55 protein-coding genes and 1 pseudogene are annotated in these 57671 nt (G+C 36.1%); 38 read left to right on the top strand and 18 right to left on the bottom strand.

Annotated features, from left to right (window positions below; all coding sequences use genetic code 11):
• Positions 1–190: 190 nt before the first annotated feature.
• Positions 191–1300 (bottom strand): AI-2E family transporter, encoded by a 1110-nt coding sequence (locus AC1DVP_RS19265; RefSeq protein ID WP_477185101.1) that lies wholly within the window; start codon positions 1298–1300, stop codon positions 191–193.
• A 266-nt stretch (positions 1301–1566) separates the two neighbouring features.
• Here AC1DVP_RS19265 and glgA point away from each other — a divergent pair, with 266 nt between their 5' ends.
• Positions 1567–2793: a glycogen synthase gene (glgA, locus tag AC1DVP_RS19260; protein WP_477185100.1), complete on the top strand. Its 1227-nt coding sequence runs from the start codon at positions 1567–1569 to the stop codon at positions 2791–2793.
• 131 nt (positions 2794–2924) lie between these two features.
• On the opposite strand, the gene AC1DVP_RS19255 is transcribed toward glgA, so the two are convergent.
• Positions 2925–3743, bottom strand: coding sequence for a DUF5995 family protein (locus tag AC1DVP_RS19255; protein WP_477185099.1), 819 nt, complete (start codon positions 3741–3743; stop codon positions 2925–2927).
• 320 nt (positions 3744–4063) lie between these two features.
• Here AC1DVP_RS19255 and AC1DVP_RS19250 point away from each other — a divergent pair, with 320 nt between their 5' ends.
• From AC1DVP_RS19250 to AC1DVP_RS19160, 19 genes are all read left to right on the top strand, one after another.
• Positions 4064–4207 (top strand): hypothetical protein, encoded by a 144-nt coding sequence (locus tag AC1DVP_RS19250; RefSeq protein WP_477185098.1) that lies wholly within the window; start codon positions 4064–4066, stop codon positions 4205–4207.
• 133 nt (positions 4208–4340) lie between these two features.
• Complete coding sequence (locus AC1DVP_RS19245) at positions 4341–4670, top strand: winged helix-turn-helix domain-containing protein (RefSeq protein ID WP_477185097.1); 330 nt, start codon at positions 4341–4343, stop codon at positions 4668–4670.
• 8 nt (positions 4671–4678) lie between these two features.
• Positions 4679–5248, top strand: coding sequence for a molybdenum cofactor guanylyltransferase (gene mobA, locus AC1DVP_RS19240; protein WP_477185096.1), 570 nt, complete (start codon positions 4679–4681; stop codon positions 5246–5248).
• The gene (locus AC1DVP_RS19235) at positions 5245–5487 is read left to right on the top strand and encodes a MoaD/ThiS family protein (protein ID WP_477185095.1); all 243 of its coding nucleotides are present in this window, start codon (positions 5245–5247) and stop codon (positions 5485–5487) included. Before mobA ends, AC1DVP_RS19235 begins: the two co-directional genes overlap by 4 nt.
• Positions 5488–5607: 120 nt before the next feature.
• Positions 5608–6675: a ThiF family adenylyltransferase gene (locus AC1DVP_RS19230; protein ID WP_477185094.1), complete on the top strand. Its 1068-nt coding sequence runs from the start codon at positions 5608–5610 to the stop codon at positions 6673–6675.
• 79 nt (positions 6676–6754) lie between these two features.
• A complete protein-coding gene (locus AC1DVP_RS19225; RefSeq protein ID WP_477185093.1) occupies positions 6755–7201 on the top strand; it encodes a molybdenum cofactor biosynthesis protein MoaE in 447 nt (148 codons plus the stop codon).
• A gap of 124 nt (positions 7202–7325) precedes the next feature.
• Positions 7326–8240: a bifunctional molybdenum cofactor biosynthesis protein MoaC/MoaB gene (gene moaCB, locus AC1DVP_RS19220; protein WP_477185092.1), complete on the top strand. Its 915-nt coding sequence runs from the start codon at positions 7326–7328 to the stop codon at positions 8238–8240.
• Positions 8230–9237, top strand: a complete 1008-nt coding sequence (gene moaA, locus AC1DVP_RS19215; protein ID WP_477185091.1) for a GTP 3',8-cyclase MoaA — start codon at positions 8230–8232, stop codon at positions 9235–9237. Before moaCB ends, moaA begins: the two co-directional genes overlap by 11 nt.
• A 230-nt stretch (positions 9238–9467) precedes the next feature.
• Positions 9468–10418, top strand: coding sequence for a tRNA modification radical SAM protein MnmL/YtqA (gene mnmL / locus AC1DVP_RS19210; protein WP_477185090.1), 951 nt, complete (start codon positions 9468–9470; stop codon positions 10416–10418).
• A 339-nt stretch (positions 10419–10757) separates the two neighbouring features.
• Positions 10758–12350, top strand: a complete 1593-nt coding sequence (locus AC1DVP_RS19205; protein ID WP_477185089.1) for a magnesium transporter MgtE N-terminal domain-containing protein — start codon at positions 10758–10760, stop codon at positions 12348–12350.
• 254 nt (positions 12351–12604) lie between these two features.
• Positions 12605–13654: an MFS transporter gene (locus AC1DVP_RS19200; protein WP_477185088.1), complete on the top strand. Its 1050-nt coding sequence runs from the start codon at positions 12605–12607 to the stop codon at positions 13652–13654.
• A gap of 306 nt (positions 13655–13960) precedes the next feature.
• A complete protein-coding gene (locus AC1DVP_RS19195) occupies positions 13961–16177 on the top strand; it encodes a molybdopterin oxidoreductase family protein (protein WP_477185087.1) in 2217 nt (738 codons plus the stop codon).
• A 17-nt stretch (positions 16178–16194) separates the two neighbouring features.
• Positions 16195–16764 carry a 4Fe-4S dicluster domain-containing protein gene (locus AC1DVP_RS19190; protein ID WP_477185086.1) on the top strand — a complete coding sequence of 190 codons (570 nt, stop codon included), beginning with the start codon at positions 16195–16197 and terminating at the stop codon, positions 16762–16764.
• Between the two features lie 88 nt (positions 16765–16852).
• Positions 16853–17368, top strand: a complete 516-nt coding sequence (locus AC1DVP_RS19185; RefSeq protein WP_477185085.1) for a QcrA and Rieske domain-containing protein — start codon at positions 16853–16855, stop codon at positions 17366–17368.
• 114 nt (positions 17369–17482) lie between these two features.
• Positions 17483–17734, top strand: a complete 252-nt coding sequence (locus AC1DVP_RS19180) for a DUF6755 family protein (RefSeq protein WP_477185084.1) — start codon at positions 17483–17485, stop codon at positions 17732–17734.
• 511 nt (positions 17735–18245) lie between these two features.
• Positions 18246–18668 (top strand): SRPBCC domain-containing protein, encoded by a 423-nt coding sequence (locus tag AC1DVP_RS19175; RefSeq protein ID WP_477185083.1) that lies wholly within the window; start codon positions 18246–18248, stop codon positions 18666–18668.
• A gap of 11 nt (positions 18669–18679) precedes the next feature.
• Positions 18680–20209 carry a glycosyltransferase family 39 protein gene (locus AC1DVP_RS19170; protein WP_477185082.1) on the top strand — a complete coding sequence of 510 codons (1530 nt, stop codon included), beginning with the start codon at positions 18680–18682 and terminating at the stop codon, positions 20207–20209.
• 69 nt (positions 20210–20278) lie between these two features.
• A complete protein-coding gene (locus AC1DVP_RS19165) occupies positions 20279–20767 on the top strand; it encodes an SRPBCC family protein (RefSeq protein ID WP_477185081.1) in 489 nt (162 codons plus the stop codon).
• 111 nt (positions 20768–20878) lie between these two features.
• Positions 20879–21973 (top strand): alpha/beta hydrolase family protein, encoded by a 1095-nt coding sequence (locus tag AC1DVP_RS19160; RefSeq protein ID WP_477185080.1) that lies wholly within the window; start codon positions 20879–20881, stop codon positions 21971–21973.
• A 119-nt stretch (positions 21974–22092) separates the two neighbouring features.
• Here AC1DVP_RS19160 and nadB read toward each other — a convergent pair whose 3' ends face one another.
• Together nadB and nadA are read right to left on the bottom strand one after the other, a co-directional pair.
• Positions 22093–23634: an L-aspartate oxidase gene (gene nadB / locus AC1DVP_RS19155; RefSeq protein ID WP_477185079.1), complete on the bottom strand. Its 1542-nt coding sequence runs from the start codon at positions 23632–23634 to the stop codon at positions 22093–22095.
• Between the two features lie 2 nt (positions 23635–23636).
• Positions 23637–24563 carry a quinolinate synthase NadA gene (gene nadA, locus AC1DVP_RS19150; protein WP_477185078.1) on the bottom strand — a complete coding sequence of 309 codons (927 nt, stop codon included), beginning with the start codon at positions 24561–24563 and terminating at the stop codon, positions 23637–23639.
• A 259-nt stretch (positions 24564–24822) separates the two neighbouring features.
• Between nadA and AC1DVP_RS19145 the strand changes: the two genes are divergently transcribed.
• Positions 24823–26637 carry a hypothetical protein gene (locus AC1DVP_RS19145; protein ID WP_477185077.1) on the top strand — a complete coding sequence of 605 codons (1815 nt, stop codon included), beginning with the start codon at positions 24823–24825 and terminating at the stop codon, positions 26635–26637.
• Between the two features lie 140 nt (positions 26638–26777).
• On the opposite strand, the gene AC1DVP_RS19140 is transcribed toward AC1DVP_RS19145, so the two are convergent.
• The 9 genes from AC1DVP_RS19140 to ric form a co-directional block, all read right to left on the bottom strand.
• Positions 26778–27101, bottom strand: coding sequence for a DUF3667 domain-containing protein (locus AC1DVP_RS19140; RefSeq protein WP_477185076.1), 324 nt, complete (start codon positions 27099–27101; stop codon positions 26778–26780).
• A 51-nt stretch (positions 27102–27152) separates the two neighbouring features.
• On the bottom strand, positions 27153–27881 hold the full coding sequence (locus AC1DVP_RS19135; RefSeq protein ID WP_477185075.1) for a hypothetical protein: 729 nt from the start codon (positions 27879–27881) through the stop codon (positions 27153–27155).
• A 59-nt stretch (positions 27882–27940) separates the two neighbouring features.
• Positions 27941–28375 (bottom strand): RrF2 family transcriptional regulator, encoded by a 435-nt coding sequence (locus AC1DVP_RS19130; RefSeq protein ID WP_100431833.1) that lies wholly within the window; start codon positions 28373–28375, stop codon positions 27941–27943.
• 249 nt (positions 28376–28624) lie between these two features.
• Positions 28625–29074 carry a CopD family protein gene (locus AC1DVP_RS19125; RefSeq protein WP_477185074.1) on the bottom strand — a complete coding sequence of 150 codons (450 nt, stop codon included), beginning with the start codon at positions 29072–29074 and terminating at the stop codon, positions 28625–28627.
• A gap of 180 nt (positions 29075–29254) precedes the next feature.
• Complete coding sequence (locus AC1DVP_RS19120; protein WP_477185073.1) at positions 29255–30493, bottom strand: hypothetical protein; 1239 nt, start codon at positions 30491–30493, stop codon at positions 29255–29257.
• A gap of 134 nt (positions 30494–30627) precedes the next feature.
• Positions 30628–31344, bottom strand: a complete 717-nt coding sequence (locus tag AC1DVP_RS19115) for an anaerobic ribonucleoside-triphosphate reductase activating protein (RefSeq protein WP_477185072.1) — start codon at positions 31342–31344, stop codon at positions 30628–30630.
• A complete protein-coding gene (nrdD, locus tag AC1DVP_RS19110) occupies positions 31298–31465 on the bottom strand; it encodes an anaerobic ribonucleoside-triphosphate reductase (protein WP_116798361.1) in 168 nt (55 codons plus the stop codon). Before nrdD ends, AC1DVP_RS19115 begins: the two co-directional genes overlap by 47 nt.
• 144 nt (positions 31466–31609) lie before the next feature.
• A complete protein-coding gene (locus AC1DVP_RS19105; RefSeq protein ID WP_477185071.1) occupies positions 31610–33724 on the bottom strand; it encodes a ribonucleoside triphosphate reductase in 2115 nt (704 codons plus the stop codon).
• A gap of 29 nt (positions 33725–33753) precedes the next feature.
• Positions 33754–34485 (bottom strand): iron-sulfur cluster repair di-iron protein, encoded by a 732-nt coding sequence (gene ric, locus AC1DVP_RS19100; protein ID WP_477185070.1) that lies wholly within the window; start codon positions 34483–34485, stop codon positions 33754–33756.
• A 432-nt stretch (positions 34486–34917) separates the two neighbouring features.
• Between ric and AC1DVP_RS19095 the strand changes: the two genes are divergently transcribed.
• The 12 genes and pseudogenes from AC1DVP_RS19095 (at position 34918) to AC1DVP_RS19040 (ending at position 46635) form a co-directional block, all read left to right on the top strand.
• Positions 34918–35352: a c-type cytochrome gene (locus tag AC1DVP_RS19095; RefSeq protein WP_477185069.1), complete on the top strand. Its 435-nt coding sequence runs from the start codon at positions 34918–34920 to the stop codon at positions 35350–35352.
• Positions 35353–35363: 11 nt separating this feature from the next.
• Positions 35364–36695 (top strand): cbb3-type cytochrome c oxidase subunit I, encoded by a 1332-nt coding sequence (locus AC1DVP_RS19090; protein WP_477185068.1) that lies wholly within the window; start codon positions 35364–35366, stop codon positions 36693–36695.
• A gap of 229 nt (positions 36696–36924) precedes the next feature.
• A complete protein-coding gene (locus AC1DVP_RS19085; RefSeq protein WP_477185067.1) occupies positions 36925–37716 on the top strand; it encodes an AAA family ATPase in 792 nt (263 codons plus the stop codon).
• 72 nt (positions 37717–37788) lie between these two features.
• Positions 37789–39564 (top strand): nitric oxide reductase activation protein NorD, encoded by a 1776-nt coding sequence (locus AC1DVP_RS19080; RefSeq protein ID WP_477185066.1) that lies wholly within the window; start codon positions 37789–37791, stop codon positions 39562–39564.
• 157 nt (positions 39565–39721) lie between these two features.
• Positions 39722–40687 (top strand): DUF438 domain-containing protein, encoded by a 966-nt coding sequence (locus AC1DVP_RS19075; RefSeq protein WP_477185065.1) that lies wholly within the window; start codon positions 39722–39724, stop codon positions 40685–40687.
• Positions 40688–40967: 280 nt separating this feature from the next.
• A complete protein-coding gene (locus tag AC1DVP_RS19070; protein ID WP_477185064.1) occupies positions 40968–41549 on the top strand; it encodes a cytochrome c oxidase subunit 3 in 582 nt (193 codons plus the stop codon).
• A 19-nt stretch (positions 41550–41568) separates the two neighbouring features.
• A complete protein-coding gene (locus tag AC1DVP_RS19065) occupies positions 41569–41811 on the top strand; it encodes a cytochrome C oxidase subunit IV family protein (RefSeq protein WP_477185063.1) in 243 nt (80 codons plus the stop codon).
• A 191-nt stretch (positions 41812–42002) separates the two neighbouring features.
• On the top strand, positions 42003–43463 hold the full coding sequence (gene nirK / locus AC1DVP_RS19060) for a copper-containing nitrite reductase (protein ID WP_477185062.1): 1461 nt from the start codon (positions 42003–42005) through the stop codon (positions 43461–43463).
• A 73-nt stretch (positions 43464–43536) separates the two neighbouring features.
• Positions 43537–43869: pseudogene (locus AC1DVP_RS19055) on the top strand (c-type cytochrome); the annotation flags it as partial.
• A 26-nt stretch (positions 43870–43895) separates the two neighbouring features.
• Positions 43896–44663, top strand: coding sequence for a formylglycine-generating enzyme family protein (locus AC1DVP_RS19050; RefSeq protein ID WP_477185061.1), 768 nt, complete (start codon positions 43896–43898; stop codon positions 44661–44663).
• 36 nt (positions 44664–44699) lie between these two features.
• Positions 44700–45341, top strand: coding sequence for an SCO family protein (locus AC1DVP_RS19045; RefSeq protein WP_477185060.1), 642 nt, complete (start codon positions 44700–44702; stop codon positions 45339–45341).
• Positions 45342–45357: 16 nt separating this feature from the next.
• Positions 45358–46635: an alginate export family protein gene (locus tag AC1DVP_RS19040; RefSeq protein WP_477185059.1), complete on the top strand. Its 1278-nt coding sequence runs from the start codon at positions 45358–45360 to the stop codon at positions 46633–46635.
• A gap of 70 nt (positions 46636–46705) precedes the next feature.
• Here the strand turns inward: AC1DVP_RS19040 and AC1DVP_RS19035 are convergent, their stop codons facing one another.
• The 4 genes from AC1DVP_RS19035 to lysS form a co-directional block, all read right to left on the bottom strand.
• Entirely contained in the window at positions 46706–46942 is a 237-nt protein-coding gene (locus AC1DVP_RS19035; protein WP_477185058.1) for a hypothetical protein, read from the bottom strand.
• A 111-nt stretch (positions 46943–47053) separates the two neighbouring features.
• Entirely contained in the window at positions 47054–47551 is a 498-nt protein-coding gene (locus tag AC1DVP_RS19030; RefSeq protein ID WP_477185057.1) for a hypothetical protein, read from the bottom strand.
• Positions 47548–48870: an AAA family ATPase gene (locus AC1DVP_RS19025; RefSeq protein ID WP_477185056.1), complete on the bottom strand. Its 1323-nt coding sequence runs from the start codon at positions 48868–48870 to the stop codon at positions 47548–47550. The genes AC1DVP_RS19030 and AC1DVP_RS19025 overlap by 4 nt, the downstream gene beginning before the upstream one ends.
• Before the next feature lie 85 nt (positions 48871–48955).
• Complete coding sequence (gene lysS / locus AC1DVP_RS19020; protein ID WP_477185055.1) at positions 48956–50653, bottom strand: lysine--tRNA ligase; 1698 nt, start codon at positions 50651–50653, stop codon at positions 48956–48958.
• A 304-nt stretch (positions 50654–50957) separates the two neighbouring features.
• Here lysS and AC1DVP_RS19015 point away from each other — a divergent pair, with 304 nt between their 5' ends.
• Positions 50958–51698: a hypothetical protein gene (locus tag AC1DVP_RS19015; RefSeq protein WP_477185054.1), complete on the top strand. Its 741-nt coding sequence runs from the start codon at positions 50958–50960 to the stop codon at positions 51696–51698.
• Between the two features lie 117 nt (positions 51699–51815).
• Positions 51816–52520 carry a lipoyl(octanoyl) transferase LipB gene (lipB, locus tag AC1DVP_RS19010; RefSeq protein ID WP_477185053.1) on the top strand — a complete coding sequence of 235 codons (705 nt, stop codon included), beginning with the start codon at positions 51816–51818 and terminating at the stop codon, positions 52518–52520.
• A gap of 88 nt (positions 52521–52608) precedes the next feature.
• Here the strand turns inward: lipB and AC1DVP_RS19005 are convergent, their stop codons facing one another.
• Entirely contained in the window at positions 52609–53268 is a 660-nt protein-coding gene (locus AC1DVP_RS19005; protein ID WP_477185052.1) for a ribonuclease HII, read from the bottom strand.
• Positions 53269–53690: 422 nt separating this feature from the next.
• Between AC1DVP_RS19005 and AC1DVP_RS19000 the strand changes: the two genes are divergently transcribed.
• From AC1DVP_RS19000 to AC1DVP_RS18990, 3 genes are all read left to right on the top strand, one after another.
• On the top strand, positions 53691–55661 hold the full coding sequence (locus AC1DVP_RS19000; protein ID WP_477185051.1) for a putative porin: 1971 nt from the start codon (positions 53691–53693) through the stop codon (positions 55659–55661).
• A gap of 121 nt (positions 55662–55782) precedes the next feature.
• On the top strand, positions 55783–57144 hold the full coding sequence (locus AC1DVP_RS18995) for a pyridoxal-phosphate dependent enzyme (RefSeq protein ID WP_477185050.1): 1362 nt from the start codon (positions 55783–55785) through the stop codon (positions 57142–57144).
• 324 nt (positions 57145–57468) lie between these two features.
• Positions 57469–57669, top strand: a complete 201-nt coding sequence (locus AC1DVP_RS18990) for a hypothetical protein (RefSeq protein ID WP_477185049.1) — start codon at positions 57469–57471, stop codon at positions 57667–57669.
• The last annotated feature ends 2 nt before the right edge of the window (positions 57670–57671 follow it).

The raw sequence follows: 57671 nt of genomic DNA, 5'->3' as shown, positions 1-57671 counted from the left end.
TTATAAAGTTCTTATAATGTGGTGAATCTCGCGTGAAGGATAGAAGCAAGCTGCCGAAGCAGCGCGGATAGCCTGACAGCATAAAGGAAAGGGAGCGACTCATCGTTGTGATGAGCTGCTCCCTTTCCTTTATGGTGGTACGCTCAAATGATCTTTTGCCAACTGACGAGGTAAATTGAAATGATAAAGTTTATTCCTCTGCGTCTATTGGTATTTCTTCTATTTGCGGTTCTTCATTGATTTCGATCCACGAAAGGAAAAATTTATACCCTAGGGTTAGGATGACAGCTCCCAAGAATAATCCGATGAAGCCGTTGTAAATGAAACCGCCGATGGCTCCTAGAAATATGACAAGCATTGGCGCTGGAGGATTGCCTCTTCCTAAGAATATTGGTTTTAGGATATTGTCGGAAATCAAAGTGATTCCTACCCAAATTGCCAGTATGGTTGAGGTTGTGGCATCGGTTACGGAATACATATAAATTACTACCGGGATGGCAACGGGACCAATTCCCACTTGTATTATGGCTAGAAAAAGGCAGATAATTGTGAAAATTCCAGCAAATGGAACACCTGCAATGAAGAATCCTGCTCCTATCATCAGTGCTTGAATTAGAGCTACGCCCAAGAATCCTTTCACCACATTTCGGATGGTAATTACGGTGATTTCTGCATAGTGTTCGCCATTTGAACCTATCAGTTTTATAAAAATATTTTTGGAAACTTTGACCAGTGATTCGGAATACAATAATAGTCCCATAGCGATGATAATCGAGATAATAAACTGCAGAATCCCTTTACCAATTCCCGCCAGCGAAAGCAGTAACCACGCACCAGCTACTTTTAATTGTTCCGAGTATTTGAGTGCTACTTTGGAAAGATCTTCGGAGGCCGATGACCATATTTCTACTATTGGTTTTGTTATGGTTGGCCAGTTTTTGGTGGTCTCTCCAGGAGGCGGAATCAGGTGTTCATTGGTTTGGTAGTAATGGGCGAAGTTATTGATTTCTTCGTATAAGGACTGGGTTATGAGTGCGCTGGGAACGACCAAAATTGTGAGCAGTATGAGTGCCACAAATATGGTGGCTAGTATCTTTCGGCCTTTAAATAATCTGACTACCCTTTCATAAACCGGACTGAAAGCTATGGCAATAACTATTGCCCAAATTATTATTAAAACAAACGGTTTTAAAATGTCATAACACCAACCGATTAACAGGAAGAGCACACCAAGACGAATAATGGTATCGGCAATTTTTTCGAAATTTAATTCGTAGAAATTTGAGTTGTTTTGATTCATTTTTGATTTTTTGGTTGAAAAAAAAKAACGGTATTATTATGCTAAACTAGTTAAAATGTTGTAATTATTGTCATTAAATAATAATGTCTTTTGTGAAAAATTTATGTTTTTTGTAGGCTGAGGCCAAAAAAGTTTAAAAAAATAATGAAAGGTTTCCTTATAAAATACATTGCGGTTTTGTATTTTTACTAAATTGACATTTTGATGCAGTTCAATGCTTTAATGATTTGTTTGTTCCAAATATTGTAAACCAAAAAACACACTAAATGAAGATAGCACTTTATACCAACGAATTTCCCCCAAATATTTACGGCGGAGCAGGAGTACATATTGATTTTTTAAGCCAAGAATTGTCTAAATTGGGACAGGTTGAAGTTCGGTGTTTTGGTGACCAAAAGGAAAATCGGGAATCGATGCACGTAGAAGGCATAAATTCGTGTTTGACCAAAATGGTGGATCCCGAAAACGAACACATCAAGATGTTTCATAACCTAAGCCGAAATGTTGAAATGGCTCAGGCTACCCCAAAAGCCGATATTGTCCATTGCCATACTTGGTACACACATTTGGCTGGTGTTTTTACTAGGGAATTGTTGCAGGTGCCGTTGATATTGACAACCCATAGTCTGGAAACCCACCGTCCTTGGAAAGTGGAACAATTGGGGAACGGCTATTTTATGTCGCGATGGATTGAAACTAATGCCTATAAGTCTGCCGACGGAATCGTTGCCGTAAGTGAACAAATGAAAACCGATGTAGTGGAAGCTTATGGCGTTGATCCTAAAAAAGTAACCGTAATTCATAATGGAATTGATCCCGAATTTTACAAGCCTACTTTTGATGAGGCTTTATTGAGAGAATACGGAATCGACCCGGCTATTCCATTTGTACTTTTTGTAGGTCGTATTACCCGCCAAAAAGGAATTTCACAATTGATAGAAGCTTCTCAATATTTTAATGAAGATTGCCAGATTGTGCTTTGCGCCGGTGCTCCCGACACTGAAGAGATTGCTCTTGAAACTTCAACACTTATCGACCAATTGAAAACCAAACGTGAGGGTGTGATTTTGATTTCGGAAATGTTGCCTCGAGAAAAAGTCAAAGTGATGTACAGTCACGCTCGGGTTTTTGCCTGTCCATCATTGTACGAGCCTTTCGGAATTATCAATTTGGAAGCGATGGCTTGCGAAACGTCTGTTGTGGGCAGTCACGTAGGCGGAATCCCAGAAATAATTGTAGAAGGAGAAACAGGTTATTTGATTCCGCTGGAGAGTGTTTCGAGAACCAATTTCAATCCGCTGAATCCATTGGTTTTCCAAAAAGCTTTTGCTGATAAAGTGAATGCATTGCTTAATAATGAAGAATTGGCAACCGCTATGGGTAAGGCAGGCCGTGTGAGAGTTTTACAAAAATTCAGCTGGGAGTCCATTGCCAAAACCACATTTAACTATTATCAGGATGTAATTGCTCGATTTGAAAAAGAGACTGCATAAACGAATTTAATATATTTGTAAATAAATTAACCGCAAGGTTCGCAAAGAAAGCAATATGAACGCAAAGCTTTGCGAACCTTGCGTTTTTTCTTTGTGAACTTTGCGGTTAGATCTCCTGCAGATTAAAGTGACTATTTATCAGCCATTACGTAAACAGTTTCCAATACAGGTTGTGTGCTGGTTTTTTCTCCAACTATCTGTAAATCTATTATTTTTTGAGCGACCGTTCCTTTTTCAAATAATCGAATGAATTTGAAAACGCCACTAACTAAATAGCCTGGATTTGAAACCAATCTAGCTATTTTGGTGACTTTGATGTCTCTTTGTTTTATCGAAGCTTCTCTTTCTTTTTCTGGAATTGCTACAAATTCAGTAGCATATTTCCAAGCGCCGTCTCTTGCGGTTTTCATGCTGAAGTCAATAAAGAAATTGTCAATTTTACCTGATAATTTTAATATGATTGTCAATGTCGGCCAAATTTTAACCAGGCATTTTTCGACACTTTCTACCAAATTACTGAGGATAACATTGATTTGGTCAAAATCGGATTTTAAGTCTTCGATATTCTCTACAGTGCTGACTTGAGCTGAGGCTATTCCCAAATCCAAATTCACGTGCGCATTGATTCCGAGCAGTAAATGCTGAACCACTATTGGCCAAAAACTTTCCGCCTGCTGAAAAGCAAATTCCCAGCATTCCGACGGTTTTTCTTTTGCTTTGTATTGGTAATAAGCCTTCAAATACCGATTGGCGAAAATGACATCCAGTTTTTCCATTCGTTCTGGATTTTGAAATAAACCGGTTCCAATGCCTTTTTTTATTTGCATCGTGACTTCTCTATATAAAGTGGTAAACATGCCTATGGCGCTTTGTTCTGATTTTGAGTTTTCGATAATTTCATCCAATAGTTGAATAACTTCGTCTATTGTTGTGGCTTGTTTGATATTCATTTATAGCTGGTTATAGTTAAACTGGATAGCGAATATAATTATTTTTTGCTTTTCAGTACTCTTTTTTGGAGTAATTATCTTGCTGTTTTTATTGCTGAGGGCTGATTATTCATTTGAAGCAGAAAGATTTGGCATTTTTGTTAATATCGTCCCGTTTTCCGTTGCAATCTTTTGTGCCTCCCGTTTTTTTGGAAGAGACGGCACAAAAGGATTTCCTCTTCAACCGGGGCTAGTTAGGTTATATTGTGATTTGTCAGCAACAAAAAACGTTTTTTATAGCGCGGTTTAACCGTTGGTTGTCGAAAAAATCTAAAAAAGGGATGACAAAACAGGACGGTTTAGATAAACAGTATCGCACAAGTTTGTCATACTTGACGAAAGAAGCATCTCCGCTAGCTTTCACATCGTATGTGGCTTGGTTTGTTGTTAAACTAGTTGGGGAAGTCCCAAATAATTGCAAATAATCAATACTAAATCTGCATATCATTGTTCTCAGCCTCATTTTTATAACAAAAAATATAGCATGAAACTCTTTTTTTATTTTTTGGATACATTCATTTCGTTATATTTGTAAAAGTATAACGAAATGAAACAACTTTGAAAATCAAGAGCAAAATTTGGATAGAAAGCGATGATGGAATTCTTATTAGCGAGGGACGTATTCAATTGTTAAAGCTGATTGAATCCACAGGTTCGCTTAATAAAGCTTCTAAGGAAATGAATATTTCGTATCAAAAAGCATGGAAATTAATTGATGCATCAAACAAAGCTTCCAAAGAACCGTTAATTGCGACTCAAGTTGGTGGAAATAAGGGCGGAGGTACTGTCATAACTCCTTATGGGAAATCGCTTATTGAGTCTTATGAAAAAATCAATGTTGCCTGCTGGGAATTTTTGGATGAACAGCTTAAGCAGTATTCTTTATAAATCAAATTATGGAAAATAAAATAACGGCGATAGTATTAGCCGGCGGGAAAAGCCAGCGTATGGGAACCGATAAAGGGATGTTGGATTTGAACGGAAAGACATTTATTCAGCACATTTGTGATGCCTTACAGCCAATTGTGGGTTCCAATATTTTGATAGTATCTGCCAATAAGGAATACGATGCTTTAGGTTTTTCCAGAGTGGAAGACATGATAGCAAACAAAGGTCCCGTGGGCGGACTTTACACTGGACTGAAAGAATCCAAAACCAAAGTGAATCTTGTTTTGAGTGTTGATGTGCCAATGGTTTCGACCGAATTGCTGAAATGGATGATAGAAAGCCATAGCGAAACCGATATGGTGACTCAAACGAAAATTGCAGACAAAACCAACCCGCTGATTGGGGTATACGACCGCTCGATGCGGATTGTTTTTGGTGAGCAGATTGCCGGAAACAAGTTGAAACTGCAACAGGCAATCGAAGACGTCAAACACCGAAATCTTGAAGTTCCTGAAATATGGAACCATCAAGTACAAAATATAAACACACCAGAAGAATATCAAAATTTAACCAAATGACCATAACGTTAAAATATTTTGGTTTACTCGCTGACATTACGCAAATGAAAGAAGAACATTTCACTTTCAATGAAGATACTATTTTGGTTTCGGCGTTGAAATCAAAAATCGAAAGCAGTTACCAAAAAATGCAAAACACCGCTTATAATATTGCGGTTAACCAAACAATTGTTGATTTGCAAGCCACAATTAAAGATCAGGATGTGGTTGCTCTTCTGCCACCGTTTGCGGGTGGTTAGGAAGTGAAAATTAACCGCAAGAAGCGATAAGAATTATGCAAGGTCTGTAAAGCTTTGCGAACCTTGCGGCAACTTTGCGGTAAATCATACGCAAAAGTTCAGTTTTATAAAAAATAAAAAATGACAAATTCCAAACGCTATACAAGACAAATAATTCTTCCGGAAATTGGAGAAACAGGCCAGCAAAAATTACTGGATGCTCGTGTCTTGGTAATTGGTGCGGGAGGCTTGGGATGTCCGGTTTTGCAAAATTTGGCTTCGGCAGGAGTAGGAAACATTGGGATTGTGGATGGCGATACGGTGGACGAAACCAATCTGCACAGACAATTATTGTTCACCTTAGGGGATTGTGGCAACAGTAAAGCCGAAACAGCTAAGAAAGCGATTTTGGAACTCAATCCTGAAATCAACGTGACGGCTTTTTCAGAATTTTTTACTTCGCAAAATGCCACCAGAATTGTGGATGAGTACCAAATCATAGTCGATTGCACCGACGCGATTGCCGCTCGCTATTTGATTAATGATGTGTCGGTTGCCAAAAGAATTCCGATGGTGTATGCCTCAATCCATAAGTTTGAAGGGCAGGTTTCGGTATTCAATTATAAAAATGGGCCAAGTTACCGCTGTTTGTTTCCGGAGCAAGAAAGTTTGAATGCGGTTCCAAATTGTGCAGAATCAGGAGTCTTGGGCATTTTGCCTAATACCTTGGGGTTGTTTCAAGCTACCGAAGTGCTTAAGATAATATTAGAAATCGGTACGGTATTGTCGGGTAAATTATTGATTTATGATGCCCTGTATTTTCAAACCCAAATTATTGATTTTGTCAAAAATCCAAAAGCAATTGAAAAAGGATTTATAAAGGGAAGTTTACTTTTGAACAGTAAAAAAACAAATGAAGATTTAACTCCAGAAGCTTTTTTAGAGAAATGCAGTCAGTTGGGAATCGTTGTCATTGACGTTCGTGAATTGGATGAAACACCAGAGTTTAAAGGAGAAAATATTATTCAGATTCCTTTGAGCGGATTAGAGGATTACAGTAAGAAATTGAATAAAAATCAGGAAATTGTTTTGTTTTGTCAAACAGGCCAGCGCAGTTTAGCAGCAATGAATTATCTTCAAAAATCAGGATTTGTCGGAGTTTTTCATTTAGGAAAAGGAATTGAATCGCTGAAGAATCAAATTCAATAGCAAATTTCAATGGCAATATCAATATCAATTGCAATGAGAATTTCAATTTCAAAAAATAAAAATATATACAATAATAACCATGCCAACAGATAAACCAAAGAAAAGCTCCTTTATTCAGGGACAAATAACATCAGAATTCATTGGAAATTCGATTGCCAAACACCAAAGCAAAACTACGATTGGCGCGCATAATATTTTTTTAGGCCAAGTTCGTGCCGATGTGATTGACGGTAAAACAGTAACCGCAATAGAATACACTGCCTATGAAGAAATGGCAGAACAGACATTCTATGAAATCCGGGAATCGGCTTTCGCCAAATATGAGCTTTCCTGTCTGCATATTTACCATAGTTTAGGAACGGTAAAAACAGGTGAAATATGTTTGTTTGTCTTTGTTTCAGCTCCAAGACGAAAAGTGGTGTATGAAGCTTTGGAGTTTTTGGTGGAAGAAATAAAAGAAAAAACAGCCATTTTTGGAAAAGAAATTTTTGAAGATGAATCGTATACTTGGAAGCAGAATACTTAGAAAGAGTTAAACTGCAAAAGGAAAGAAGAAAGAGACAAGAACAAAGAGGAAATATTTTTTAATTAATTAGTAAGGTATAACTCTAAAGGTTTACGGCCAAAGCTAATCACTAGTCACTAAATAAATGGTAGATATCACCCATAAAATAATAACACAGCGCACAGCTACAGCTCAAGCAATCGTAAAAGTAGGTTCGCCGGCAACGATGGAGGCCATTTTGAATAAAACAGTTCCAAAAGGCGATGTATTGGAAGTTGCACGAACAGCGGGTTTGTTTGCAGTAAAAAACACATCGAATTCTATTCCAGATTGTCATCCTATGCCGATTGAATTTACCGGAATTGAATATGAAATGTTGGAAGATTCGGTTTTGATAAAAGTAACTGTCAAAGCAATTTACAGAACAGGCGTTGAGGTCGAAGCCATGCACGGCGCTTCGATAGTGGCTTTGACGATGTACGATATGCTAAAACCTATCGACAAACAAGTTGAAATTTCGACCATAAAACTGCTTCACAAAAAAGGAGGAAAATCCGATTATGGAGTCAAAGAAGACCTTGATTTATCGGTCGCGGTAATTGTTTGTTCGGACAGTGTTTCCAGCGGAAAAAAAGAAGACAGAGCCGGAAAAGTAATTTCGGATAAAGTAAAGAAACTGGGACTAAGCGTTTCGAATTATACCATAATACCAGATGAGGTTGCCGATATTCAGGAAACGATAAATAAATTGTGTACTGCGAATAAGGATTTGATTATTCTAACCGGCGGAACGGGTTTGTCCAATCGAGATGTCACCCCCGAAGCCATTATTCCAATGCTTGACCGACGCATTCCGGGGATCGAGGAAGCTATTCGCTCTTACGGGCAGGACAGAACGCCTTATGCGATGCTTTCCCGAAGTGTGGTCGGTTTCAAGGGCGATACCTTGATTATGGCTTTGCCGGGTTCCACAGCGGGAGCCAGTGAATCTATGGATGCCGTATTTCCTTCGGTATTGCATTTATTTAAAATATTAAATGGTTTCAATCATGGAAAATAAAATCAATCTAATGCAGGACAACCACGGCAGAGCGCACAATTACCTCCGCATTTCGATTACAGAGCATTGTAATTTGAGATGCACTTATTGTATGCCGGCCGAGGGGATTGCGCTTACGCCAAGGGCGCATCTGATGACTGCAGATGAGATTGTTACCATTGCCCAGACTTTCGTAAAACTGGGCGTGACCAAAATCCGATTGACCGGTGGTGAGCCTTTGGTACGAAAAGATGCCAAAAAGATTATTGAAGAATTAGGAAAATTAGGCGTTGAACTCACTTTGACCACCAATGGAATTTTGGTTCACGAATTCATTGACACCTTTAAAGAAGCGGGAGTCACCACTTTGAACGTGAGTATCGACAGTTTGAAAAAAGACAAATTCAACCAAATCACTCGCCGTAATTATTTTGAAAAACTAATTGAAAATCTCGATTTGCTTGAGATAAACGGTTTCAAGGTGAAACTAAATGTAGTCGTTATCAAGGGGTTTAATGATAATGAAATTATCGATTTTATTGAGATGACCAAAGACCGAAACATTCAGATTCGGTTTATTGAGTTCATGCCTTTTGACGGCAATCAATGGAATAAGGAAAAATTGGTGAGTTACGCTGAAATCCTTTCACAGGTCAATGATTTTTATACCGAACAAAGGGTAGAGCGCATGCAAGATAAACCGAATGACACCGCTAAAAATCACAAGATAGAATCCTATCTAGGCAGTTTTTCAGTAATCAGTTCCGTGACCAATCCTTTTTGCAGTACCTGCAACCGCATCCGTTTAACCGCTGATGGGAAACTGAAAAATTGTTTGTTCTCTAATACCGAAACGTCATTGCTTGACACCTTAAGAGCAGGAGAATCAATCGAACCGCTTATTTTTCAAAACATAAAATCCAAACACGCCATGCGAGGCGGAATGGATGATGATGCTAAATTCCAAAATCCGCTTCTTTTTTCTCAAAATCGAAGTATGATTAAGATTGGGGGTTAGGGATTTTTTTAATCATCATGAGTCGAAATTATTAAATATTTGATTCTACAATGAAAAAGGTTCACATGAATTTCACAAATTATCACGAATTCATTCGTGTAATAATTTCACGAACCCTATTAAGCGTATAGATTTGTGAAAATTTGTGTAATCTGTGTCTAAAATTACCTTTACAAAATCCCTGATAAAAGTCATTGTTGGCACTATATAATAGTGAATAACTTTGCAAAATGAAGGCAGAAAAAGAATCTAACAAAAAAGGGTACAACAATTACGGTACCCATCTTCGTGAAAAATACAACGGAAAAAAAGTTTTCAAAGTAATTGTAGACGGTAATTTTAGCTGTCCCAATCGAGATGGGCTGAAAGGTTACGGCGGTTGCACCTATTGCAATACAGATTCCTTCACACCAGATATTTCCAGAAAAGCACCCACGATAGAAGACCAATTGCTTCAGGGAATGGAACGCGCCAAAAAATTATACAAAGCAGACCAATTCATTGTCTATTTTCAGCCAAATACTAATACATATGCCCATGTCGATTATCTCAAAACAATATATGACAGGGCTTTGTCTTTCAATCCCGACGAGGTAGTTGGTTTTTCGGTTGGGACGCGTCCTGATTGTATCGATGCCGAAAAAATTGCCTTACTCGAAAGCTATTGTAATCGATTCGATGTCGATCTCGAAATGGGGATGGAATCCATGTATGATGAAACCTTAGAAAAAATAAACCGGGGTTGTACCCACGCCGAGTTCATAACCGCCGTAGAATTGTTAAAGGACAGCCCAATCGATTTGTGTGTGCACACCGTTTTTGGATTCCCTTGGGAAACTTGCGAAATGATGCTCAACTATATCAATGAAATCAACCGTTTTCCTCAAATAAAATTTGTCAAATTCCACCACCTGCACATTGTCGAAGGTTCGATTATGGGCGTTCATTACAAACGAAATCCGTTCCCGCTCTTCACTTTGGAACAATACACCGATTTGCTTTGTGGCCTAATTCCGCTCCTGCGCCCCGATATTGTCATTCAGCGTTTATTCGGAATCTCCGATTGGGATTTGCTCATCACCCCAAACTGGGGACTCAAAAAGTCCGAAATTCAGCATTATATCGACTCCACAATCGAAAAAAGAGGCATCATCCAAGGTTCCAAATACACAGGCATTTAAAAAATCATATTTGTTATTACTTCGTCAGTTTGTAAAATCTCTCGCAATGCCATTAAGTTAAATTTTGGTTTTCTTACTAAGAAGCTAAGTTTATAACCGAGATTTGATTAAAAAAAATGAGAAATTTATTTCGAAAATAAGGATACAATTTAATTAAGTAGCTGCAATAATTTAGCACATTTCTCTTAGCTGATAAAAATCATATTTTATATTCTTTTTGACTCTTAATTTTACACTATAAATAAAAGACTTTTTTATCTTTTTTTTGAAAGATGGATTTCACTGAAATTTGATTTGGAGTCGGACAATTTTAATTAGTGTAAACAAATAATATAGAATATGAAAACTTGGTTAGACAAATGGGAACCAGAAGATGAAAATTTCTGGGAAAACACCGGCAGTAAAATTGCTTGGAAAACTTTAACAATTACAACTTTGTCATTAATACTATCTTTTGCCTCATGGTTTATGATGAGCGTAATTGCGGTGAAATTACCGGGGCTTGGTTTTCCGTTTTCCAAAGACCAGCTTTTTTGGCTGGTGGCAATACCGGGTTTGGCTGCAGGATTTTTAAGAATCATCCACACCTTTATCCTGCCGATATTTGGAACAAGACACGTTGTGGCTTTGGCTACCTTACTTAAATTAATACCAGTAATCGGTATTGGTTTTGCGGTGATGGATACTAATACTCCGTTTTGGGTATTTGCCGTTTTGGCTTTTACTTGTGGATTTGGCGGTGGGGATTTCTCGTCCTTTATGCCAAGTACGAGTTTGTTTTTTCCAAAAAGATTGAAAGGAACAGCACTCGGAATACAAGCAGGAATCGGGAATTTTGGGGTTTCTCTAGCTCAGTTTGTCACTCCGCTTATTTTGAGTGTGAGCATATATGGAGCTTCATCGGTATTTACGAGTGTTGATGCAAAAGAAACACTGAATGTTTTTAAAGATTCGACAGTTGAGAAACAAAAAGAAGTTTTTGCAGCACTGGATGCTGAAGTGCAAACTAAAATTTTGGACAATGTAAAGAAACCAGTATTGGATTCGGTAACTGTGGCAACACACTCAGATGAAAATGTAGAAATTTTTGCAGCATTGCCTTTGAAAGCAAAATCAAAAGCGATTGCGAATGCCAATCCTAAATTGGCTGAAAAAATATTAAACAAACTCAATCCCGAAAATGGGGCCGTTACACACAAGAAAATTTATATTCAATCGGCAGCATTTTGGTACACCTCTTTTCTTTTGGTTTTGGCAGTTATCAGCTGGTTCTTTTTAAGAAGTATTCCAATGCAGACTTCCATAAAAGAGCAAATGGATATTTTTAAAAACAAACATACTTGGTTCTGCACCATTACTTATGTAATGACTTTTGGAACGTTCGCAGGTTTGTCGGCTGCATTTCCTTTGATGATTAAATATTTATACGGTGATTTTCCGGATGCGCCGGATCCACTGGTATATGCTTTTTACGGACCGCTTATTGGCTCTGCCAGCAGAGTTGCTTTTGGTTTTGTAGCCGATAAAATTGGAGGAGCCATATTGACAACCATAACAGGATTTGGAATTTTAACTGGCGCAATTATTTTGGTTACCCAAGGATTGGTTTCACCTACGAGCATGGATCAGTTTCCGCTATTTGTAGGGGTGATTTTATCAATGTTCTTTTTTACGGGAGTTGGAAATGCGGGCACTTTTAGACAGTTTCCTATCATATTTTCAGAGAATCAGCGTCAAGCTGCAGGCGTAATTGGGTGGACTGCCGCGATTGCTGCTTTTGGCCCTTTTATCTTTTCTAAATTCATAGGAAATAATATTACGGCAAATGGTACTGTTAATCAATTTTTTATTGGCTTGATTGTTTTCACTATATTAGCTACAACAATTAATTGGTGGTTTTACAACCGCAAGGGATGTGAGAAACCAAGTTAAATTATTTTTTGAGTAAATGATGCAAATTCATTCGAAACCAAAATAAAAAAGAGAGCCAACTCCCTTGAATACAAAAGATATGGCATTTATAACTGATATTATAACATATTTTAATTTATTTGTGTGTTGAAAACTACTTAAGTATTTTAACTTAGTTTTTACTTTTGCTAATTTTACAACTCCAATAAAAAAACTTATGTATTTGCCCTGAAAGGCGATAATAGATGCGACTTTTGATAAAATAAATTATATATATGAAAAACAAAACATATAACATCAAAGCATTGCTGATTGCTACCACGCTTTCAGTATTTATGATTGTTCTGGTGTTTTTTGGTTCCAGAAAACTGCAAAATTTTGATGCGGCACTCGTGACCTATTTATTTGGGACGGTGTTTGCTTTCTTCGGGATTGTGTACCGCTATACGGTTTGGCTGCAACGACCGCCAACTTGGATTTATTTTAAGCGCGGAATTACGTATTTGATAACAGGAAAAGTGTTTTCACATTTTTGGTTTGCCACGAAAGAGTCGGTGGAGAATATCGCGTTTCAAAAGTTTATTTATCCAAGGGGGAAATACCGTTGGATGGCGCACTTTATGATTGCTGTGGGATGTACTTCGGCATTTTTGATCACGATACCGCTTACATTTGGCTGGATTAATTTTGCAATGGCTCCCAATACGATTTCTACTTATGAAGCGTATTTTTTTGGGTTTAAAGTAATGGATTTTGATTTGGATTCCATTACCGCTTTTTTGACTTTTCACGCTTTGAACTGGTCATCGTATCTGGTTATTTTTGGCTCACTGTACTATTTAAGAAGACGTTTGACGAATCCTGGGCTGATTGCCACTCAATCTTTTGAGGGGGATTTGCTACCGCTTATTTTACTGATAGCCATTTCGGTAACTGGATTGGGATTGACGTATTCGTATCAGTTTATGAAGGGATTTGCGTTTGATTTCTTGGCCGTTTTGCATGCCGTTACGGTGATAATGTTTTTGATTTGGATTCCGTTCGGGAAGTTTTTCCATATTATTCAGCGTCCGGCTCAAATCGGGGCGCACATTTACAAGAAGCAAGGAATGAAAATGGGAATGGCGGTTTGCCCGCATACGGGTGAGGAGTTTGCCACTAAATTGCATATTCAGGATTTGAAAACCGTAACGGAACAATTGGGTTTTGATTTTTCGCATGAAGACGGAACATCACATTTGGATTTAAGCCCCGAAGGGAAAAGATCAAGATTAGCACAAGCGCATTTGAAGGCAAGGCTGGACGGCGGGAATTTATTTGGATAATATTGGAAGCTAGAAATAAGAAGATTGAGGTTAGAAAAAAGAGAACAGAAGGCAGATTGGAACGAAGGTGTATTGTTGAAAGAACTAAATGTTTTTATTGAAAACTGATATTGATTACGACCGCGTGAGGGATAGAAATTAGCTACCGAAGTAGCATGGATAGCCCGACCGCAATAGGGAAAGGGGCGATTCAAGACCCTGTTAAATCAGCTCCTTTTTCTATTGTGGTCACGCCCAAAGGAGGAAGATTTTAGGATTGAGATTTTAGATTTTGAAAAGACGACATACAATTGTAAAAAATATAAAATGGCAAAATTACCAGTTAAAGAAGAGAATATAGTAAAGCATTTTGGCCCCACGTTGAATTATGCGCCCAAGGACGGATATGTGGGCAGGGATGAGCCGGATGAGGCGGTGAAAACGCATTGTTGTTTTTGCGGGATGCAATGCGGCATTCAATTATTGGTGAAAGAAAATAAAGTGGTAGGGTTTGAGCCTTGGATGGAATTTCCTTTTAACGAAGGAAGATTATGTCCAAAAGGTGTACAGCGCTATTTGCAGAATAACCACCCTGACCGGCTGATGTCTCCATTGAAAAGGGTAGAAGGGCAAGGATTTATACCTTTGGATTGGGACGAAGCAATGAACAAAACGGTTTCAGAGATCCAACGTATTCAGGAGAAATACGGTAATGATGCGTTTTCGATGCTGTCGGGCGTTTCATTGACGAATGAGAAAAGTTATTTGGTTGGAAAATTTGCCCGCGTGGCTCTAAAAACCAAAAACCTGGATTACAATGGACGTTTGTGCATGGTGAGTGCAGGTGCGGGAAACAAAAAAGCATTTGGATTGGACAGGGCTTCGAATAATTATTCAGATCTAGAATATGCCGAGGTGATTATTGTGGCTGGTGCCAATATCAGCGAGACTTTCCCAACACTGACACACTGGATTTGGAAAGCCCGTGACCGCGGTGCCAAAATTATAGTTATTGACCCAAGGATGATTCCGCTGGCAAGAACTGCCGATATTCATTTGGATGTGCGTCCTGGAACCGATTCGGCTTTGTACGGCGCAATGCTGAAATACTTGGTGGATCACGATATGCTGGATCACGATTTTATTGATAATTATACTTCGGGTTTTCAGGAAACGATTGATGCCGTAAAAGATTATACGCTGGAATGGGCAGAGGAAGTTACGGGAATCGATAAAAATAAAATACGCGAAGCGGCCGAATTGTGGGGCAAAGCCAAGACGAGTTTCTTGCTTCACGCCCGTGGAATTGAACATCACTCAAAAGGGGTGGATAATGTTTTGGGCTGTATCAACTTGGTATTGGCAACAGGTCGAATCGGAAGGCCGTATTGTGGTTACGGAACTATTACCGGCCAAGGAAATGGCCAAGGAGGTAGAGAGCACGGTCACAAATGCGATCAATTGCCAGGAAACAGGGATATCGAGAATCCGGAACACCGGAAGTATATTTCGGAAGTTTGGGGAATCAACGAAAAAGATTTACCAGGAAAAGGGCTTTCGGCCTATGAAATCATCGAAGCCATTCACCGTGGAGAAATTAAGGGACTGATTTCGATTTGTTTCAATCCATTGGTGTCTTTGCCGAACAGTAATTATGTTCGTGAAGCTTTGGAAAAACTGGAATATTATGTGTGTATTGACTTTTTCCTGAATGAAACCGCACGCCACGCCGATATTGTGCTGGCAGGTTCTTTGCAGGAAGAGGAGGAAGGAACCACCACATCTGCAGAAGGAAGGGTGATTCGCATCCGCCAAGCGGTAACTCCTCCAGGAATGGCGAGAACAGATACTTCTATCATTTTGGAATTGGCCAAACGTTTGGGCGTGAAAGATAAATTCACATATGAAAACAGCGAAGCTATTTTCAACGAATTGCGCGTGGCTTCCAAAGGAGGTACAGCCGATTATTACGGAATTACATATCAAAGAATTGAAGACGAGATGGGGGTCTTTTGGCCTTGTCCAGAAATAGGTCATCCCGGAACACCAAGATTATGGGAGGACAAAAAGTTTAAAACCCCTGACGGGAAAGCGCATTTTAATCCTGCGCCGTATAAGCTTCCGGGAGAAGTGACCGATGCGGATTATCCCGTGATTTTGACAACGGGCCGTGTGGTGTCCCAATATTTGAGTGGTACGCAAACCCGCAGAATAGGTAAATTGGTAGATCAGTATCCAGAACCGTTATTGGAAATTCATCCTAAACTGGCGCAACAATTTGGGATCAAACAAAGAGAATTAATAAAAGTTTCCACCCGACGCGGGGAAGGAATTTTTCCTGCGAATATTGTGGAAACCATTCGGGAAGACACTGTTTTTATACCGTACCATTGGTCGGGTAAAAAATCGGCGAATCAGTTAACGCCGGGAACATTGGATCCTATTTCCAAAATACCGGAGTTCAAGGTATGTGCCTGCCACTTGGAACCGCTCAAGGAAATAGCGCCACCATCCAAAGAATCAACAGCATATGCAAGTATTTAATCTATAAAAAAGGAAAAATGAATTACACCAGTTTCAATAAAAACGAGGAATTTTTTGTAGATATGCAGCGCTGCATTGGCTGTAAAGCCTGTGAATTGGCTTGCGCCGAATGTGAGACCAACGGTCAGGAATCCTTAATCAGCGTCAATTATGTTGATCGGGCTTCGACTGTGCAAACTACCGTCCAAGTGTGTATGCATTGCGACGATCCGGTATGTGCCAATGTATGTCCCGCCGATGCGATATCCAAAGATGAAAACGGAATCGTGCATACCGCAAATACCGAAAGATGCATCGGTTGCTCCAATTGTGTTTTGGCTTGTCCGTTTGGCGTGCCGAAAAAAGAAGAGTCCTACGACTTAATGATGAAGTGCACAATGTGTTATGACAGAACCAGCATTGGCAAAAAACCAATGTGCGCGACAGTTTGCCCAAGCGGTGCTTTGTTTTTTGGTACAAGAACCGAAATCGAGGAAATGCGTCCGAACAGTACACCAATCAATACTTTTATTTTTGGCAAAGAAATAGTTAACACCAAAGTCAATATCATGATGCCGAAGGGAAGTACTGAGCTGATTATATATTAGGATTTTAGAAAATAGAATAGAAGGCAGATTTTAGATTGCAGATAGCTTCTAAAACAAACTGAAACAAAACTTTTCACACCATAAAAAAATGTCAAAGGAAGATAATTTAAATAAAAATTGGAAGAAAGACTTTCCAATTCTCAAACAACAAGCGACTAATGTAAGCCGTCGTGATTTTGCCAAATTCCTGACCCTTGTTTCGGGCGGTCTGATGGTAGGAAGCGGACTTGTGGCGGCCAAAGCCTATTTGCTTCCAAAAGAGGAAGTAGAAGGAGACCATTTTGTGTGCAAGAAAGAGGAAGTTCCATTGGGCGGAACCCGTGCTTTTGTAATCGAGGGCAGTACCATACCCTATATTTTGATTCATCTCGAAAGCGGGGATTTCAAAGCTTATGAGCAAAAATGTACCCATCTGTCGTGTTCTGTATTTTACAAACCCGGCACTGGAATCATTCATTGCCCGTGTCACGAAGGCTCATTTGATGCCAAAACAGGAGATGTTCTGGGAGGGCCGCCGCCAAGAGCATTGCCGAGTCTGGAAGTGTTTTTCAAGGAAAATGATATTTATGTTAAAGCGTCCCAGCACGAAGAACATGCAGTTTAAAAAAATAAACCATTAAGGAATTAAGAATCATTAAGCTAAAATTTAGTTTATTAATGGTCAAAAAAAAGAAATATTTTATTTTGTAATAAGATGTTTTGCCTAAACCCTATAGCTATGAGTACCTTTAGAACCAGTCAAAATCAAGCGAATCCAAATAAGCTGAACAACATTCTTTCGACCTTGATATTCATATTAATTTTGAATGTCACCATTCAGATTTGGTTGTTGTATGCCTCGCTGAACAACGCTTTGGATAACAATAAAGAAATTTTAATACCGGCATTTATTGCCTCATTAGTTCTGTTTTTAATAGGCTTTAGCTGGCTGTATTACCTGCCATCAGGAAATAAACCGCAACAAAAATAGTGGGCAGAAAAGCCTTTATTAATCATAATCCCAGTTTAGTGACTGGGATTTTTTTATTAGAGATAATTTGGGCGTGACCCCGCCGAATAAAGGGGCTTATTTATAGAGACGCTTATACAGCCCCTTTGTTCGGCGGGGTCGGGCTATCCATGCTACTTCGGTAGCTTATTTCTATATTTCTATCCCAATGTCATTAAGTTAAGGATTAAAAGATAAAATGATTGCTGATTTTTGATTAACGATTTTTGATTTAAGATGTAAAAAAACTTCTAAAATCAACAGTCTAATATTTAGCCACGGCAAATCTGAAATTTAAAATCGTTAATCCTCAATCTAAAATCCCTTAACTTAATGGCATTGATTTCTATCCTTCACGCAGCTTACAAGATATTTTGGAAAAATGAGAGAAAAATCCTTTTTACAAAAGCTTATTTATTGTAGTTGAAATCTGTTATATTTACTCCTTGTTGATGAAAATCAATAGTATAAAGAAAAATTAAATCACATAGAAATGATAACAAGTAAATCAACTATTCTTGTCAATGCTTCTAAACAAAAAGTTTGGGATGCTCTAACCAAACCGGAATTGGTCAAAAAATGGCAATACGGAAGCGAAGTTCTAACAGATTGGATGGTGGGAAGCGAGATCAGATTTCGGGTGGAGTGGGATAATAAAGTATTAGAGCAATGGGGCAAAATTTTGGAAATTATACCAAATGAACTCATAAAATACAGTTTGTTTTTTCCAAGACCAGACCTTGAGGACAAAGAAGAAAATTATTTCATTATGAGCTACCTCATTTCAGAATCGGAAAACGCTGTTCAGCTTGAAATTATAAAAGAAGACAATCGTCCCGGAGCAGTAGAGGAAAAAGAAAGTACTGGGGAAAATCCGGTATTAACTGCGTTAAAAGAGATTATTGAAAGTAACTAATAGCATACCCAATGAACAAAAAAAAATTACTGTTACTTGGCTTCATTATACTGAAATTTGTATTGCAGTATTCATTAATAAGTTCCGATTACGACTTACAGCGGGATGAATATCTGCACCTTGATCAAGCGCATCATTTGGCTTGGGGATATTTATCGGTACCGCCTTTTACTTCTTGGATTTCGTATGTAATTTATCTTTTAGGAAATTCTGTTTTTTGGATTAAATTTTTTCCTGCCTTGTTTGGTGCCTTGACTATAGTTGTGGTTTGGAAAGCAATCGAAGAATTGAAAGGCAGTTTGTTTGCCTTGGTTTTGGGAGCGACCTGTATATTTTTTTCAGCGCTTTTAAGACTGAATACTTTATACCAGCCCAACTCTTTTGATGTGTTGTGTTGGACAACTTTTTATTTCATTTTAATCAAATATATCAATTCCAAAAACACCAAATGGCTTTTCATTTTGGCAATTGTTTTTGTTTTTGGTTTCTTGAATAAATACAATATTGGATTTTTGATTATTGGATTGATTCCTGCCATTTTATTGACAGAAGAACGTAAAATTTTTGCCCAGCCCAAATTGTATATTGCATTTGTTATGGGCTTGCTGTTAATTGTGCCAAACCTTTTATGGCAATACACAAACGGCTTTCCAGTGATTCACCATTTAAAAGAATTAGCCGATACGCAGTTGGTAAATGTTGATCGATTGGAATTTTTAAAATCGCAAATGCTTTTTTTTATTGGTTCTTTTTTAGTGATTGTATCTGGTTGGTTAGCGCTGTTATTGTACAAGTCGTTCCAAAAATACAAGCTGTTCTTTTGGAGCATAATTTTTACGCTTGCTGTTTTTATGTATTTTAAAGCTAAAGATTATTATGCTATCGGACTTTATCCTATTTATATTGCCTTTGGATCTGTTTATTTGGGTGATCAATTAAAAGAAGGATGGAAAAGGTATTTACAGCCTGTTTTAATCATATTGCCAATACTGCTTTTTATACCGATGTACAAAGCCTTTTTTCCAAACAAAAGCCCCGAATATATAGCGAATCATGCCAAAGCTTATCAGAAATTTGGGTTGCTTCGTTGGGAAGACGGTAAAGATCATTTGCTTCCACAAGATTTTGCCGATATGCTGGGTTGGAAAGAATTGGCCATAAAAGTGGATTCGGTTGTGGGAACACTGCCGGATTTGGAGCACACCTTAATTCTTTGTGACAATTACGGACAGGCCGGCGCCATTAATTATTATATGAAGAACAAAAAAGTAGTTGCTCATTCCTTTAATGCCGACTATATCAATTGGCTTCCTTTGAGCATGAAAATTAAGGATGTCATCTTAGTAAAAGAAGATAACGACGAAGACAAAGAAAGAAAAACCGAAATTCCATTATTTGACACCGTTTATTTGGCAGGCAAAAGAATTAATAAATATGCCAGAGAGCCTGAAATTTCCATTTATGTTTTGCGGGGCGCAAAAATAGATGTAAACAAAAGAATAAAAGACGAAATGGAAAGAAAGAAAAATTATCAGGAATAGTTTATTTTAATTGTAACTAATTGATAATTAGTGGTATATTTGATATTCTGAATTTTAAATCACTTACTAATGACAACATCCGATTTTACCACTACATTAATAGTAAATCAAACTCCAGAAGAGGCATTCAACGCCATCACCAATGTACGCGGATGGTGGTCTGAAGAAATTGAAGGTGATACCGCAAAACTCAACGATGAGTTTACGTACCATTATGAAGATATTCATTATTGCCAAATCAAATTGACAGAAGTAATTCCCAGTCAAAAAGTAGTTTGGTTCGTGAAGTACAACTATTTTAAGTTTACCAAAGATAAAAGCGAATGGACAGGAACCAAAATGAGTTTTGAAATTTCTGAGAAAGATAATAAAACAGAAATCCGTGTTACACATCATGGACTGGTTCCAGAATTTGAATGTTATGATATCTGTAGTAATGCCTGGACTCAATATATTCAACAAAGCTTGAAGAACTTAATTGCTACAGGTAAGGGCCAGCCAAATGCCACCGGAAAACCAACAACAGAAGACGAAAAGAAATTTAGTCAGGCAAAGTAGTTTTTATTTTGATTAAATATTAGTTGAGATAATTCGTATAAAAGGTGTAACAAATTAAAAGAAGAGAGTCTTATTACTTGTTAACTCTCAATTAATTAAAATAATATCGTTTTGAAAAATCTCATTACCTCTCTGAATTTAGTTTTCATTTTTTTACTGCTATCTGCATCACTTTTCGCTAAATCTTCAGTGCAGATTTCAATTGCAAAAAAATCCAATGACTCCATTATTAAAAAACAAATTTCTGAAGATAACTTTGTTTTGATAAATGGTATTGAACAATGGATAACCATCAAAGGAGAAAATTCTAAACCTGTAATATTGTTCATTCACGGAGGGCCGGGTAGTCCTATTAGCCCTTATTCGGATAATCTGTACAAAGATTTATCAAAAGATTTTATTATTGTTCAATGGGATCAGCGAGGTACTGGAAAAACTTTTGGACGTATCGCTCCAGAAGAATTAACTCCCGAGTTTTTACAAGCGAATCCATTAACATTAGAACAAATGACAGCCGATGGAGTTGCAGTGTCTGAATATCTTTTAAAGCATTTGGGGAAACAAAAAATCATACTTTTTGGCACTTCTTGGGGATCGGCACTTGGGGTTAAAATTGTTACCAAACGCCCAGATCTTTTTTATGCCTATGTAGGTCATTCGCAAATTGTGAAACCAGGTATTGATGAAGCATTTTATGATAAAATTTATAAAATTGCTGAGAATGAAAATGATAAGGAATCTCTAGAAGTATTGAATTCTATAGGTAAACCACCTTACGATAGAGCTAAAAAAGTTGGCCAGTTGTTTAGAGTTTTAAAGAAATATGAAAGAGCCAATTCGATTCCCGCTCTCGAAGATTGGTTTGTTGAAGCTCCTGCCTATAGTAATCCTAAAGACAAGCAAAATCGAGAAGATGGTGATGATTATTCATTCGTCAATTATGTAGGTGACAGCAAACTTGGAGTTCATTCCATGAATGCCACAATTGATTTGATGAAAGACAATTGGGAGTTTAAAATTTCCGTTTATTTAATTCAAGGGAACGAAGACATAATGACACCGAAAGAAGCTTCCAAAGCCTATTTTGATAAAATAAAAGCTCCCGAAAAAAAGTATTATTTGTTGCCAAATACAGCTCACGGTTTTAATGAAGCAGTTTTAGAAGCACAATGTAAAATTTTTAGAAGTATAAAAACGGTACAGTAAAATAGTATAGCTGTAATCAATGATTGCAGAGAATCTCCAAATTCATAATTTAAGACAAACTAAAAAAGCCCCTCAACATTCTCCTGTCTAGGGACTTTTAAAATTTACTTTCAAATGATTTATTGTTTAATATCTTTCGATTCAAATTTTACGAATCCGCCACAATTGCCATTACGGTCAATCGACTGCTGAACGATAAGATTCCCAATGTCAATCATATTATTCAATTCGTACAAATCGGTGCAAACGAGATGATTGTGTGTTTTTTCATCAATTTCATTTTGCAGGTTTTTAAGAACTTCTTTTGCCTGTAATAAATCTGAATCAAATCGTACGATTCCTGCATTTTGACGCATCAGCAATTGTAGTTTTGCTTTGGTTTGAGCGATATATCCGGGAGCAATTTTTGTTTTGTTTTGGATTGGCCAAGAAGTTATAGTGCTAGCTGTTTTTGGAGCGATAAAAGGATTTTCAGCCAAGTAATGGTATATTTTATCCGAGTATACCAAGGCTTCCAATAAGGAGTTTGAAGCGAGTCTGTTGGCGCCATGCAATCCTGTTCTGGAACATTCGCCACAGGCAAATAAATTCTCTATAGACGTTTTTCCGTTAATGTCTACAACTATTCCGCCACATAAATAATGTTGGGCAGGAACAACGGGAATCCATTCTTTTTCAAGATCGATACCCACTTTTTTGCAGTGTTTATATATCATTGGGAAATGGTTTTTGAATCCTGTCATATCCAAGTGCGTACAATCTAAATATACGCATTCGTCTCCTGATTTTTTTAGTTCCAAATCGATACTTTGGGAAACAATGTCTCTAGAAGCAAGATCGGCTCTCGGATCGTAAAGATGCATGAATAAATCCCCTTTTTTGGTTCTCAAGCGGGCACCAAAACCACGAACCGCTTCGGAAATTAAAAACTTGGAACCCCTAGAGTTATCGAATAAAGCTGTTGGGTGAAACTGTATAAATTCCATATCCTGGATAACTGCATTGGCACGATAAGCCATTGCAATTCCGTCACCAGTTGCTATGATTGGATTGGTGGTGTGTCCATAAAGATGGCCAATGCCGCCAGTGGCCAGTAAAGTAAAATCAGATTGATAGGTGATTACCTCGTTTGTCTTTTCGTCAAGAGCATAAGCGCCTATGCAACGATGATCTTGTGTAATCAATTCTAGTGCAAAGTGATGATCCAGAACACTGATGTTTTCTTTTTGCATTACTTGTTCCAAAATGGCACGCTGAATCTCATGACCAGTTTGGTCTTTATGATGTACTACCCTGTTTTCAGAATGGCCTCCTTCTTTGCCTAAATCAAAAGTGCCTTTGGCATTTTTGTCAAACTGGGCACCCCATTCAATAAGTTCTTTCAAGCGTTTTGGGCCTTCGGTAACAACCATTTTAACTACAGTTTCGTCACATAATCCATCCCCGCAAATCAGAGTGTCCTCAATGTGTTTTTGATATGAATCTTCGGTTTTATCTGTAACAATTGCGATACCGCCTTGTGCGTATTTGGTATTAGATTCGTCTGCGTTTGCTTTGGTAATAATGGTAATGGTTCTTTCAGGAAAACGGTTGGCCATTTTTAAGGCAAATGTTAGACCTGCTACTCCAGAACCTATAATTAAATAATTGGTTGTAATCATTATTAAGATAATTCGAGCATGCGTTCGATAGGGATTAATGCTTTTTCTCTAATGTCATCAGGAACATTAACTTCGGGAGTTTCATTCAATAAACAGTCGTATACTTTTTGTAATGTATTCATTTTCATGTAACCGCATTCACTGCAGGCACAAGTGTTATCCTCGTTTGAAGGTGCTGGAATCAGAATTTTATTAGGCACTTCCTGTTTCATTTTATGTAAAATTCCCGCTTCGGTGGCAACAATAAATTTATTGCTTGGATTGTTTTTTACATAATTAATCATACCTGCGGTAGAACCAATGTAGTTGGCTGTTTTTAGGATATGTGTTTCAGATTCTGGGTGCGCAATGATTTGGGCATCCGGATTTTGTTTGTACAAAGCTATCAGCTTATCCAGTGAAAAAGCTTCGTGAACGATACAAGAGCCATCCCAAAGCAACATTTCTCTGCCTGTCTGTTCCATTACATATTTTCCTAAATTTTTATCCGGAGCAAAAATAATAGGCTTGTCTTTCGGTATAGATTGTACAATTTTAACAGCATTCGACGAAGTAACTACAATGTCTGTCAATGCTTTTACTTCGGCAGAACAGTTTACATAAGTGATTACGATATGATCGGGATGTGCTTCAGTAAATTTTTTGAAATCTTCTGGAGGACATGATTCGGCCAGAGAACAGCCTGCTTTCAAATCCGGTAAAATAACTTTCTTAGTAGGGTTTAATATTTTGGCAGTTTCGGCCATAAAGTGAACTCCTGCGAAAAGGATAATATCGGCATCTACTTTCATCGCTTCTTGAGATAATCCCAAACTGTCCCCCACATAATCTGCCACATCTTGTATATCGGATTCTTGATAATAATGCGCTAAGATTACCGCATTTTTCTCTTTTTTTAATTCCAATATACGTTCTTTAAGACTTTTCATTTTTTTAAAAACTTTTATGGTGTTTTTTTAATTGAAGATTAATTCTATGCAAATATAAGGTAAAACTTTGAAGCTGCACGTTTATCAAAGCTTTCTAAAAACTTCAAAAAAAATGTTTTTGTTAAAAAAAATGTTTTTGCTGTTTTTGCAACCCGCGAATTTAATGCAATATGTTTCGTGCGGGTATGATAATTATCAGTTTTTAAGCAAATTAGTATAGTGATATTTGCAGAAAGTTTTAAACCAATTTTTTATACTTATGACAACTAAAAAATCACCACATACTTTTCATATTCCAGTGATGGGATTGGCTTATACCATTGATAGTCCAATTCGTGTGGCGCAGTATGGAATCTCATCTGTAGTTTCTATTATAGATGATGATTTGATTGAAAGAATGAACGCTTTTTACAGTGAAAAATTCAAAATGCCATATAAGGAAATAACAGAAAAAATCCATGATTATCGTGCAGAACGTGTTACTTCCTATCTGAATTTGATGGACACAATCGTAAAAGAAAAATTCGAAAAATTCAAAGTGGAATTAGCCGAAAGCAAACACGCACTGGAGAATTATATTGCAATGCTGCCTAACAAATCGGAGATTAAAAAAGGACTGCAGGATTTAATTGACGACGGAATCGCTTTTAAAGATACCATTAAAAATTACCTAGAGGAAAATCTTTCGGCTGGTGAAATTGATGTGAATATTATGACCAAAGTCGATAAAGACAATTTTATTAAAGACGAACAGTTGCCGGTTGAATTTAATGATGCACACGCATCTCTTCGAGGTTTTGCAAACAGTAATCTGTCATCTTCAGTAGTGCTTTCGGCGGGGATGAATCCTAGATTGTACGCTTATTTTGAAAATTTCCCTGTTTTTTATCCAGATGCAAATGATAAACTTCAAAAGAAAATTATCCTGAAAGTAAGCGACTTTCGCTCTGCGATGATTCAAGGAAATTTTTTGGCCAAAAAAGGACTTTGGGTTTCAGAATATCGAATTGAGTCTGGCTTAAACTGTGGAGGGCATGCCTTTGCCACCGATGGCTATTTGTTAGGGCCTATTTTGGAAGAATTTAAACAGAAGAAAGAACAATTAATCCAATCGGCTCATGAGCTGATGGTAAAAGCATTAGAAATAAAAGGATTGCATATTCCTGAAACACCATTGGAATTAAAAATTACGGTTCAAGGCGGAGTCGGCACTGCTGAAGAACATGATTTTTTATTGGAGCATTATCAAGTTGATTCTGTAGGTTGGGGTTCACCATTTTTATTGGTTCCAGAAGCTACTTCTGTAGATGTCGAAACAAGAAAATTGTTAGAAAAAGCCAAAGAAGATGATTTTTATTTGAGTCATATTTCGCCGCTGGGAATACCGTTTAATGCGGTGAAAGGGACTACAAATGAGTTTTTTAAACAAAAGCGCATTCAAGAAGATAAAGCAGGAAGCTCCTGTCCTAAAAAATTCTTGGCCTTGAGCAAAGAATACGGTCCAAAAGGAATGTGCCCGGCTTCGAAAGCATATCAGGATTTAAAATTGGAAGAGCTGGATACTGTTAAGAATTCATTGTCTAATGAAGCTTTTGACAGAAGAAAAAACAGTATTACTGAGAAATCTTGTCTTTGCGTAGGTTTGGCTAATGCCTCTTATCTTGAAAACAACTTAAAAATAAAAGGACAGCCTCAAGGTGTTGTTATTTGCCCTGGTCCAAATTTGGCTTATTTTGACAAAGAAGTTTCGCTTTTGGATATGGTAAAACACATTTATGGGAATGCCTCTGTGCTAGGAAACAAAGAGCGTCCGAATGTGATTATCAATGAACTGAAAATGTATATGGATTATCTTAAGAAAGAAATCAATGAATTTTCAGAGCAAATCTCGGCTCCTCAGGCTAAGAAACTGAAAGCTTTCAAAAATAATCTGAATGAGGGAATTGAATATTATCAATCATTGATTTCTTCTAATAATTGGTTTGAGAAAGGTAAACAAAACATCGAAAATCAGCTGCAGCAATATAAGAGCGAACTGTTTGCGCTTTGTATCCCCGAACTGGCCACAGTTTAATCAATGAAAAAGGCTTGATTTTCATCAAGCCTTTTTTTGTTTCAGAACTAAGTAATTTATATTTCATCCATAAGAAATCCAAGCAAAATGGGAAGTCATCCATTCTTTTAGAAGTTCAATATTAGTTAGGTAATTTGAATCTAATTTCTGTTCTGTTTTACAAATAAGTCGATGTGAAGCAAATGAATTAAAGCAATATAAGCTGTTGCGAGAATCACAACCAAAGAAATAGGTTTGAAATGTTTAACCCTTTTGCCCTCTATAAATTCCCGAATCGAATGTTCTGGTCTAGTAAACAGCTGTTTTGCTGTGTAGGCTATTCCTTTGTCAAAATGAAATAATCCATGCTGAATTTCATGCCATAAATAATGTAAATTGAGTTTGTATGTCTCAGCGGTTTGGCCGCAATTACTGCAATAATGTCCCTTGAAAGTTTGATGGCAGTTTTTACAATTGATATACATTCTCTGTCGTTTTTTAGTCTTTGTAAAAATTGAAGCAGAATTGACTGCTCTTTAATCTTTAAACAGCGTATTCCCTTTGATTAACCACGCAAAACCAAAACTTTCTATAGCCAAGGTTTCCATACAAAAAGTTAATGGAAAGGTTTTGAAATAACTTGGAGGAATTATTTTGAGAGAACCTGCAAACAGAACTAATAACGCCATAAGCGTTAATACGCCACAAGTTTTATAAATACGGTTTCGGATGATTTTTTGTCTGCCTCTTTCGTCTGGTGATTTGTTTGATTTAGTAAACAAAAAGAAAGACATGTAGGAAAGGCATAAAAAAAATAATGCAGCTACTGTGTAATGAAAATACATTCTGAAATCACTTACTGGCAAAATCGTAACAGCATATTTTTTGGCAGGATCACAGCATATATTCGTGATATTATTAGTTGGGAATAAAACTGTCAGCAAGGCAAAAAATCCTGCGGATAAGGAAATATAGAAATCTATGGGAGCTTTGCCTTTGTAAACAATTAGAAAAAAGGCAAGAAGACTTAAAATAATGACAAAAATGCCGCCGACACGGGTGTAGTAATAATGGCTAATGGATTCTAAAGGATATTGAAGCCCAGTGTCTAGATATAGGAATCCAAATAATAATAAGGGCATGGCCATTCCCATAATGCCAATAATCTTTCGGAGCGTCAGACTATTGGTGAGCCAAATGCTATTATCTTCTTTGTAATCAACTTTTAAAAAAGTACTTAATTTGGATTCCTTAGATTTAGCCATGATTCAGTTTTAAATTTAGCCATTTAAAAAAACATCATGTAAATATAAGATTACTTTTATTAGTACCGCAAAAAAGTATCTCCTGTTTTTATTCCCAGAGCCAATTCCTCCAGATTAGTATTTTCGAGCATAAAGGCCAATTCGTTTCGAATGGATTTGAATTTTTCATGCATTGGGCAGGGATGGTCTTCAGAACAATGGGTAAGCCCCAGACCACAGCCGGTAAAAACGCGGTCGCCTTCCAGGGCATTCACTATTTGAGCCAGTTTGATTTCTTTCATCGTCTCTCGAGGAATTTCGAAACCGCCACCAACTCCTTTTATGGAATTGATAATGTTGTCTTTTGATAAAATTTGAAGAATTTTTGCCGTAAAAGCTTCAGGTGAATCTATTTTTTTAGCAATGTCTTTAAGTCCAACTCTTTTGTTTTGGTAAGACTCTGAAGCGATAAAAATCGTGGCTCGTATGCCGTATTCGCAGGTTTTGGAAAACATAATCGGTTTTTTACAAATTTAAGAAATTAGTTTTATTCTTCATAGAAATAGCAATAAAGGTTTAGGCCTTTTTTGGGTCAAAGTTTTTGAATTACTCCGGCCTTGGCTTGCCTTCGGCTTTAGCTTGAAGAATAAAATTTAGAAAGAACATTTTAATGGCTTTTGCCAAAATTGCATTCTTTTTTGGCTAAAGCTATTTTTGATATTTATTCATTTTCCTCCAGCTAAAGCTGGAGGAAAGTCACAAAATCAAAACCCTCCAAAACGCACGAAAGACCCAAAAATCAGCATCAAAATACCGATTAAGGTGACAGATACAATATGAAAAGTCATTTCGGGCAATTTATCGGGATTGTTTTTAAGTTTTGGCAATACTCTGAATTGTGCGCTTAATGCAAAAAGCACAGTCAGCAAGAGTAAAAGTAATTTGGTTGAAACTACTTTTTCGATCGGAGTTGCAAAATGAAACCAATATTCAATGCTTATGCCATATTTATAAGCCATCATAATTCCGGTGATTAGCAGTAAAACTAATGCTGTCATTCCCACTGGCTCATACTTTCGTTCATAGTCGAGGATTATATTTTGATTTTTCTCCTTGAGGGCTTGTGGTAAATGACCTAAGACGAGCAATAAATGACCGCCAACCCAAATGGACGCACTCAAAAGATGAATGATTAACAATAAATGATGGCTCATATAATTTTAGATTTAAGTTTAAAAATATCGATTAATTTAAAACATGTAAGTCATATAAGTTTTTAATTTGAATAAAATCCGTTAAAAACAATAGATCATTTAAGCAATGTTAGATTGCCTTACATAAACGTTCTCAACTTATATTCACTTTTTTATCACTAATTTGACCAACTGACTTTTTTATCTTATATGACTTATATGTTTAGAATTGAATGTTTTTTTTGCATGACTGAAAACACCAATTGTCAGCAGTAATAGTCCCGTAGGCAAAAAGATACTTGACAAAAATAGATTTTGATAATAATTAGGGAATGCTCCGTTTTTCAGCAATAACCAAGTGCCTTGGAGAAATAAAAGAATTTCGGTTGCCACAAAGCCCAGTAAAAAAATATAGATTCCCCATTTCTGAATTTTATTCTGCGAGTTTAAAAAATCATTTTGCAACGCAAATCCAAACAGAAAACCAGTGATAATGCCCAACATGGTCAAGTGGATGTAGCCAATGACAAAATTCCTGATCTCGTGGGAAACCTGTGCCAGTTCAGGAACTAAAACGGCTAACTGTATGATGATTTTTAAGGCTAATGATAACAGTGCAAATCGGTAAACCATTTTTTCCGATGTAGACAACGGATCAAAGAACGCTTGAAATTGAGATTGAATTAATTGTATAAAAAGCACCGCTGAAAATAATTGGATTACAATTCCAATTGCATTTATCCAATAAAAAATTGGGTTCGACAGTGACCAGCTCACGGGCAAAGCCAATGTCAATACTGTAGAACAGACAAATAAATTATAAAACAAACGAAATTTTTTACCCTCAATTTTTATTTTGGACTGTTTGAAAAACAAAGCCAAAACAGCAAATAAAAACCAACCATTAAATTGAAAATGAAGGAAAAACTGGATCGCGATTTGATAAAAAGCACTTGCTTTTCCCATAATTCCAACAGCAGGTCCCAAACACCAAACGCCCAATGTGGAGAAAACCATAAAAAATAAAGCGGTGTTAAGCATTCTTTTTTCAGGAAAGGAAGTTAGTTTGGCATCTTTCCAAATCAAATAACAGAAAAAGTAACTGCAAAAAATATGCAAAGTCGAAAAGAGAATAGAAGCAAAGGCATATCCTTGGGCAGGAAAATCAATCATCATGCCAATTACGGCAATTTCGGTTATCCAGAATAATCGATTATAAATGGGTTTTTGCTGTGCTTCTTTCGGAACAAAAAAATGAAATATCAGACAGTACAGCATTAAATACACCCAGCCCAGCATTGCAACATGCGAATGCCCGTGCATTAAAAACTGAAAATTTACTCCCGCAATTGGGGCAACATACATCCATCGAAGCAACAGTCCCATTAGCGAAGCAATGAAAAAATTCACAAAACAGACCAAAATCCAGCTCTTTCTCATGTGTAAATAATATTATTTTTGTTGGAACATGTAATTAACTCCAATTTTTAATTTTTAATTGAAGTCGTTGAACCTTGTTTCGCATACCTTCATTTGTGTTTGCGACAGATTTAATTGTCATGCTCATTTCATAATTATCCTCTAAAATGTACTTTAATTTTTTGTGTTGAAAGATTTTCACTTTCCAATTCCTTGAACGAATGTCCTAGTTTTTCTATGGTTGTTGTTCCATTTACAAAATGCTGAATGTAATAATTTCCAGTATAACCTATGTTTTCCAAATAAGAAATCATCTGCTGAATATCATTTTTCTTTAATAATTCGGAATGTACTGTTGTTCGCACTTCAAAAGAAATGCCGTTTTGAAGCAATAAAAGTAATGACTTTTCGAAGGGGATAAAAAGTTTTGACTGCGTTATCTTTTTAAAATGTACAGGCATTGCCTTAAAATCCAGCGCCACATAATTGATAAGTTCTTTTTGTATGAGTTCTTTGAGGACTTCGGGTTGTGAGCCATTGGTGTCAATTTTGATTAAGAATCCCATTTTTTTGACTTCGGTTATAAACGGAATACTTTTTTTATGCAGTAAACATTCACCTCCGCTAAAAACAACAGCATCCAATAAAAGGGTTCTGCTTTTCAGGAATTGAATCGCTTTTTCAAAGGAAATGGTTCCTTTTCCAAAAACAATTTCGGGATTGTAACAATACAAACACCGCATATTACAGCCTGCAAACCAAAGTATGCAAGCTGATTTGTGCGGGTAATCCAATAATGTAAAAGGGGTTAAGCTGTAAATAGGCTTAGCAGCACTTTCCTTCTGTAAAATGAGTTCGTTGTCTGTGTTCACCTTTTTTTCCTATGTTAAAGCTTTCTACTGGTCTGTGGTAGCCCATTACTCGTGTGTACACCAAACATTTGGTGCGTAATTCTTGATTTTGTTCTAAAATCTGATTGGTTGTTAGTTTCATATTATTAGGTTTTAAAAATGGTTTAAAGTTGTTTAAAGGTTTAAAAGTTCACTGCAAAGTTCGCAATGAGTTTCGTTAAGTACGCAAAGCTTTGTGGATTTAGCGCTTCCTTTGCGAATTTTGCGGTTAAATTACACTTACTTTTTACTCCATATAATGTTCAATGAATTTTGTTTTTTCCTCAATGATGACCTCATCACATTTCGGACAATATTCGTGTTCTCCGTTTAAATAGCCGTGTATTGGGCACACACTAAAAACTGGAGTTACGGTAATGTATGGCAGTCTGAAATTTGTAATTACTTTTTTGACAAACTGTTTACAGGCTTCGGGCGAACTTATTTTTTCGCTCATGTATAAGTGCAAAACGGTTCCTCCTGTATATTTGCACTGCAATTGATCCTGCAGCATCAAAGCTTCAAAAGGATCTTGTGTAAAATCCACTGGAATTTGGGAGCTGTTCGTGTAATAAATATTTTCTTCCTGTCCAGCCTGAATAATATCGTCAAAACGTTTTTTGTCTTCTTTGGCAAAACGATAAGTCGTTCCTTCGGCAGGAGTGGCTTCAAGGTTGTAGAGATTTCCAGTTTCTTCTTGGAATTCCCTCATTCTGTTGCGGATATGATCCAAAATTTCAGAAGCAAATTCAATGCCCGTTTCAGAGGTTACATTGTCGTCTTCATTGGTGAAATTTTCAATCATTTCATTCATTCCGTTCACGCCAATAGTCGAAAAGTGATTTCTGAAATGCTCTAAATAACGTTTGGTGTACGGATATAATCCTCGGTCATACATTTCTTGAATAAAGACTCTTTTTTTCTCCAAAGTCGATTTGGCTATGTACAAAAACTCATCTAGCTGTTTGTATAATTTGTCTTTGTTTCCTTTGTTTAAATAACCCAAACGTGCCATGTTGATGGTCACGACCCCAATACTTCCTGTCATTTCGGCACTTCCAAAAAGACCATTTCCACGTTTTAATAATTCCCGTAAATCCAATTGCAGACGACAGCACATACTGCGTACGGCGTTCGGTTTATAGGCATTTTCATTCTCAACCTGATTGCCGTTTTCATCCAAAACATATTGGCTTCCAATGAAATTCTGGAAATAGGAAGAACCAATTTTGGCTGTATTTTCAAAAAGCAAATCGGTATTTTCACCATCCCAGTCAAAAGCTTCAGTGATATTTACCGTTGGAATTGGGAAAGTAAACGGCTGTCCGTTGGCATCGCCTTCGGTCATTACAGTATAATATGCTTTGTTTATGAGGTTCATTTCCTTTTGAAAATGCTCATATCGCAGGTCGGTAATTTTAGATACGCCTCTCTTTTTGGCTCTGATTAATAAGTCGGATGTGATAGTGTCTTCAAATATATGATGATCATTTTTGGTTGGAATCTGTGTTTTTAAATCATCGGGAACTATCCAGTCCAAAGTGATGTTGGTAAATGGCGATTGACCCCAGCGTGCGGGAACATTAAGGTTGTAAACAAAACCTCTGACTGCTTTTAAAACATCGTCAAAACCCAAATTATCTTTAAAAACATAAGGGGCCAAATAGGTGTCAAATGAACTGAATGCTTGAGCTCCAGCCCATTCGCTCTGCAAAATCCCAAGAAAATTAGCCATTTGGCCCAATGCTTCTCTAAAATGAGATGGCGGTTTGCTTTCTACACGGCCCCTCACTCCGTTGAAACCTTCGTTAAGTAATACACGAAGACTCCAACCCGCACAATAACCCGTGAGGCAATCCAAATCGTGAATGTGAATGTCACCGTTGCGGTGCGCATAACCTTCTTCTTTGGTATAGACTTTATCCAGCCAATAATTGGCTATAATTTTTCCCGCCACATTATTGACCAATCCTGCATTCGAATAGGAAGTATTGGCATTGGCATTGATACGCCAATCCGTTTGTTCAATGTATTCCTCTATTGTCTGAGAACTGTCGACATAAGTTGTGTCATCATTTAATCCCTGAACATGTTCACGCTGTAGTTTTCTAGTGTGCCGAAAGAGCATGAATGAACGCATCACATCGAAGTAATGTTTTTCATATAGCTTTTTTTCAATCATGTCCTGAATCTCCTCAACAGACCATACTTCTTCATTTTCGAGCTGAATGATAATGTTTTCAAAAACACTTTCATCAACAACTGCAGAGACGCTTTTGAAACTTTTTTCAATTGCATCTTTTATTTTATAACTTTCAAATGGCTTGTATTTACCATTTCTCTTTATTACATAGTTCCCCATAGTTGTTGATTTTTAGTGTTTGACATAGTTTATGATTGTGCCGAAAATTCTTTTTCGAGTTTAGCTGCTTTTGGGAATAAAATATTATTTTCCAAATGGATGTGCTTGTGCAAATCCTGTTCAAATTCTTGTAGCATGGCAAATGTTACTTTATAAGTATTGCATGCATCTGAAGGAGGTGTATAATTGTTGCTTAATGAGGCTATTTTTCTGAAACGTTCCCCTTCGGCATCGTGTTCATGCATCATCATTGCAATTGGATTTTCTACTGTTCCAAAATGAGGCTGTTCTATTAATTCGTCTGAAATGGCAGCATGAACCATTTTTTTGATGAAAGGAAACAAAATCAGTTCTTCTTTTTTCATGTGTTGCGCTAATTCTCCTGCACATCCTTTAAAGAGTTCGTTTATTTCTAATAACTCCGGATGATTAGCTCCGTGTACTCGGTTTAATTTGTCTAAAAATTGAAGCAGAACAGGTGTTTTTTCAGCGACATAACGGTGATGTGTTTTCTCTATATAATCGGCTAATAAATCAATTGGCCAGGCATTGTAATCAATTCCGGAATCACTTTTTGAAGATAAAACTGTCTCGATTTCTTTTAATAAATCATCAGGATTTACTGCTTTTTTATTGCATGCTTCTTCAATACTTCTATTGCCGTTGCAGCAAAAATCGATGCCGTATTTTGAAAATAAAGCAGCAGTTCTAAAGTCTTTTGCTACGTATTCACCTATTGTGATTTTCTCTAAAGTTTCCATAATGTTGTTTTTTATAATTAAAATTTAGAGTACAAAAATAGGTACTATTTTAATAAAAGACAAATTTATCCTTAATTAAATATATTATTTTTTTATTTTTGTAAATATTTGAATAAGAAATGAATGTGATTTGGGGGGCTTCTTTTTTTGTCTTTGTAATTTTACGATTATTTGAAAAATGGGAACATGACAAAAATCATATTTTGAACGTGACTTAAGAACATTCTGCTGTTGAAAACTTATGTAGCTGACAATTTTAAAAATTTGTTTTTTATATCGTATGAAGAAAAATAAATAAATATAATTTTTAAAAATAAATGACAAATGTTATAATAAAAGACAAAAATATCTTTTATATTTGCATTCAAATAAAAGACAAATTTGTCCTTTATGTAAAAAAGAAATTTATTAACTAACAAAAAACAGATTATTATGCTTTCAAAATCACAAGCACGAGCATTTTTTCTGGGAGGAACATTAGTCACCTTTTTAATCTTTATAGGATTGACTATTTATTCGTTTATGCCCAGAAATGATCAAGCCAACTACAAGGCTATTGACAAACAGGTAGTGAGAGGAAAAGAAATTTGGGAACACAACAATTGCATGGGTTGTCATACCATTTTAGGAGAAGGAGGCTATTATGCTCCAGAACTGACCAAAGTTATCGACCGCAGAGGAGAAGGCTATGTCAAGGCTGTATTGATGTCACCAATACCTTGGGCTCCAAACGGCCGAAAAATGGTTGTCTATAATATGAGCGAAAAAGATGCTGATGCAGTGGTGGCCTACTTCAAATGGATCGGAAAAATCGATCTGAACGGGTTTGACCGCATCGTTTCGCCTTTAGCTAAAGAAAATAATTAAATTTTTTAAATATGAAATATAAATCACAAAAAGTAGCCTACTGGTTTTTTGCACTGTGTATGTTATTGTTTTCACTGCAGATTGTCTATGGTTTTATCATGGGCTTCGACCGAATAGGAATACAGGGATTGCACGACGTTATTCCGTTTAATGTTGCTCGAGCGGTACACACTAATTTATTGGTAGTTTGGCTGTTGACGGGTTTTATGGGAGCAGCCTATTACATTATTCCCGAAGAAGCGCAGCGTGAACTGATAAGCGTAAAATGGGCTTATGTACAATTAATTTCACTTGCCGTAGTTGGTGTTGTGGCTATCGTCGGTTTTCACTTAAATCACTGGGAAGGCAGAAAGTTTCTGGAAATTCCGAGAGAATTGGACTTCTTGGTAGTTATTAATGTTTTGCTGTTTTTAGGGTTGATTTTAGGAACGCTTTTCAAAGGAAAACGCAGAACCACAACAGCATTGGTATTATCAATGGGATTATTGTTTGCTGCCTTATTGTACCTGCCTGGAATGATTTGGTTTGACAGTCAGGTAATGGATTCATTCTTCCGTTGGTGGGTAGTTCACTTGTGGGTTGAAGGTGTTTGGGAATTAATTATGGGAGGTATTCTTTCATATTTATTAATCAAATTGACTGGCGTTGACAGAGAAGTGATCGAAAAATGGCTGTATGTAATTGTTGGATTAACATTCCTTTCAGGAGTTTTGGGAACGGGACACCACTATTATTACATAGGAGTAAACAAAATTTGGTTAATCGTAGGTGGTATTTTCTCTGCTTTGGAACCTTTAGCTTTCTTGGCGATGGCTTTGTTTGCTGTGAATATGTACCGTAAAGGCGAAAAAAGCCATCCTAATAAAATTGCTTTATTCTGGACAATTGGTTCTTCAATAGTATCTTTTGTTGGTGCTGGATTGCTGGGTTTTGCACACACCTTGCCACAAACCAACCTTTACACACACGGAACTTTGGTTACGGCTATGCACGGACACTATGCCTTCTGGGGTGCTTATGCGATGATTGTTTTGGCAATAATTAGTTATGCACTTCCGAATTTAACAGGACGAAAAAGATACCAAAGCGCAACAGGAATGGCCGCTTTCTGGCTATCCAATATCGGAATGTTAGGAATGACAGTCGCCTTTGGAGTAGCAGGAGTGGTTCAAGTGTATTTGGAACGAAAAATGAAAATGGAATTTATGGTCGTGCAAAACGAAATCAGTATTCACTTTGTGGTATTGTTGATCTGCGCCACGATGTTCGCCACAGGAATAGGGCTATTTATATTTGATTTCTTTAAATATGGACGCCCAACCGATGAAGCTTTGGAAGCATAAAATTAGTTATTAGCCTTTAAGTGATTAGTGATTAGCGAAAAACTTGTGATTTTAGTTTTAAATCATCTTTTTTTAATTCCTATATGCTATTCACTAACAGCTAATTACTAATCACTAAAAAAACTAATTCAGCTTTTTTTTAACCGGAACGTTTTGACAACAGTTTTTGAATTTCCATTTCCATAAAACGATTGTTTTACGTTTCGGTTTTTTATAAAAATTAAAAAATATGTTAGTAGATACTTTAATACCCGCACCTTATTACCACGCTGTAGGCAAAGAGGCCGAAGTCTTTGAACATTCCTATAAAAACAAAATTCCTTTTTTACTGAAAGGTCCAACAGGAACTGGAAAGTCCCGTTTTGTTGAGTTTATGGCCCATCAATTGGATAAAAAACTCATTACCATCAGTTGTCACGAAGAAACTTCATCAACCGATTTAATTGGCCGATTTATCATCAAAGGAGCGGAAACGGTTTGGCTAGACGGGCCTTTGACGACTGCAGTAAAAGAAGGAGCAATTATCTACTTGGATGAGGTTGCCGAAGCTCGCCCCGATGTAATCGTAGCGATTCACTCCCTAACAGATCACCGTCGGGTGCTTTTTATAGACAAATTGGGTGAAACGATTAAAGCACACGACGATTTTATGCTGGTAGCTTCTTTTAATCCTGGTTATCAAAGGGGATTCAAAGAACTGAAACCTTCCACTCGTCAACGATTTATTGCGGTCTCATTTGATTATCCAGAACCGAAAATTGAAATTGAAATTTTGGTAAATGAAACCAATATTGACAGCGATACAGCTAAAAAACTGGTAGCTATTGGCAACAAGATTAGAAATTTAACCGAATTAGGATTGACCGAAACGGTTTCGACACGGCTTCTGGTTGATGCTGCAAAAATCATCCACAGCGGATTACCAAAAAGATTGGCCGTGCACGTTGCCGTCGTAGAACCATTGACAGATGATCTGCAGACATTGGAAGCATTGAAGGATTTGTGCAATTTGATGATATGATCTTGTACGAACAATTGGGCGTAGGGACAACTCGCGAGTTGTCCGTACATACCGAAAATAAAAATAATAAAAATGGGTTTCGAGATAGATGAATATTTAGTTGGGAAATTTTTCAAGCATTTAAAAAGCAGAAAAAGAATAAACCCTGAAGTGGAAGCCAGAACAGTTACGCTTGCTGGGATAAAATCCCGTTTGACCATTATGGCGCGTGCTTTGACAGGAAATCCAATCGAAATATTTCCTGCCGAAAGAGAAGGAGGATACAAAAACAATAATTTTTTTCTCCCAATCTCCTTTGCCGAATTCCCTACGCCGGAAGAGAATCTCACTTTTTATCATTTTAGAATTTTGTATCTAAGCGTACAACAGCGATTGAATTGCAATTGGACATCCGAGGAAACCGAACCAGAATTATTTCTTTCGCAGCAAAAAGCATTGGAAACCTCCGAAGAAATTCTTTTGGTTTTGTTCAAAGAATTTTCAATCGACAGACAGTTTTTGGCAAAAGCCAAAAATCACTTTATCCAAAAAGCAGATGCTAAAAACAAACCTGATTTTTCTTGGCTGTTTGGCAAATGGATGAAAAACGAAGTGAAAAACGAAAGTGAAAATGAACTCCAAAATTTTTCGGATAAGACTAAAAAGGCTAATGAAATCCAGCCTTTAACCACGCTGAAAGCACAAGCTGTTGAGGAAGTAATTACAGTCGAACTCGACAAGAAACAGCAGGAGGATTATGTGATGCTCCATAATTTTGAAAAAGTGGAAACTGCCGAGGAATTCAACGGAAACTGGCGTGATTTTGATGGTTCTGATGAATTAGAAGATCATCAGGATGCGCTGGAAGAACTGAATATGAAATACACCGTTCGCGTTGACGATACTTCACATTCCGTATATCAAGCGGATTTTATGGAAAATACCACGATTTCCGAAAGTGCTTCTGTCGATGACAAAGGTTTTCATCTCAGTTATGATGAATGGGATTTTAGCAAAAACAGTTATAAAGAAAATTTTTGCAAAGTATATCCAAAATTACAGCTAAAAACGGATTGCGATTATTATAAAAAAACATTAGTAAAGAATACCTCTACTTTAATGGGCTTGCGTAAAATGCTGACGAATGTCAATAACAAAATGCAACAGCAAAAAAGACAAACTCAAGGTGATGAATTTGATATTGATGCCATCACCGATTTGTATGTTGATGTGCATTCCCGAAGAACGGCTTCGGATAAAATTTATATTTCGAACCGAAAAAAGGAAAAGGATTTGTCGATTCTGATTCTGCTTGATATTAGCCTTTCAAGCGATGGGTATGCTGCCGGAAATAGAGTGATTGATGTAGAGAAAGAAGTTTCTATTTTGTTTGGGGAAATTTTAAATGAGTTCAATATCGATTTTTCGATTGACAGCTTTTATTCCAAAACAAGGAATTATTCGACTTATTTGACAATTAAGGATTTTGACGAAAGCTGGAATATCGCTAAACACAAAGTAGGAGCTGTAGAACCTAGCGGTTACACCCGAATTGGCGCAGCACTGCGGCATGCAGGAGTTCGTCTGGACAAACGCAGTACCAAAAACAAATGGGTCATCCTGATTTCTGACGGAAAACCCAATGATTACGATAAATATGAGGGAAAATATGGAGTTAATGATGTAAAACAAGCGCTTCGAGAACTCAATTCGAAAAATATTAATTCCTATGCATTAGCAATTGAAGCCGAAGCCAAATATTATCTGCCACAAATGTTCGGGCAAAATCACTATCAAATTTTAACGACTCCTGTTGAGTTGCTGCAATCACTAGTGAAATTATACGAAAAGATAAAACACCAAAAATAAGAATACAATAAACATTTTTTTATTGAACCATTAAGATATTAAGTCTCATTAAGGTAAAAGTTAGAATATAGATCAAAACTTAATTTTTCTTAATCTCATAATGGTTAAAAAAAAACTTTTAGAAAAAGGTAATGGTTCAAAATAAAATTTAATTAAAATGACAGAAACAGTTCATACCCCAGTATTGCCGGAAGGCCATCCAGTTTGGATTTACTTTCAGGAAAAAGAATTAATAGTATCTCTTTTGGAAGAGCTAAAAAGCGTTAACCCATTGATTGATTTACCAAAATATACCAACATATTCAATCAGTTGTTTACCATAGAAAAACGGTTTGCCCGCAAAGAAAATCAGCTTTTCCCTTTTTTGGAGAAAAAAGGCTGGGTTGGGCCATCGCAGGGAATGTGGTCGTTTCATGATAATTTGAGAGAACAGTTCCGCTTGATTCAGTACTATCTCAAAACAGATAATCTGGAAAGAGTAGGAAGCAACACTCCATTTTTGATGGATGGAATTTATAGGCTGATGGGAGTTGAAGAAAACGTTTTGTTTCCAAATGCATTGGACATTCTTAGTGAAACCGATTGGATTGAAATGCGCATGGGCGAAGAAGAAATTGGCTGGATGTTACCGCAAACGCCACCGTCTTTCCCCAAAGTGGAATATGTGCATCCAAGCGAAGATTTTACCATTAGGGAATTGCCTTTTTCATTAGAAAATACTTCCCATTATGATGAAGGATACATGACAGTGGAGCAGGTGAATCTGCTTTTTAGAACAATGCCTTTGGACTTGACTTATGTGGATGAAAATGACAGAGTGATTTTCTATAACAGGGGCGAAGAACGCGTGTTTCCTAGAAGCGCAGGAATCATTGGACGTGAAGTGAAATTTTGCCATCCTCCAAAAAGTGTGGGTACCGTCCTTAAAATTTTGGATGAATTTAGAAAAGGAACCCAGAACGAATCTTCTTTTTGGATTAACTACAAAGAACGCCTGATTTATATCCGCTATTTTGCAGTAAGAGATGCCAATAAAAACTATAAAGGCGTGATCGAAATGTCTCAAGATATCACTGACATCAAGAAAATTGAAGGCGAAAAAAGACTGCTGGATTGGGAGTAGAATGATTTCTGATTTTAGATTAACGATTTCTGATTTTAGATTTTGGAGCAGAAAGATTAGGCTTTTTATTAAGATCGTCCCGCTTTTCGTTACAATCTCTCTCGTTGAAAAAACGAGAGAGGATTTTCACTGCAATCGGAGCTAAAGGGAGAAACTTTACTTTTTTGCCATTATCCGAAAAAGAGAAACTATATAATCGACTCCGTTTTTCAACATCAAAAATCTTTCATCATTAGTCTATTGTTTTCCACCAAATCATAGATCATTAATCAAAAATCAAATGGATACACTAAAAATAAATTACAAAAACATCTATTATCCGCCGGGAGGAATCCTGATGTGGATTATAATCTTTCTCGAACTCATCACTTTTGGGATGGCATTGGTTGCATTTGTATATTATGGAATTGAAAACGCTACTGTTTTTCACCAATCGCGTATGCAGCTGAATACGGCTTTCGGAGCAACAAATACTGTTTTTTTATTGACAAGCGGTTTTTTTATGGCCAATGCAGTGCATCAGTTTAAGGAGAATGAAGTTCAGAAATCATCGGTATTTTTTAAGTTGGCTATGCTGGGCGGTTTTTTATTCTTGGCTCTTAAAAGCGTAGAATATTATCATAAAATTGAAAGCGGTATTTCATTGGACACCAATATGTTTTACACTTTTTATTGGCTGTTAACAGGATTCCATGTCATTCACGTTATTATGGGATTAGTTATTTTGGGCTGGACAAATTACGGTATGAAAAAGAAAGATTCAGATACCGCTATTGAAGACGTTGAAGCTTGTGCTGCTTTTTGGCACATGTGCGATTTAATTTGGCTGCTTTTGTTTCCTATACTTTATTTGTTTTTTTAACAATATATGTMTTTTAATAATGAAAAAATCACTAATTTTAATTTACGTATTGTTGTTAATCCTCACTTTAACAACATCTTGTATTGCTGGTTTTTCTGTATTTAGTAAAATTGGCGCTACACTGATAATGGCTTTGGCTGCTTTTAAATTTCTTTTGGTTGCTTTTCAATTTATGGAATTAAAAAAAGCTCATTCGTTCTGGAAAATCAGTTTAATAATAACTTTAGGATTGTTTGTGGTTTTGATTATTGGGATAAAATAAATCGTAAGATTCTAAGGATATTGCTGTATTGAGGTATATTTAACTTAGAAGCTCGAAAAAAATCTTAAATAAAAGTTAAAAACATGATATTTATCATTAATTTTTTAAATCTCATAATTTAATTTTACATCACGATAAAAAAAGACAAAACTATCCTTAATATAAAAACCACTTTTTAAAACGAAAGAATTATGAAACAATTATTCCATTTTAGCAAGCCTCATAAAATTATTGCTTTTGCATTATTTGCAGCGGTTAGTATTTTTTCTTGTGCCAAAAAAGAAGAAAACCATGATACCGATTATTATGAAAAAATTAAAGTAGAAGGGCAAAAAGAGGCTGAACTTACTGCTCCTCCAATGGTTCCAAAACCTGTTGGCGATAGACCAGCTATGCATTTGGTAGTCAATATGGAAATCAAAGAAGAAGAAGGAGAAATGGTTGATGGAACAAAATATATTTATTGGACTTTTGGCGGATCAGTTCCGGGAAGTTTCATCAGAACAAGAGTTGGTGACGAGGTGGAGTTTCACTTAAAAAATCATCCTGATAATAAATTGCCACACAATATCGATTTGCATGCCGTAACAGGCCAAGGAGGCGGAGCTGCTTCTTCAATCGTAGCACCTGGGCATGAAAAAGTATTTAATTTCAAAGTTTTAAATCCAGGACTATACGTCTATCATTGTGCTACTGCGCCTGTTGGAATGCACATTGCAAACGGAATGTATGGCTTAATCTTAGTAGAACCAGAAGGCGGTTTGCCACCGGTTGACAAAGAATTCTACGTGATGCAAGGTGATTTTTATACTAAAGGTAGTTATGGCGAGCAAGGAGTACAGCCTTTTGATATGAATAAAGCATTGAAAGAAGAACCTGATTATGTGGTTTTCAATGGTAAAGTGGGGAGTATTGCGGGTGATAATGCGCTTACCGCCAAAGTTGGAGAAACTGTTCGTATTTATATGGGAAATGGTGGTCCTAATTTAGTTTCTTCATTCCACGTTATTGGTGAAATATTCGACAAAGTTCATATTGAAGGAGGAGATGCAATCAATACTAATGTACAAACAACAATGATTCCGGCGGGAGGTTCTGCAATTGTAGAATTCAAGGTTGATGTGCCAGGAACATTTATTTTGGTCGATCACTCTATTTTTAGAGCATTTAATAAAGGAGCTTTAGGAATGTTGAAAGTAACGGGTGAAGAAAACAAAAAAATCTATTCAGGAACCACACAAGAAGGAATATATTTGCCAGAGGGCGGAAATATTCAAAATATGCCTGTAGGAGAAAAAGTGGCCAAATCTACTGTGCCCAAAACATTGCCTGAACAAATTAAATCTGGAAAAGCAATCTTTGGAACAACTTGTTTTGCGTGTCACCAATCCGAAGGACAAGGAGTGCCAAATGCGTTTCCTCCATTGGCAAAATCAGATTATTTGAATGCTGATCCAAAAAGAGCAATTCAGGCAGTAATCAGAGGATTGAGTGGTGAGATTATTGTAAACGGCAAAAAAATAAACAGTGTAATGCCAAGCCAGAATCTTTCGGATGATGAAATCGCCGATGTTCTAACTTATGTTTACAGCAGCTGGGGCAATAATAAAACTGTAGTAACGCCTGCAATGGTAAAAGCTCAAAGAAAATAGTAAATACAATTTTAAATTTTTATAAGTCATGAAAAAATACATTTTAGGAATAGCATTAATTGGATTAAGTCTGAAAGGTTTTAGTCAAGATGCAAACAAAGGGAAAGGGGTTTATACAAAAACTTGTATCGCCTGTCATCAAGCTACTGGAGCAGGAATTCCAGGTGCTTTTCCTCCATTGGCCAAATCAGATTATTTGAATGCCGATGTGAATCGTGCCATTAAACAAGTAATCAAAGGATCTAATGGCACAATCACCGTAAATGGAAAAAAATTCACCGGAGCTATGCCTCCTCAAGCTTTGAGTGACCAACAAATTGCCGATGTCCTTACGTATGTTTATGCCAATTGGGGGAATAGCAAAAAATCAGTGACAGTAGCAATGGTGAAAGCCCAAAGAAAATAATAAAAACTTAAGCAAAAAGAGTCCCAATGTTTCCACTAAAAAAAATAATAACCTCCTTTTTATTGTTGATATATGTTACTCTTTGCGCTCAAGAAGTTAAAATGGCACACATAGAAGGCGGGACTTTTGTCCCCCTTTATGGTGCTACTGCCAAAAAACCAGTCAAAATAGCTTCGTTTAATTTGGATGTCTATCCGGTTACTAATGCCCAATACCTGGCCTTTGTAAAAAAACATCAAGATTACAGCCGTTCCAAAATGAAAGGATTATTTGCTGATAAAAGTTATTTAAATCAATGGGAAAGTGATTTTAATTTCGGTAAAAATAATCTAAGTAACGCTCCAATAACCAATGTTTCTTGGTTTGCAGCCAAAAAATATTGTGAGTGCCAAGGAAAGCGTTTGCCAACAATGGATGAGTGGGAATATGTGGCTATGGCTGATGAAAAACGCTCTGATGCCCGTACCAAAGAAGAATTTAATAAATACATTTTATCGTGGTACGAGAAGCCCAAAACGTATTCGAATGCAGTTGGGCATACCTTCAAAAATTATTGGGGTGTTTATGATATGCATGGATTGGTTTGGGAATGGACTTCAGACTTCAACAGTATTTTTCTTTCGGGTGAATCCAGAAAAGATAAAGACACCGATAAGAATCTCTTTTGCGGAAGCGGATCAGTAAATGCTACCGATTTGATGAATTATGCCGCTTTTATGCGCTACGCTTTTAGAGGAAGCTTAAAAGCCAATTACACTACAAAAAATTTAGGTTTTCGATGTGCCAAAGATTAACGACAGCTTTCGTAACCAAATCAAAATAGAACAAAAATGAGTCTAAATTTATCCCAAAATCGTAAAGTAATTTTTAAAATAGGAAGGCATTTTTTACTTGTTTTGCCTATTTTTGCACTTTTTTTAGCTTTTCAAAGCTGTAATAAAAAAGAAAATGTTGCTAAAGAGAAACCTATTTCGGATTTGTCGATTTATAATTTGCCTTCCAAATGGACCAATCAAAATGGGCAGAATATTGAAATGAAAGACCTGAGAGGGAAAGTGTTAGTCATGGTTATGATCTATACTTCCTGTAAAGCAGCTTGTCCAAGATTAGTTGCTGATATGCGCAATATCGAATCCCGTCTGCCTGAAGATATTAAGGAAAATGTTAAATTGGTATTAGTAAGCATTGATCCGGAAGTGGATACTCCTAAACGCTTAAAAGAATTTGCTATAGCCAATAAAATGGATGGCGAGCAATGGGAATTCCTGAGATCCACCGAAGAAAATACCAGAGAGTTTGCAGCAGTATTGGCTGTAAATTACAAGAAAATAGCCCCTTTAGATTTTTCTCATTCCAATATTATAAGCGTTTTTAATGCTGAGGGTGAATTAGCTTATCAGCAAGAAGGATTAGGAGTGAATTCCGATGCAACTATTAAAAAAATTACCGAAGAAGCGGTTAAACTAAACTAAATTAAATTTCGTCACAATGAAGTTATTAAAAACAATGGTACTGGCTGTTGTATTATTTGCCAGTAAGAATACTTTTGCCCAAGAGTTTGATGCCAATCTGCAGATTAAACCCCGTTACGAGTTCAGAAACGGTTATAAAGCGCCAATTCCTTATGGAGAAACGCCTGCTCAGTTTATATCTTCAAGAACGCGCTTGAATTTAAATTTTAAGCAAGACAAATTTGTTACCAAATTTACAATGCAAAATGTTCGTGTCTGGGGAGATGTTGCATCAAATACAAAATCAGATGTGAATGGTATTCAGATATTCGAAGCTTGGGCGCAATATAATTTCAATGACAAGTGGAGTACCCGCATTGGGCGTCAGGTTATTTCTTATGATAATCAGCGAATTCTAGGGGAAGCCGATTGGGCACAGCAGGCGCAAAGCCATGATGCTGCATCAGTTACTTATAAAAATAAAAAGAATCAATTAGATCTGGCTGTTGCCTATAATGCCAATAGCGAAACGGATATTGCGGTGCCATATACAGTTGCTAATTATAAAGCCATGCAGTATGCCTGGTATCACACTGAGCTGGGTAAAATTGGCATGAGTTTACTGTTTTTAAACACGGGTTACGAAAATAAACTGACCCCGCTAATCCCAACACCAACGCCTGAATTGAAAGTAGATTATATGCAAACTTTTGGAACGTATATGAACACCAAAGGAAAGTCTTGGGACGGGAATTTATGGTTTTATGGACAAACCGGAAAAAGCAATACTTATACCGTGAGTGCTTTTGATGTTGCCTTAAATTTTAACTATTTAGTAACTGAAAAATTTAAAGCTGGCTTCGGATATGAATTTCTGTCAGGGAAAAGTCAAGGAAATACCAGTACTGATATAAAATCGTTCAATCCTATTTTTGGAACCAATCATGGATTTAATGGATATATGGATTATTTTTACGTAGGAAATCATAAAAATTCGGTAGGATTGCAGGATGTATTTTTGAAATTTGGATACAATGTCAACAAATGGCAGTTTGCTTTAATGCCACATGTTTTTAATACTGCTAACACTGTTTTGGCAGCCAATGGAACTGAAATGGACGGCTATCTTGGAACTGAAATCGATTTTACGGCTGGTTATTCCGTTCATAAATTCATAAACATTACTGGAGGGTATTCCCAAATGTTTGCAACTGATACCATGCAAAGATTGAAAGGCGGCGACGTTGATCATACGAATAATTGGGCTTGGATGTCAATAAATGTAAATCCTCAGATTTTTTCGTATAAAAAATAATTGTTAATTCTTGAGAAAACAAAAAGGAGCTTCGAATTGAAGCTCCTTTTTTTATTGATTTTAATGCGTTTTACAGTTCAGTAATCCATTCAGGATCTTCTTTGTTAAGTTGTTCTTCAGAAATATCATTTTCAAATAGTATATCTTCTTCAGTTTCTTTAGCCATTTCCAATTCATTTTCATTTAAATGCTTAATTTCATTTGGGTTTAATGGTTGAAGCAAATTCATAATTTGCTTTAGCAAATCAACATCATCGACAGATTTTATCATGTCAATTGTTTTCTGTTTTAATTCTAAAGTATTCATAACGTGTAGTTTTGAATAGTAAAGTTACGAAAAACGAATAGTGATTGTTTGGTTTAATTTGATGTTTTTTAATAAAAAAAGGAGCTTCAAACGAAACTCCTTTTGTAAATACTATTCAAATGAAATGTAATTTCCTTCTTTGAGATTTAGTCGGTATTTAACTTTAAATTCTTTTCTTTTTGTAGAAGCACTTGCTTTTACAATTCTTCTCGGACTTGGAAAACAAACTAAAGTATTTAAGTCGTCAATAGTTGAAAAATCAATTAGTTTAGAATAATATTTAAAAGTGTTCTCTAATTGAGTATACGCATCTTTTCTATGGTTGGCAAAATTTCCTTCTGCCACTTTTATTTCTGTAAAATAGATACTTTGATTGTTGCAAATAACATAATCACATTGTCCGCCTTTTACGGTTTTCATTACACAATCATCATTTTGTACAAAGTAAAATTCAGTATTAGTTTTGTTTTCAATATGTAAATGATATTTGTCTTTATCAGAGACAAATACGGCTGTGTCATTTTCAAAAACAAAAGTATGCTTGTCTGAAATAGTAGTTAGACAATCAACTTCAATTTGAGGAAAAGCTTCTCGAAGTTGATTTATCATAAATCCAACAATTTATCAAATTCATCTGAAAAAGAATCTGAAACAATATCAATCATATTCTCGTTGATTTGCCCCAGTTTATCATTCATTATTTTTTTTGCTTTGCCATTTTTTAACTCATAGGCAATGAAGTTTTTTGGATCAAGCCAAGATTCTTTTTTGATAATTTTATTAACCTCACTTGGTTTTGTTTTTCCTTTATCAAAAGCCAAAAGCAAATTATTAATCGATGCTAAAACAAAAGGACTGTGAGTAGTAAGAATCAAATTTTTTCTATCAAACAAACAGTTTTTGACTAAATATTTGATTAATTCATGCTGTGCTTTTGGATATAAATTTAGTTCTGGTTCTTCTACTACAAAATTGAAATTATATTCGTCTTTTAAAATTTTAGAATATTCAACTAAAAGTAATATAGGGACAATGGTTTGTAAACCAGAAGCAGATTCTAAAAGATCAATTTTTTCATTCTTGTTGTGGTAGATATATGATGATTTACCTTCTCTTTTATATTTTATTTTATTGTCAATTATGTTTAAAGGTATTTCTTTTACAATTTGTATAGCTTTTTCATAATCTTGACCAGTATTTAATAAGTGTTTCGGAATTCGGATGTTATTATTTATTAATCCAATTGTGTTTTCAACAATTAAGTGAATGAAATTTCTTTCAGCAGGAATATATAAAGAGTCAAAAGTATATATTTCTGGTAAAGTTTTGATTATACTCTCATAAAATGAAATATAATTTTCAGCTTTTTTTTCAAGATTAATTAATTGAAAAACTTCATCAATGTTTATTGAGTTTTTTTGCTGTTTTTTTGAAACTAGATAATTAAGTAAATCTATTGTCTTGTTTTCATCTAAATTAAAAAGTCTAATAAACTTCTTTATATTTTCGGCTTTTCTTAAGATAGTAAATTCAATGTCAAGATTTATAAAATCTTTCAGTATTGATATGCATTGATTGTCGGTTAATTTTTTTTTAGCAATATTGAACCAGTTAACACTTCCAAATTTGTTTGATTCTTTATTTTCGTATAAGAAGCTGTTTACAGAGACATTTTTGTTTTGATAGTTATCATAACTTATGAATGTGTCATCTTTGAGATAATTAAAAATATTATATTTTTTCAACTCATCTTCAAAGGTAATTTTTTCTTCTCTTCTAAAATTTTCATCTTCAAAAATCGAAAGAAGTTTAGCTAAAGTACTTTTTCCTGAAGCCTGAGCCCCAATAAAAGTAACCATTTCTCTAACTTCGATATCAATATCTTTTAGAGGACCGAAATTTTTAACAATAAGTTTTGCTCTTTCCATTTTTCAAAATTAAGGAAATAATTTATAATACAAAAGGAACCCAATTGAGTTCCTTTTGTAAAGCTGTATTTAATTTATAAAAGTTTTACTCCTTCAATCGACAAGCCTTCACATCGCCATCAACAACCACCTCAGTCATTCCAAGAGCCGAAAGATTCTTCATCGCTTTGTCCCATTTTTTACCGCTCAATTCCGATTTGATTTTTAGTGAACCAAATTCCAAAACATTGGCATTAGCCTGCAGAATAGAAACAATTAGTTTTTCATCTTCTTCCAATTGAACCTGTTTTTTCTCTGGTCTCATTTGAGGGAAAAACAACACTTCCTGAATAGACGCATTATTAGTCAGGAACATCATCAAACGATCCATTCCAATTCCTAAACCAGAGGTTGGCGGCATGCCGTATTCCAATGCTCTCAAGAAATCTTCGTCGATTGTTCCATTCGCTTCATCATCACCTTTTTCGGCCAAACGCATTTGATCTTCAAAACGGGCTCTTTGGTCAATTGGGTCATTCAATTCCGAGTACGCATTTGCAACTTCTTTACCGCAAACCATCAACTCAAAACGTTCCGTCAAATCTGGATTATCACGGTGTTCTTTACAAAGCGGTGACATTTCTTTTGGATAATCTGTAATGAATGTTGGCTGAATATAATTTCCTTCGCATTTCGCTCCAAAAATCTCATCGATCAATTTTCCTTTACCCATTGTGTTGTCCACGTCAATTCCCATGCCTCTCGCAGCTTCAAAAAGCTCTGCTTCCGATTTGCCAGAAATATCAAAACCAGTAAAATGTTTGATGGAATCTGTCATCGTAACTCGGGCGTAAGGCGCTTTGAAGTTGATTTTATGTTCACCAAAAGTAGCTTCACTAGTTCCATTCACGCCAACAGCACAATGCTCTAGCAAACGCTCAGTAAACTCCATCATCCAGTTGTAGTCTTTGTAGGCTACATATATTTCCATCGCGGTAAATTCTGGGTTGTGCGTTCTGTCCATTCCTTCGTTACGAAAGTTTTTAGAAAACTCATACACACCGTCAAAACCACCAACAATCAATCTTTTTAAATACAATTCATTCGCAATACGCATGTACAACGGAATATCAAGCGAGTTGTGGTGCGTGATAAAAGGTCTCGCCGCCGCACCGCCAGGAATCGATTGTAAAACCGGAGTTTCTACTTCAAGGTATCCCGCTTCGTTAAAGAAACCACGCATTGCATTAAACAATTTGGTACGCTTGATAAACGTCTCTTTTACATTTTGATTGACCGTCAAATCCACATAACGCATTCTGTAACGCAATTCAGCATCATTAAAAGCATCATGAACTTTTCCGTCTTCATCTACTTTTGGCAATGGCAACGGACGTAACGTTTTACTCAAAAAAGTAAAACCGCTTACACGAATACATTTCGCTCCAACTTGTGTCGTAAACAATTCACCTTCAATGCCAATAAAATCGCCCAAATCGGTCAATTTTTTGAATACTTGGTTGTATAAAGTTTTATCATCGCCTTCACACAAAACATCGCGGTTCACGTACAATTGAATACGCCCTTCGCTATCCTGCAACTCGGCAAAACAAGCTTTTCCTTGATCTCTAACGCTCATCAAACGACCGGCAACAATCACCTTTTTGCCCTCTTCAAAAGACTCCTTTATTTGCTTCGAAGTATGATTTACAGGAAAAAGATTGGCAGGATAAGGATTGATTCCTAAATTACGTAAAGATTGAAGTTTTTCTCTTCGGATGATTTCTTGTTCTGATAAGGCCATTATGTACTGTTTTTTAAGTGTGCAAAGATAACAAAAGAATACAGAATTCAGAATTCAGATTTTAGATTTTTTGGGAGCAGAAATATTTGTTATTTCATCAAGTATTCTCCCGCTATACGTTGCAATCTTTTTTGTTTTTAAAGAAAAACAAAAAGGATTTTCACTTCTATCGGGGCTAGGCCACAAGTTTAGTTTTTCATAAGATCTTAGCCAAAGCTGCATTCTGAAATAAAAACAATATAAAAATCCATACAAAATAATGTAACTTCGTTTTAGAAACACTTAGCAACTCAAAATGATAAAAATGAAAAGATATTTCTTCCTGCTCCTCATTCTATTAAACATAAGCTGTCAAGTGGTCGAAACTATTCATTTTAATGCTGATGGAAGCGGAATTATTGAAGTCACGAATGTAAGAGATGAGCACAGCTATATGCAGATTGCGAAGGAAAACTATTCGAAAGAAGATATCTACAAAGACACAACTTACGTTTTTGGAGATTATATCAAGAAGTATCACGAAACGTTTTCCAGAACACCTGTAGCCGACCAAAAAGTATTTTTGAGGTATTCTACGGTGAAAGTTCATAAAAAAGCCAGTTCTTACGATAAGGAATTTCGAACCACCTATACTCAGAATTTTCAGAATGCATCTGATATTGTTGATCTTTCTAAAACCAATCATTACTTAGACGATATAAAAAATAATTATGCCTTAAGTGCCGAAGAGCATTATTACAAAGTATGCTATGATTACACGGGCGATCGTTTCAACAGAATCGTAACGATTATTGATACATTGGAACAAAAAAAGGAATTTGATAAAATAGAAGAATTAAAAGCGAAATATAAAGGCTACAAACTGGTTCAGAATTTTGTTTTAAATTATCATTTTCCTCGAAAGATTCAGTCTGTTTCAAATCTGCTTGCGAAAATAAGTGATGATCATAAATCTTTATCACTGCAATTTCTTTTATCCGATTGTTTGCAAAACCCGGTAAGTACCAATCTAGAAGTGGTTTTAGACCCCGAAACAGTTGATTAAATGCGCATATCCTAACAGGTTTCCAAAACCTTTTAGGATGCAATAAACATTCGTACATTTGCAAAAAAATAAATCTTAGAATCTTAGTCTCTAAGTGTCTTAGCATCTCAGAAAAAAATGAACAAAACCATCCAACTTCAAGATTTAGGAAATAAAGATTACAAAGAAACTTGGGAATATCAGGAAGAACTGTTCAAGGGAATTGTCGATTTGAAGATCCAAAACAGGAGGGAAGAAACCACTATTGCAACACCCAATTACTTTTTGTTCGTAGAACATCCTCACGTGTATACTTTAGGCAAAAGTGGCGATCTGGAAAATTTATTATTATCCGAAAAACAACTCGAAGCCAAAGGTGCTGCTTTCTATAAAATCAACCGTGGTGGTGATATTACGTATCATGGACCTGGTCAGATTGTCGGTTATCCTATTCTGGATTTGGAGAATTTCTTTTCGGATATTCATAAATATTTGCGTTTTTTGGAAGAAGCCATTATTCTTACTTTACAAGAATATGGAATAGAATGTGGCCGAAGCGACGGTGAAACTGGAGTTTGGTTAGGGGTAGGAACACCATTTGCTCGAAAAATTTGCGCGATGGGTGTTCGTGCTTCGCGTTGGGTAACAATGCACGGTTTTGCCTTAAACGTCAATGCCGATTTGGGTTATTTTGATAACATTATTCCTTGTGGAATTCGTGGTAAAGCAGTTACTTCACTTCATGTAGAACTCGGTGTCGAAAAAGTGGATGAAGCAGAAGTGAAAGCAAAAATTTTAAAATATTTCTCTGAATTATTTGAGGCAAAATTTGCTATTGTTTAAAATTAGCCACAGATGAAACGGATTTGACAGATTGACACGGATTAACTTTGTATGTTTTAATGTTAAATCTGCAATCAAAAATCGTTAATCAAAAATCTAATTTCAATTGCTCTGGCAATAACTTAAAACTCATTCGGTGGTATTTTGTGGTGCCGTATTTTCGGATAGCTTCACGATGTTCTTTGGTTGGATAGCCTTTGTTTTTTTTCCAATTGTACATGGGGAATTCTTCATGAATTTTGTCCATGTATTCATCACGATAGGTTTTTGCCAAAACGGAAGCAGCTGCAATGCTTAAATATTTTGAATCTCCTTTTATGATACTTTGATTTGGGATTGATTTTAATAATTCAATCTCGGCTTTAGAAAATTGCTTTCCGAAAGTGTTTTTCAAACCTAATTTAGCATTTAATGCTCTGTTTCCGTCTACAATAATAAATTCGGGAGTTTGGCTTAATTTAAGGATGCATTCCTGCATTCCTTTCATCGAAGCATTTAGGATATTTATTTCGTCAATTTCATTGGGATGTAAATGAGTTACAGCAAAGGAAATGGCTTGTGCTTCAATAATAGGTTTTAGTTTTTCTCTAATTTTTTCGGATAGTTGTTTGCTGTCGTTTAGGATTGTGTTTTTAAAATCTATTGGCAAAATTACAGCGGCCGCTGTTACTGGTCCAGCCAGACAGCCTCGGCCAGCTTCATCAGTGCCGGTTTCGAGCAGATAAGTGGAGAAATTATTTTGAAGCATAACGAATTTTTCGAGTAGCAAATATTGTGATTTTTTTTGATTTTTTTGTGCTTCAAAAGTTTTTCTAAAAGATTAATGATGTGGTTGTACTGTTTTTGCTGCTGCGAATGCGAGAAGGATTACTTCACTATATATTTATTTTAATAGGAGTTCAGTGAACTTCGTTTGAAGCAAGCTGCCGAAGTAGCGCGTATAGCCTGACAGCAGACCGGTAAAAGGGTGTATAACCGCAAAGTGAAGTCGCCCTTTTATCGGGATGGTGGCTCGCCCAAATTATTTGGAAATGAAGAGTTCGGGTTTGTGAAAAAAATATGTGTTAAGGTTTACTTTATAAATTGGAGTGTTTTTTTATTTATACGTTTTTATCCTTTACCTTTGCTCGATATATCTGTAAAATAATTGCCTAATTATAACCGTTTCAAATGAGGATTTTCTTTTCTTTAATTTTTTTAGTTTTTCCAGTTCTCTTGTTTTCGCAGAAAAATAAACAGGTTAATAGTGCTAAAGAAATCGATTATAATAGTAAATATAATTCTTCGGATTCTATAAAGAAGAAAAAAGCGCCAGTGGCAACTTATGATATGTACCAGTTTATTTCGTTGGATCGAGATACTACTTATATCGATACTACTCAGTCAATCAGAAAATCGTATAGCCATAATTATTTGAGAAAAGATAATTTTGGACTTTTGGAATTTCCTAATATTGGTCAGACATACAACACTTTGCAGTATGGGATGAATGGTTTTTCGCCTTATCCGGAATTTGGTTTTACGGCAAGGCAATTTAATTATTTAAAAGCTAATGATATCAAATATGCCAATGTTGCAACTCCAGTAACTGAACTGTATTTTAAATCAACCATTCAAAGAGGGCAATCGGCTGATTCTTATTTTTCACTAAATGTTTCGCCAAGGCTTAATTTTTCGATTGCTTATAAAGGATTGAGGTCGGAGGGGAGGTATATCAATCAAGAGACTAAATCGGGAAATTTTAGATTTACAACAAGTTATAATTCCAAGGATGGACGGTTTATTGCTAATTTACATTATACTTCTCAGAAGCTTCAGAATGAAGAAAACGGAGGGATTAGCAATGTAAGCGATTTTACTAGTGGCGATCCTACGTTTGATAACAGGCAGCGATTAGGAGTTTATTTGGAAGATGCAAATTCGGTATTAAAAGGAGGGCGTTTTTTCTTTGATCAGGCTTTTAGAATTAATCGCAAAAAAGGAGATAATAATTTGTATTTTACCAATCAGTTTAATTACGAAGAAATATATTATGGATATAAGCAGCAAACTATTGCGTCAAATGTTGGCGGTGTTTTGGTAGACCGTTTTGGTGAATCATTTGTAACCAGTGGTATTGATGATATTACAAACTACAATAAAATGTATAATAAGATTGGAGCTGTGTATGAAAATATGACTTTGGGCTCTTTTACTTTTTTTGTTGATGATTTGCATACCAATTATTTCTACAATAATATTTTGTATTTGGATGGGGGAAACACCGTTGGTAATTTGTTAAGCCAAAAGATCAACACTTTTGGAGGGCAATATAACTACCGTAAGGATAAATGGAATGGTAAGTTTTTATATTCAAAATCAATAACAGATCAAAACTTATATAATTTAGACGCATCGGCAGTTTATGACTGGAATGATGAAAATCAATTGTCTTTCCGTTATCAAAGCATGAATAAGCTTCCAAATAATAATTATAATTTATTTCAAAGCAGTTATAAAAAATACAACTGGTCGAATGATTTTGTCAATGAAAAGATAAATTCTCTTAGTGTGAATGCTGATACAAAATGGGTTTCATTGTCAATGCAGTTGAATGCCATTAATGATCATTTATATTTTGCCGATATTACTTCGGCTTCCGAGCGAAAAGACAGTATGCAGATAGTTGCTCCAAAACAATATGGCAAAGCAATTAATTATGCTTCGCTAAAGGTTTCCAGAGAATTTACATTTGGTAAATGGGCTTTGGATAATACGCTGTTATTCCAAAAAGTGGATCAGCCAGATGCTGTTTTGAATGTTCCTGAATTTGTAACTAGAAACACGCTGTATTATACTAATTATTTATTTGATAAGAAGCTGTTTTTTCAAACAGGTGTTGAGCTAAATTATTTTACCAGTTATTACACTAATAATTATAACCCTGTAATTGGAGAGTTTTTTGTTCAAGACAGAGTTAAAATTGGTAATGCTCCTCTTCTTGATTATTTTGTGAATGTCAAAATTCAGCGTACCAGACTTTATCTGAAAGCGGAACATTTTAACTCTTTGTTTTCGAAAAATAATTATTTTTCGGATGCCAATAATCCATATCGTGATTTCTTAATCCGTTTTGGATTAGTTTGGAACTTCTTTAATTAATTTTTGGAACTTAGTTGTTCAAATTTTTAAATCTGAAATTCAAAAAAAGTAAGTAATTTTGTTTATCTATAAACTATACAGAAAAAGTATAGTTTGTGATTTAACTCTAAAAAAAGACGAAATGGAATACTCAGAAAATATATTAGGAACTATAGGAAATACGCCATTAGTCAAACTCAATAAAATTGTTGCAGGAATAGATGCTTTAGTTTTGGCTAAAGTTGAGACATTCAATCCAGGGAATTCGGTAAAAGACCGTATGGCTGTAAAAATGATTGAAGATGCTGAGGCTGATGGCCGTTTACAACATGGTGGAACCATAATTGAAGGAACCTCTGGAAACACTGGAATGGGATTGGCACTGGTAGCAATCATCAAAGGATATAAGCTAATTTGTGTGATTTCTGATAAGCAGTCCAAAGAAAAAATGGATATTCTTCGTGCTGTAGGTGCCAAAGTGGTGGTTTGTCCAACCGATGTTGAGCCAAATGATCCGCGTTCCTATTATTCGGTTTCCAAAAGATTGGCCGAAGAAACGCCTAATTCTTGGTATGCAAATCAATATGATAATCTATCCAATACAGTGGCGCATTATGAACAAACTGGTCCTGAAATTTGGAAACAAACTGAAGGAAAGATTACTCATTTTGTGGTTGGAGTAGGTACCGGCGGAACGATTTCGGGTGTTGGTAAATTCCTGAAAGAGAAAAACCCAAATATCAAAATTTGGGGAATTGATACGTATGGTTCAGTGTTCAAGAAATACCACGAGACCGGGATTTTTGACGAAAATGAAATTTATTCCTATATCACCGAAGGTATAGGTGAAGATATTTTGCCGAAAAATGTTGACTTTTCTGTAATTGACGGATTCACGAAAGTAACAGATAAAGATGCTGCAGTTTATACCCGAAAAATAGCTCTTGAAGAGGGGATATTTGTGGGGAATTCTGCTGGTGCAGCTGTAAAAGGGCTATTGCAGCTCAAAGAATATTTCAAGCCTGAAGATGTGGTCGTGGTATTGTTTCATGATTCAGGTAGCCGTTATGTGGGCAAAATGTTTAACGACGACTGGATGAGGGAAAGAGGTTTTCTAGACGAAGATGTTACTACAGCCGAAGATGTAATCAAAGATCATATCGACAAGCAATTGATTGTGGTTCGTACCGAAGAATTGGTTTCTCACGCGATTGATCGTATGCGTAAGTATAATATTTCGCAAATTCCTGTGGTTGATATTAATGGAATTGTTGGTTCTGTTGATGAAACTGATTTGTTTAGAAGTTATGTTGCTGATAAAAATGTAGCAGATAAACCTATTAAAGAAGTAATGGGGAATCCTTTTCCTATTGTGCAGCTTGGCACTTCAATTGAAGATGTATCCAAATTATTCACCAAAGAAAATGATGCAGTTTTGGTAGAACTTAAAAACAGCAATTATCAAATCATCACGAAGTATGATATTATTAGGTCGATGAAGTAAGTTTACATACGAATTGTTTTTATTTTAATCCTGCAAGTTTAAAAAACTTGCAGGATTTTGTTTTTAATGTGATGCAGAGTTTTTTTGATATAAATAAAACAGTCCGMAAAGAGTACTATGTATATTTTTTTTGCCACGGATTACACTGATTCTCACAGATTTCATTACACTTTTGAAAAAATCTGTCTAAATCTTTTTAATCTGTGGCTAATTCTATCTGTTTGGTATTAGTTACGAATAGTCATGTAAATAAAATAAAGTTATCTAATATAAAATTTATATCATTGATATAAATTTTATATTTGTGCTACAACTACGTTTTCAATGAAAATCATTCCTGAAATACTTTTAGACGATTACAAGAAAAATTTTCCACAAGGTTTGGAAGATAGATTTAATGCATTGCATGATGCGGAATTATCTAATGACTCGTTTAGTTTTTATACCTCGGTTGCTTCGGTTTTTTCAAGTAAAATAGAGGGAGAAGAAATAGAATTGGATTCTTACGTAAAACATAAAAGATAGAT

Source organism: Flavobacterium sp. P3_A6 (genome assembly GCF_056403035.1).
Note: the sequence above shows the minus strand (reverse complement) of the source record. Positions and strands in the feature narration are given on the sequence as shown.

Excerpts from the sequence above, each read along its gene's own strand:
- AC1DVP_RS19265 (WP_477185101.1), bottom strand. The coding sequence starts at position 1,300 with ATGAATCAAAACAACTCAAATTTCTACGAATTAAATTTCGAAAAAATT.
- glgA (WP_477185100.1), top strand. The coding sequence starts at position 1,567 with ATGAAGATAGCACTTTATACCAACGAATTTCCCCCAAATATTTACGGC.
- AC1DVP_RS19255 (WP_477185099.1), bottom strand. The coding sequence starts at position 3,743 with ATGAATATCAAACAAGCCACAACAATAGACGAAGTTATTCAACTATTG.
- AC1DVP_RS19250 (WP_477185098.1), top strand. The coding sequence starts at position 4,064 with ATGACAAAACAGGACGGTTTAGATAAACAGTATCGCACAAGTTTGTCA.
- mobA (WP_477185096.1), top strand. The coding sequence starts at position 4,679 with ATGGAAAATAAAATAACGGCGATAGTATTAGCCGGCGGGAAAAGCCAG.
- AC1DVP_RS19235 (WP_477185095.1), top strand. The coding sequence starts at position 5,245 with ATGACCATAACGTTAAAATATTTTGGTTTACTCGCTGACATTACGCAA.
- AC1DVP_RS19230 (WP_477185094.1), top strand. The coding sequence starts at position 5,608 with ATGACAAATTCCAAACGCTATACAAGACAAATAATTCTTCCGGAAATT.
- AC1DVP_RS19225 (WP_477185093.1), top strand. The coding sequence starts at position 6,755 with ATGCCAACAGATAAACCAAAGAAAAGCTCCTTTATTCAGGGACAAATA.
- moaCB (WP_477185092.1), top strand. The coding sequence starts at position 7,326 with ATGGTAGATATCACCCATAAAATAATAACACAGCGCACAGCTACAGCT.
- moaA (WP_477185091.1), top strand. The coding sequence starts at position 8,230 with ATGGAAAATAAAATCAATCTAATGCAGGACAACCACGGCAGAGCGCAC.
- mnmL (WP_477185090.1), top strand. The coding sequence starts at position 9,468 with ATGAAGGCAGAAAAAGAATCTAACAAAAAAGGGTACAACAATTACGGT.
- AC1DVP_RS19205 (WP_477185089.1), top strand. The coding sequence starts at position 10,758 with ATGAAAACTTGGTTAGACAAATGGGAACCAGAAGATGAAAATTTCTGG.
- AC1DVP_RS19200 (WP_477185088.1), top strand. The coding sequence starts at position 12,605 with ATGAAAAACAAAACATATAACATCAAAGCATTGCTGATTGCTACCACG.
- AC1DVP_RS19195 (WP_477185087.1), top strand. The coding sequence starts at position 13,961 with ATGGCAAAATTACCAGTTAAAGAAGAGAATATAGTAAAGCATTTTGGC.
- AC1DVP_RS19190 (WP_477185086.1), top strand. The coding sequence starts at position 16,195 with ATGAATTACACCAGTTTCAATAAAAACGAGGAATTTTTTGTAGATATG.
- AC1DVP_RS19185 (WP_477185085.1), top strand. The coding sequence starts at position 16,853 with ATGTCAAAGGAAGATAATTTAAATAAAAATTGGAAGAAAGACTTTCCA.
- AC1DVP_RS19180 (WP_477185084.1), top strand. The coding sequence starts at position 17,483 with ATGAGTACCTTTAGAACCAGTCAAAATCAAGCGAATCCAAATAAGCTG.
- AC1DVP_RS19175 (WP_477185083.1), top strand. The coding sequence starts at position 18,246 with ATGATAACAAGTAAATCAACTATTCTTGTCAATGCTTCTAAACAAAAA.
- AC1DVP_RS19170 (WP_477185082.1), top strand. The coding sequence starts at position 18,680 with ATGAACAAAAAAAAATTACTGTTACTTGGCTTCATTATACTGAAATTT.
- AC1DVP_RS19165 (WP_477185081.1), top strand. The coding sequence starts at position 20,279 with ATGACAACATCCGATTTTACCACTACATTAATAGTAAATCAAACTCCA.
- nadB (WP_477185079.1), bottom strand. The coding sequence starts at position 23,634 with ATGATTACAACCAATTATTTAATTATAGGTTCTGGAGTAGCAGGTCTA.
- nadA (WP_477185078.1), bottom strand. The coding sequence starts at position 24,563 with ATGAAAAGTCTTAAAGAACGTATATTGGAATTAAAAAAAGAGAAAAAT.
- AC1DVP_RS19145 (WP_477185077.1), top strand. The coding sequence starts at position 24,823 with ATGACAACTAAAAAATCACCACATACTTTTCATATTCCAGTGATGGGA.
- AC1DVP_RS19140 (WP_477185076.1), bottom strand. The coding sequence starts at position 27,101 with ATGTATATCAATTGTAAAAACTGCCATCAAACTTTCAAGGGACATTAT.
- AC1DVP_RS19135 (WP_477185075.1), bottom strand. The coding sequence starts at position 27,881 with ATGGCTAAATCTAAGGAATCCAAATTAAGTACTTTTTTAAAAGTTGAT.
- AC1DVP_RS19130 (WP_100431833.1), bottom strand. The coding sequence starts at position 28,375 with ATGTTTTCCAAAACCTGCGAATACGGCATACGAGCCACGATTTTTATC.
- AC1DVP_RS19125 (WP_477185074.1), bottom strand. The coding sequence starts at position 29,074 with ATGAGCCATCATTTATTGTTAATCATTCATCTTTTGAGTGCGTCCATT.
- AC1DVP_RS19120 (WP_477185073.1), bottom strand. The coding sequence starts at position 30,493 with ATGAGAAAGAGCTGGATTTTGGTCTGTTTTGTGAATTTTTTCATTGCT.
- nrdD (WP_116798361.1), bottom strand. The coding sequence starts at position 31,465 with ATGAAACTAACAACCAATCAGATTTTAGAACAAAATCAAGAATTACGC.
- AC1DVP_RS19105 (WP_477185071.1), bottom strand. The coding sequence starts at position 33,724 with ATGGGGAACTATGTAATAAAGAGAAATGGTAAATACAAGCCATTTGAA.
- ric (WP_477185070.1), bottom strand. The coding sequence starts at position 34,485 with ATGGAAACTTTAGAGAAAATCACAATAGGTGAATACGTAGCAAAAGAC.
- AC1DVP_RS19095 (WP_477185069.1), top strand. The coding sequence starts at position 34,918 with ATGCTTTCAAAATCACAAGCACGAGCATTTTTTCTGGGAGGAACATTA.
- AC1DVP_RS19090 (WP_477185068.1), top strand. The coding sequence starts at position 35,364 with ATGAAATATAAATCACAAAAAGTAGCCTACTGGTTTTTTGCACTGTGT.
- AC1DVP_RS19085 (WP_477185067.1), top strand. The coding sequence starts at position 36,925 with ATGTTAGTAGATACTTTAATACCCGCACCTTATTACCACGCTGTAGGC.
- AC1DVP_RS19080 (WP_477185066.1), top strand. The coding sequence starts at position 37,789 with ATGGGTTTCGAGATAGATGAATATTTAGTTGGGAAATTTTTCAAGCAT.
- AC1DVP_RS19075 (WP_477185065.1), top strand. The coding sequence starts at position 39,722 with ATGACAGAAACAGTTCATACCCCAGTATTGCCGGAAGGCCATCCAGTT.
- AC1DVP_RS19070 (WP_477185064.1), top strand. The coding sequence starts at position 40,968 with ATGGATACACTAAAAATAAATTACAAAAACATCTATTATCCGCCGGGA.
- AC1DVP_RS19065 (WP_477185063.1), top strand. The coding sequence starts at position 41,569 with ATGAAAAAATCACTAATTTTAATTTACGTATTGTTGTTAATCCTCACT.
- nirK (WP_477185062.1), top strand. The coding sequence starts at position 42,003 with ATGAAACAATTATTCCATTTTAGCAAGCCTCATAAAATTATTGCTTTT.
- AC1DVP_RS19050 (WP_477185061.1), top strand. The coding sequence starts at position 43,896 with ATGTTTCCACTAAAAAAAATAATAACCTCCTTTTTATTGTTGATATAT.
- AC1DVP_RS19045 (WP_477185060.1), top strand. The coding sequence starts at position 44,700 with ATGAGTCTAAATTTATCCCAAAATCGTAAAGTAATTTTTAAAATAGGA.
- AC1DVP_RS19040 (WP_477185059.1), top strand. The coding sequence starts at position 45,358 with ATGAAGTTATTAAAAACAATGGTACTGGCTGTTGTATTATTTGCCAGT.
- AC1DVP_RS19035 (WP_477185058.1), bottom strand. The coding sequence starts at position 46,942 with ATGAATACTTTAGAATTAAAACAGAAAACAATTGACATGATAAAATCT.
- AC1DVP_RS19030 (WP_477185057.1), bottom strand. The coding sequence starts at position 47,551 with ATGATAAATCAACTTCGAGAAGCTTTTCCTCAAATTGAAGTTGATTGT.
- AC1DVP_RS19025 (WP_477185056.1), bottom strand. The coding sequence starts at position 48,870 with ATGGAAAGAGCAAAACTTATTGTTAAAAATTTCGGTCCTCTAAAAGAT.
- lysS (WP_477185055.1), bottom strand. The coding sequence starts at position 50,653 with ATGGCCTTATCAGAACAAGAAATCATCCGAAGAGAAAAACTTCAATCT.
- AC1DVP_RS19015 (WP_477185054.1), top strand. The coding sequence starts at position 50,958 with ATGAAAAGATATTTCTTCCTGCTCCTCATTCTATTAAACATAAGCTGT.
- lipB (WP_477185053.1), top strand. The coding sequence starts at position 51,816 with ATGAACAAAACCATCCAACTTCAAGATTTAGGAAATAAAGATTACAAA.
- AC1DVP_RS19005 (WP_477185052.1), bottom strand. The coding sequence starts at position 53,268 with ATGCTTCAAAATAATTTCTCCACTTATCTGCTCGAAACCGGCACTGAT.
- AC1DVP_RS19000 (WP_477185051.1), top strand. The coding sequence starts at position 53,691 with ATGAGGATTTTCTTTTCTTTAATTTTTTTAGTTTTTCCAGTTCTCTTG.
- AC1DVP_RS18995 (WP_477185050.1), top strand. The coding sequence starts at position 55,783 with ATGGAATACTCAGAAAATATATTAGGAACTATAGGAAATACGCCATTA.
- AC1DVP_RS18990 (WP_477185049.1), top strand. The coding sequence starts at position 57,469 with ATGAAAATCATTCCTGAAATACTTTTAGACGATTACAAGAAAAATTTT.